The organism is Paenibacillus sp. YN15 (assembly GCF_003285005.1).
GTDB lineage: Bacteria > Bacillota > Bacilli > Paenibacillales > NBRC-103111 > Paenibacillus_AR.
In genome coordinates this window covers 1-57671 of the sequence record NZ_QMFA01000007.1, presented here as the reverse complement: position 1 = coordinate 57671, position 57671 = coordinate 1, and the positions used below count along the sequence as shown (strand labels likewise).

Annotated in this window: 40 protein-coding genes, 11 tRNA genes and 1 pseudogene (1 of these 52 running past the window's edge); 36 read left to right on the top strand and 16 right to left on the bottom strand. The window is 54.0% G+C overall.

Annotation, left to right across the window (positions count from 1 at the left end; genetic code table 11):
- The 13 genes from DQG13_RS08310 to DQG13_RS08240 all read left to right on the top strand — a co-directional run.
- Nucleotides 1–86: the 3' end of a hypothetical protein gene (locus tag DQG13_RS08310; RefSeq protein ID WP_113019285.1), read on the top strand. The gene continues 508 nt to the left of window position 1, outside the view; 86 of the gene's 594 nt are visible here — the last part of the coding sequence; its start codon lies off the left edge, out of view; its stop codon occupies nucleotides 84–86.
- Between the two features lie 188 nt (nucleotides 87–274).
- The gene (locus DQG13_RS08305; RefSeq protein WP_113019284.1) at nucleotides 275–535 is read left to right on the top strand and encodes a hypothetical protein; all 261 of its coding nucleotides are present in this window, start codon (nucleotides 275–277) and stop codon (nucleotides 533–535) included.
- A gap of 81 nt (nucleotides 536–616) precedes the next feature.
- Nucleotides 617–1132: a helix-turn-helix domain-containing protein gene (locus tag DQG13_RS08300; protein ID WP_181592647.1), complete on the top strand. Its 516-nt coding sequence runs from the start codon at nucleotides 617–619 to the stop codon at nucleotides 1130–1132.
- A 109-nt stretch (nucleotides 1133–1241) separates the two neighbouring features.
- Nucleotides 1242–2696, top strand: coding sequence for a TOTE conflict system archaeo-eukaryotic primase domain-containing protein (locus DQG13_RS08295; RefSeq protein ID WP_113019282.1), 1455 nt, complete (start codon nucleotides 1242–1244; stop codon nucleotides 2694–2696).
- A 63-nt stretch (nucleotides 2697–2759) separates the two neighbouring features.
- Nucleotides 2760–3635 (top strand): hypothetical protein, encoded by an 876-nt coding sequence (locus DQG13_RS08290; RefSeq protein ID WP_113019281.1) that lies wholly within the window; start codon nucleotides 2760–2762, stop codon nucleotides 3633–3635.
- A gap of 78 nt (nucleotides 3636–3713) precedes the next feature.
- A complete protein-coding gene (locus DQG13_RS08285; RefSeq protein WP_113019280.1) occupies nucleotides 3714–3941 on the top strand; it encodes a helix-turn-helix transcriptional regulator in 228 nt (75 codons plus the stop codon).
- Nucleotides 3942–4828: 887 nt separating this feature from the next.
- The gene (locus DQG13_RS08270) at nucleotides 4829–5254 is read left to right on the top strand and encodes a phage scaffolding protein (RefSeq protein ID WP_113019278.1); all 426 of its coding nucleotides are present in this window, start codon (nucleotides 4829–4831) and stop codon (nucleotides 5252–5254) included.
- Between the two features lie 19 nt (nucleotides 5255–5273).
- Nucleotides 5274–6371 carry a DUF5309 domain-containing protein gene (locus DQG13_RS08265; protein WP_258525540.1) on the top strand — a complete coding sequence of 366 codons (1098 nt, stop codon included), beginning with the start codon at nucleotides 5274–5276 and terminating at the stop codon, nucleotides 6369–6371.
- Between the two features lie 68 nt (nucleotides 6372–6439).
- A complete protein-coding gene (locus DQG13_RS08260) occupies nucleotides 6440–6679 on the top strand; it encodes a hypothetical protein (RefSeq protein WP_113019277.1) in 240 nt (79 codons plus the stop codon).
- A complete protein-coding gene (locus DQG13_RS08255; RefSeq protein ID WP_113019276.1) occupies nucleotides 6670–10182 on the top strand; it encodes a hypothetical protein in 3513 nt (1170 codons plus the stop codon). Before DQG13_RS08260 ends, DQG13_RS08255 begins: the two co-directional genes overlap by 10 nt.
- Nucleotides 10183–11913 (top strand): phage tail protein, encoded by a 1731-nt coding sequence (locus tag DQG13_RS08250; protein WP_113019275.1) that lies wholly within the window; start codon nucleotides 10183–10185, stop codon nucleotides 11911–11913.
- Between the two features lie 48 nt (nucleotides 11914–11961).
- Nucleotides 11962–12588, top strand: coding sequence for a stalk domain-containing protein (locus tag DQG13_RS08245; protein ID WP_181592646.1), 627 nt, complete (start codon nucleotides 11962–11964; stop codon nucleotides 12586–12588).
- Between the two features lie 67 nt (nucleotides 12589–12655).
- The gene (locus DQG13_RS08240) at nucleotides 12656–12976 is read left to right on the top strand and encodes a phBC6A51 family helix-turn-helix protein (RefSeq protein WP_113019273.1); all 321 of its coding nucleotides are present in this window, start codon (nucleotides 12656–12658) and stop codon (nucleotides 12974–12976) included.
- Between the two features lie 838 nt (nucleotides 12977–13814).
- Here the strand turns inward: DQG13_RS08240 and DQG13_RS08235 are convergent.
- The 5 genes from DQG13_RS08235 to lepB form a co-directional block, all read right to left on the bottom strand.
- A complete protein-coding gene (locus DQG13_RS08235; RefSeq protein WP_113019272.1) occupies nucleotides 13815–14774 on the bottom strand; it encodes a tyrosine-type recombinase/integrase in 960 nt (319 codons plus the stop codon).
- A 231-nt stretch (nucleotides 14775–15005) separates the two neighbouring features.
- A tRNA-Gly gene (locus DQG13_RS08230) sits at nucleotides 15006–15077 on the bottom strand.
- Nucleotides 15078–15129: 52 nt separating this feature from the next.
- A complete protein-coding gene (locus DQG13_RS08225; RefSeq protein ID WP_258525538.1) occupies nucleotides 15130–15948 on the bottom strand; it encodes an endonuclease/exonuclease/phosphatase family protein in 819 nt (272 codons plus the stop codon).
- A gap of 168 nt (nucleotides 15949–16116) precedes the next feature.
- A tRNA-Gly gene (locus DQG13_RS08220) sits at nucleotides 16117–16188 on the bottom strand.
- 108 nt (nucleotides 16189–16296) lie between these two features.
- The gene (gene lepB / locus DQG13_RS08215; protein WP_220094339.1) at nucleotides 16297–16845 is read right to left on the bottom strand and encodes a signal peptidase I; all 549 of its coding nucleotides are present in this window, start codon (nucleotides 16843–16845) and stop codon (nucleotides 16297–16299) included.
- Between the two features lie 186 nt (nucleotides 16846–17031).
- On the opposite strand from lepB, the pseudogene DQG13_RS08210 reads away from it, so the two are divergent.
- Nucleotides 17032–17795 (top strand): annotated as a pseudogene (locus tag DQG13_RS08210) (Rpn family recombination-promoting nuclease/putative transposase).
- A 194-nt stretch (nucleotides 17796–17989) separates the two neighbouring features.
- Here the strand turns inward: DQG13_RS08210 and DQG13_RS08205 are convergent.
- From DQG13_RS08205 to DQG13_RS08165, 9 genes are all read right to left on the bottom strand, one after another.
- Nucleotides 17990–18072 (bottom strand) — tRNA-Leu (locus DQG13_RS08205).
- Between the two features lie 68 nt (nucleotides 18073–18140).
- Nucleotides 18141–18213: transfer RNA gene (locus tag DQG13_RS08200), tRNA-Lys, on the bottom strand.
- Between the two features lie 11 nt (nucleotides 18214–18224).
- A tRNA-His gene (locus DQG13_RS08195) sits at nucleotides 18225–18297 on the bottom strand.
- A gap of 21 nt (nucleotides 18298–18318) precedes the next feature.
- A tRNA-Tyr gene (locus tag DQG13_RS08190) sits at nucleotides 18319–18404 on the bottom strand.
- Nucleotides 18405–18515: 111 nt separating this feature from the next.
- Nucleotides 18516–18601, bottom strand: a tRNA-Tyr gene (locus DQG13_RS08185).
- 6 nt (nucleotides 18602–18607) lie between these two features.
- Nucleotides 18608–18683, bottom strand: a tRNA-Thr gene (locus DQG13_RS08180).
- A gap of 10 nt (nucleotides 18684–18693) precedes the next feature.
- Nucleotides 18694–18767, bottom strand: a tRNA-Asp gene (locus tag DQG13_RS08175).
- 86 nt (nucleotides 18768–18853) lie between these two features.
- Nucleotides 18854–18927 (bottom strand) — tRNA-Met (locus tag DQG13_RS08170).
- 25 nt (nucleotides 18928–18952) lie between these two features.
- Nucleotides 18953–19042 (bottom strand) — tRNA-Ser (locus tag DQG13_RS08165).
- Between the two features lie 305 nt (nucleotides 19043–19347).
- Between DQG13_RS08165 and DQG13_RS08160 the strand changes: the two genes are divergently transcribed.
- The 16 genes from DQG13_RS08160 (at nucleotide 19348) to DQG13_RS08085 (ending at nucleotide 47796) form a co-directional block, all read left to right on the top strand.
- Nucleotides 19348–21864: a U32 family peptidase gene (locus tag DQG13_RS08160; protein ID WP_113019271.1), complete on the top strand. Its 2517-nt coding sequence runs from the start codon at nucleotides 19348–19350 to the stop codon at nucleotides 21862–21864.
- 175 nt (nucleotides 21865–22039) lie between these two features.
- The gene (locus DQG13_RS08155) at nucleotides 22040–23884 is read left to right on the top strand and encodes a heparinase II/III domain-containing protein (protein WP_113019270.1); all 1845 of its coding nucleotides are present in this window, start codon (nucleotides 22040–22042) and stop codon (nucleotides 23882–23884) included.
- 198 nt (nucleotides 23885–24082) lie between these two features.
- Complete coding sequence (locus DQG13_RS08150) at nucleotides 24083–30838, top strand: S-layer homology domain-containing protein (RefSeq protein ID WP_113019269.1); 6756 nt, start codon at nucleotides 24083–24085, stop codon at nucleotides 30836–30838.
- Nucleotides 30839–31053: 215 nt separating this feature from the next.
- Entirely contained in the window at nucleotides 31054–32310 is a 1257-nt protein-coding gene (locus DQG13_RS08145) for a response regulator (RefSeq protein WP_181592645.1), read from the top strand.
- Nucleotides 32307–34133 carry a sensor histidine kinase gene (locus tag DQG13_RS08140; RefSeq protein ID WP_113019267.1) on the top strand — a complete coding sequence of 609 codons (1827 nt, stop codon included), beginning with the start codon at nucleotides 32307–32309 and terminating at the stop codon, nucleotides 34131–34133. The genes DQG13_RS08145 and DQG13_RS08140 overlap by 4 nt, the downstream gene beginning before the upstream one ends.
- Nucleotides 34134–34291: 158 nt before the next feature.
- On the top strand, nucleotides 34292–35917 hold the full coding sequence (locus DQG13_RS08135) for a right-handed parallel beta-helix repeat-containing protein (RefSeq protein ID WP_113019266.1): 1626 nt from the start codon (nucleotides 34292–34294) through the stop codon (nucleotides 35915–35917).
- A 144-nt stretch (nucleotides 35918–36061) separates the two neighbouring features.
- Nucleotides 36062–37018 carry an ABC transporter permease gene (locus tag DQG13_RS08130; RefSeq protein ID WP_258525537.1) on the top strand — a complete coding sequence of 319 codons (957 nt, stop codon included), beginning with the start codon at nucleotides 36062–36064 and terminating at the stop codon, nucleotides 37016–37018.
- 13 nt (nucleotides 37019–37031) lie between these two features.
- Entirely contained in the window at nucleotides 37032–37904 is an 873-nt protein-coding gene (locus tag DQG13_RS08125) for a carbohydrate ABC transporter permease (RefSeq protein ID WP_113019265.1), read from the top strand.
- Between the two features lie 34 nt (nucleotides 37905–37938).
- The gene (locus DQG13_RS08120) at nucleotides 37939–39516 is read left to right on the top strand and encodes a type 2 periplasmic-binding domain-containing protein (RefSeq protein ID WP_113019264.1); all 1578 of its coding nucleotides are present in this window, start codon (nucleotides 37939–37941) and stop codon (nucleotides 39514–39516) included.
- Between the two features lie 76 nt (nucleotides 39517–39592).
- On the top strand, nucleotides 39593–40888 hold the full coding sequence (locus tag DQG13_RS08115) for a BNR-4 repeat-containing protein (RefSeq protein WP_113019263.1): 1296 nt from the start codon (nucleotides 39593–39595) through the stop codon (nucleotides 40886–40888).
- 52 nt (nucleotides 40889–40940) lie between these two features.
- Nucleotides 40941–41918 (top strand): glycoside hydrolase family protein, encoded by a 978-nt coding sequence (locus DQG13_RS08110; protein WP_258525536.1) that lies wholly within the window; start codon nucleotides 40941–40943, stop codon nucleotides 41916–41918.
- Between the two features lie 214 nt (nucleotides 41919–42132).
- Nucleotides 42133–43236, top strand: coding sequence for an ABC transporter ATP-binding protein (locus tag DQG13_RS08105; protein WP_113019261.1), 1104 nt, complete (start codon nucleotides 42133–42135; stop codon nucleotides 43234–43236).
- Complete coding sequence (locus tag DQG13_RS08100; protein ID WP_181592644.1) at nucleotides 43229–43939, top strand: ABC transporter permease; 711 nt, start codon at nucleotides 43229–43231, stop codon at nucleotides 43937–43939. The genes DQG13_RS08105 and DQG13_RS08100 overlap by 8 nt, the downstream gene beginning before the upstream one ends.
- Before the next feature lie 66 nt (nucleotides 43940–44005).
- Complete coding sequence (locus DQG13_RS08095; protein ID WP_113019260.1) at nucleotides 44006–45409, top strand: GldG family protein; 1404 nt, start codon at nucleotides 44006–44008, stop codon at nucleotides 45407–45409.
- A complete protein-coding gene (locus DQG13_RS08090) occupies nucleotides 45406–46380 on the top strand; it encodes a DUF4340 domain-containing protein (RefSeq protein WP_113019259.1) in 975 nt (324 codons plus the stop codon). The genes DQG13_RS08095 and DQG13_RS08090 overlap by 4 nt, the downstream gene beginning before the upstream one ends.
- Nucleotides 46381–46758: 378 nt before the next feature.
- Entirely contained in the window at nucleotides 46759–47796 is a 1038-nt protein-coding gene (locus tag DQG13_RS08085; RefSeq protein WP_113019258.1) for a DUF1835 domain-containing protein, read from the top strand.
- Here the strand turns inward: DQG13_RS08085 and DQG13_RS08080 are convergent.
- Together DQG13_RS08080 and DQG13_RS08075 are read right to left on the bottom strand one after the other, a co-directional pair.
- Nucleotides 47756–48229 (bottom strand): hypothetical protein, encoded by a 474-nt coding sequence (locus DQG13_RS08080; RefSeq protein ID WP_113019257.1) that lies wholly within the window; start codon nucleotides 48227–48229, stop codon nucleotides 47756–47758. The genes DQG13_RS08085 and DQG13_RS08080 overlap by 41 nt on opposite strands.
- Nucleotides 48230–48374: 145 nt before the next feature.
- On the bottom strand, nucleotides 48375–48878 hold the full coding sequence (locus DQG13_RS08075) for a hypothetical protein (RefSeq protein ID WP_113019256.1): 504 nt from the start codon (nucleotides 48876–48878) through the stop codon (nucleotides 48375–48377).
- Between the two features lie 348 nt (nucleotides 48879–49226).
- Between DQG13_RS08075 and pcrB the strand changes: the two genes are divergently transcribed.
- The 6 genes from pcrB (at nucleotide 49227) to lgt (ending at nucleotide 57443) form a co-directional block, all read left to right on the top strand.
- Complete coding sequence (gene pcrB / locus DQG13_RS08070; protein WP_113019255.1) at nucleotides 49227–49958, top strand: heptaprenylglyceryl phosphate synthase; 732 nt, start codon at nucleotides 49227–49229, stop codon at nucleotides 49956–49958.
- A gap of 19 nt (nucleotides 49959–49977) precedes the next feature.
- Entirely contained in the window at nucleotides 49978–52353 is a 2376-nt protein-coding gene (pcrA, locus tag DQG13_RS08065; protein ID WP_113019254.1) for a DNA helicase PcrA, read from the top strand.
- 467 nt (nucleotides 52354–52820) lie between these two features.
- Nucleotides 52821–54857 (top strand): NAD-dependent DNA ligase LigA, encoded by a 2037-nt coding sequence (gene ligA, locus DQG13_RS08060; RefSeq protein ID WP_113019253.1) that lies wholly within the window; start codon nucleotides 52821–52823, stop codon nucleotides 54855–54857.
- Nucleotides 54858–55346: 489 nt separating this feature from the next.
- Nucleotides 55347–55775: a BlaI/MecI/CopY family transcriptional regulator gene (locus DQG13_RS08055; protein WP_113019252.1), complete on the top strand. Its 429-nt coding sequence runs from the start codon at nucleotides 55347–55349 to the stop codon at nucleotides 55773–55775.
- Nucleotides 55772–56572, top strand: coding sequence for a M56 family metallopeptidase (locus DQG13_RS08050; protein WP_113019251.1), 801 nt, complete (start codon nucleotides 55772–55774; stop codon nucleotides 56570–56572). Before DQG13_RS08055 ends, DQG13_RS08050 begins: the two co-directional genes overlap by 4 nt.
- 79 nt (nucleotides 56573–56651) lie before the next feature.
- A complete protein-coding gene (gene lgt, locus DQG13_RS08045; protein ID WP_113019250.1) occupies nucleotides 56652–57443 on the top strand; it encodes a prolipoprotein diacylglyceryl transferase in 792 nt (263 codons plus the stop codon).
- Nucleotides 57444–57671 lie beyond the last annotated feature (228 nt).

Sequence of the window (57671 nt, the reverse complement as noted above, 5' to 3'; positions counted from 1 at the left end):
ACCACTCCTATATTTTTAGGAGCCTTGAAAAACTCTCCCGCCGTTACGACGCCAAGCGTTACGGAGATATACGGGATATCATCTGATCTCTTCTCTTCTCGCCCCGACCACCTCAAATTTGAGGGCGCCGTAGTTCCGGGAGCATTTGCGCCAACATCTGCTCCATCGCCACGGACCGCCATGCGGCGCTTTCTTGCTTGTCCTGCATATTTCTACGGGGTGGACGCGCCAAAGTTTCACCCCAACCTAAATTATTTTTTCGAGGAGGGAGTAAATGTTTGAAAAGCGAGCCTATATTGTGCCGGACGAAGAGGAACCGCTTATCCACTTTGATCCGGAGAATGTGACGGAGGTGTTGTCCGACTTCTTTAGAGACTTCGCCCGGCAACGTCCGCACGCCCAGGTTTATCATGGTCCCACTGTGTTGATCGGTAAATTCTTCGGTTCAGGGACGCCACCGACTGGCTTGTATGGAACCTTCACGTCTGGCGATATTTCTTACAGAATCTTTGACTCGCTGGTAATCAAAAAATAATTCCGCTGAAATGCGCGAAACCAGATGTCCGCAGGTAATACTTCAGTAGAAGGAAAACAACCGAAAAGGGAGCGATGGAGAATGACAAAGCTGGCACTGGTGTATAGCGAAGGACAACGTTTGACGAAGGAAGAGGAGCAGCAGATTCTCGATGAGCATGGGGTTGAGCCGACGCTTACCCGCGAGGAGTATGTCGAGAAAATGTCCGAAGAGTGGGCGGATGTTGGTGCGGTGTTAAAGGATCGCCGGGAGAAGGCGCACTTGACCGCGGAACAAACCGCATATAGGGTCGGAGTTTCCCGTAGCACTTTGCGCCGGTTTGAAAAGGGGGAGCCGGTAAAGTCCGCAAAGGTACTCGAGGCTGCTTACTGCAATTACCTCGACTTTATCGAACTGCTCCGCGAAACCCGGCCGCTTCGGATGGAGGCGGAAGCAGACGTTTTGATCGAGATTAAGCCGGACGATTCCGTGTTTCTATTAAGGCGTATCGAACAGCCGATAGCCGTGGTTAACTTTGGCGGTGGACTGGAGGCTAATCTTGACGCAGCCGAGAGACTGTGCAAGGACCAGGGGCTTACCACTCACATTCTGGATTAGAGCGGAGGTAAAGGCGCGGGGGCTTTAACCGGTCTCTGCGCCGACTCCTGTACGAAATGCCCTATAAGAGGTTTATTTATATCTCTCGGAATGGGAAGGAGGCTCGATAATGGGCCGTTACGCCGCTAATTCCGTCATTGACCGCCTATTCGACCTTTACCTAATCCAGAATCACCACTACCTGCTGCAATACGCCGGAGGAACTTACGCCACGATATCCAGCCGCAAAACGCCGATCCGCAAATACTCCGTAGCTGCGCACCTGGACGGAAGGACAACGCTGGGAACGTTCTCCGGTACGTACTGGACGAAGTTTGTGTGCTTCGACGTTGATTACGCGGACATGAGTCAGGCGAAGTGGGCGACGTACAAACTAACCGCCACATTGGACGAACTCGGCGTAAGTCACGCCATATCCTTTAGCGGTGGGAAGGGTTACCACGTTGAAGTGTTTTTCTCGAAGGCGGTCCCGCTGGACTACGCAAGGCGGTTTCATAAGGTAATCTGCGAACGGGCCGACATTGGCGACGTAGCAGGCGGAAAGGTAGAGTACCGGCCGTCTGGCGACCAAGGCGTTAAGCTTCCGCTCGGCATCCATCAGAAAACCGGAAACTATTGCGGCTACTGTACGGTTTCCGACGGATTGACCGTTATGGACTCGGAAGCGTCAACGGCGCACCTATTCGGTATAGAGAAGGTTGATCCGGAGATTATCGCCGCCATTTGCGGAGAGGATAGCGCATACGTCTACGACCAGCGAGACGCTTCCGATATGGAGAACGCAATTTCGCGCCATCGTCCGCTAGAGACGTACGACCAGTCGGAAAGTTACCTCTTATCGCGGGCAGCGGATCGGTACGCAACCGGACTAACCGGACCGGGGCAGCGGCATAAATCGTTCTTACTGCTGGCACGCCTATTCAATCACAACGGAGTGGAGCGCCGGGAAGCGCACGAAGCTATTACGGAGTGGTTTGCGTGGCAGAATCCGGAGCATTACGGTACCAGTTCCGCCGAGTGTGCGCAGGATCTCCAGGAATGCGTCGATTACGTGTACGACCGAGACCTTACGCTTATGCAGGAGCAGCGTGATATAACGGTTTCCTTTGCGGAGATAGACGCCATCATGCGCCGATGCCCGCAGAAGAATCAGAAGGCGCTTGCTTACGCCATGCTCATTCACTCGAAGCGGTGGGCGCGCGGTAACGGGGCGTTCTACATGTCCTATGCGCAGATAAAGGAAGCGGCCGGGATGGACGAGAAGACAGCACGCCGTCAATTAGACAGCCTGGTCCAGTCCGGTATTGTCGAAGTTGTCGCGCGGAATCAGCTTGTGGAGAAGCGTCCGAAGGGAAGCCAGCGACCAAGCGTGACCAAGATCAAAAAGCCGAACGTGTACCGGATGCTCATTTCCTGCGGAGAAAGCGGAACCTTCATAGTGAAGGAAGGCGAGGGAATGGCGGAATGCTTACAGCACTTCTATGATACCGGGGAATTGCGGTCCATGCTTCCGCGCAGGCAGTTTGAGGCGTTGTTCCGCGCGCATAACACTGATTCTGCCTGATTTACTTCTCCTCAAAGATATAAATAAACCTATTATAGGGCATTTCGTACAAGGAGGATTCTAATGTCTAGAGCGTGTGAAATGTACCCAAACAGAACAGCCGCAGCTTACCGCCGTCATGCCGAACACTCGCAGGAGGACCGTATTCGATGGGCGGATACTGCCGCACACACAGCGCTTGAATACTATCACAGTATCCATACCGGAGACGACGGCTTGTTACCGACTCAGGAAGCGTTGGATAGGTTGGAGCGCATATCAGACTTCGTACTAGCGGAAGATCACGTTAAGGGGCTGTCTATTCTCCGCGATCCCTACGACCGCCCACGGAATGAGGATATCAGTGTATTTCCTGGCGAAGGGGCAGCGGCCTATATGCGGGAGAACGGGTTGGATATTGCCTGCCTAGCGGATGCAGAGGCGGTTGTCGGCGGTAATGTGAAGGTGTGCCGGACGTGCGGATATCCCTTCGAGGATCGCAGCCGCCGTAAGAATAAGCTTGATTGCGGACCCTCGTGTCGTACTCGCTATAAAACGTTGTGGATGCGTATTGAACGGTTCGGGACGGACGAACTCGAAGGTGAACGTAACAGGATGACGCTGGAGTATCCGTTCTACAATCCGCAGGAAATACACAGCCTTGAAAAGCGGTCCGAGCGCTCATATGGCGATTCCAATAAGGTTAGCCGGATGACAGCGGCGAAGAAGCGTAAGGAAGCGCATGGACGTCGCATTTCAGCGGTTCTTAAAGATGTGCAAGGTACCGCAGAGAATAAGTACCTCGACGGGCGCTATGATTGGGTGAGTACGCGGAGAGAGTGGAAACGAGAACCGGCAATCTGGTGGGGCGAAATGGTCACGTACTACGTCGCAGATCAACCGTTAACGCCTAGTTTCGTAGATTGTAAAAATAACTATACTGTCCACGTTTCGGCCTAAGGTGGGAAGTGAGATACCTTCCCGTCTTTTTATTTTGTCTGCATGTGACTATTTCAAAACAAAGAGGGGGTAATGAGGATGAACGGTGATGCGGTACGGGCAATCCGAATTTATGCGGGACTTACGCAGGAAGCCTTCGCGCGCAAACTTGGCGTCTCCAAATCTTGCGTAGCCGAAGCCGAAAGCGGTCGCAGACCAGTGTCGCCAGCCTTGCGGATTAAGATTGCGCAAATGTACGGAGTTAGTCCGGAGATTAAAAAGGCTATCGCTGACGCCAAGGCTTCCGCAGAACTGGCAGCGCTGTGAGGCGTGTTTTTTTATTTGCCACGTAACTTTAAGAAATTAACGCGGTAAATCGGGAAAGGATGCAGTTTGGTTGAGCGACGCCAAGAACGCTAGAACCTGGTGCGGCTATTACAGGGCGGAAGACGGTACGTGTGCAATTATGGAGATGCTGAAGTCCGAGGAAAGTCCAGTATGTAAGTGCTTGCGGGACCCTCCGGAAGTTTGCCGCCATCTACGCCACAACGTTATGGGAAGTCGTCGGACGGCCAGACGTAAACGGCCGGACTCGAAAGAGTAGCGGAACAGACGGAGTCAGGCGAAACGCAGCGCCTGCCAAAGGATCACGGTATGAAACTTGTTCTATTTGTGCGCATGGGAGTTGGCGGAACAATCATCAAGATTATTGACCGAGAAACGGCGGAGATTCTTGACGATTGGACTGACCCCTCGGGTTCTCCGATTGACATAGGGGATATTGTCCTAGATGCGTCTGCATACGCCAGAGAGAAATACACACCCGAACGAGTCTACTTTGACGTTGATCGTGTGTAGGAGGCGATAACGTTGTTCTTTGTCGTTCATATTGAAGACATTCCATGTCACAAGCGGCGAGTCGAGTTACACGACCCATCGACAAAACAGACTATTTATCTGACGTATGGTGATTCCGTGTCCGAACAGTATATCCGATGGTCAGCGCCAAGGATCGCAGAGGCGGAAGGGAATAGGCGGAAGAAGAGACGCGGGAAAGGCGGTGACTACGATGACTAAGACGGATTACTCAGGATTCGGCTTTTTTATATGCGCATCCAGCGTGGCGTTCTCTGTTGGGCAGGACCGTGGGAAAAGCACTAATCTGCTCGGGATAATGGTCACTAATGGCTAACTAACTTAGGGAGGTGAAAAGCATGGAACAAGAAACCGAGATTCAGGAACAGCCGGAGAAGACATGGGAAGAGGAAAAAGCGGAAATGCAGCAGCGTTACGACGCTATCGAAGCACAACTCCGCAGCGAACGCGTATCCTCCGCCTTCTACCGCAAGGCGAAAGCAGCCGGTATTGAAGACCCGGATAAACTCGCCGGAATCGTAAACCTCTCCGGTGTAACGTTCGACGAGGCAGGCAACGTAAACGGAATAGACGAGATTATCGCAGCCGTTACCACAATTGCACCCAAGGCGCAGCCGAAGCCTATCGGTAGCCCTAGCCAGTACGAAACGGGAAGAGATAAGACAAAGGCGCAGATTCTATCGGATGCCGCAGCGAAAGCACAGCGAACCGGACGCGCAGAAGATATCGCAGCTTATGCCGCATTGAAACGACAAACAAAATAATAAAACGGGGGTCATTAATTTGACAATTTATTCTAACGAACTTATTGGTAAGAAAGAATCCGTAGTAGACGAAATCCTTCTTCTGAATCCGACTCAGACACCGATGCTTAACCTTCTCGGCTTCGGTAGTCCGGTAACCTCTACTACACACGTTTGGTATGAGGATGAAATGTTTGCCACTCGCGCGAAGGTTACAACAGCGGCCAACGCAACCATTACGGAGTTGATTGTCGATTCCGTAGAACCGTTCCGTACCCGGATGACCGCGGAAGTCGGCGAGGAAATCGTGTTGATTACGGCTGTCGATCCCGCAACTAAGAAACTGACGGTTGTACGCGGATACCAAGGTACAACGGCTGCGTCTATCGCCTTGAACGCGGTAATTGAGGTGATGTACGGCGACGGGTTGGAAGGCGCTGATGCACGAGACGCACGTTTTAAGGCTCGCACCAAGTCCGACAACGTGACGCAAATTTTCGAGGATACCGTAACCGTGACCGGAACTGCCGAGGAGATTGCGCAGTACGGAATCGGAGGCGCTGGCCTGTATGAGTACGAGAAGGCTAAGAAGCAGCTTGAACTTGCGCTGCAACTCGAAAAGGCCATTATCGGCGGGCGGAAGTTTGATAACAGCAACTACCGCAATATGCGCGGTATTCGCAGCTTCATCAGTACGAACGTTACCGTCGCCTCCGGTGCGGTCTCGAAGACGATTCTTGATGACGTCGCACAGAAGATTTACTCTGCTGGCGGTTTCGCGGCTGGTAGCGCTGGGTACGCCTTTGTTGTTCCGGCAGCACAAAAACGGGCAATCAGCGATTTTACCTCGACTCAAATCCGCTTGACTCAGGCAGAGAATGCGCGTGGTCAAGTCGTAGACTATATCGTGAATGATTTCGGCCGGTTTCAGGTTGTCTTGAACGATAACCTTAAATCTGACGAAATCTTTTTCATCGACGCAAACCGCATCCAAATCCGTCCGCTCGGCGGTCGTTCTTTCAGCCATACTTACCTCGGCAAGCAGGGGGACTATACTTCCGGCCAGATCGTAGGGGAGTATACGATGGAGTTCAAGCAAGAAAAGGCCCACGCCCGTATTAAAGGACTTACCGCCTAATAACTAACGAACTATTACGGGCCATCGGAAACGGTGGTCCTTTCTTTTTATATCAGGAGGGATTACGAATGGACGAGGTAACAAGGATAGCGGTCGAGTTTATCGCGCTTGCAGCGCAGCGTATCGAGGAAATCACGCAAGCAACCGGAACCGCGGAAGAAAAACGGGAAGCGTACCAAATGGCCGTAAGCAATATCATTATGGCGCTGGAAGAAAGCGGAATTGTTCCGGAGCTTTCGCCTGAAATGCGGGCATTTGCGGAAACTATCTCGGTTGCTGCGGTTGAGGAGGCGGTTAAGTGTCAATAGGAGCAGCGGATGTCGGCGCGATTAGGGCAACGCTCACACTGAAAACAACGGAGTTTAAGGCGGGTATGGACGACGCCCGTAAGCGGTTGAAGGAAACGGAGACTAGCGCTAAATCTACCGCCAAGAGCATCGGCGGCATTGAAACAGCGCTTGTATCCCTCGGAGCCTCGACCGCGTTAGTCGGACTTGTGCGCACAATTAAGTCACTTACAGCCGAAGCCAACACCGCGGCAATGTCCGTAAAGGGACTGGCGGAAGTGTCGAAGGCACTTAACGTCAACATTGCGGAATCTACCGGATTAGCGCAGGAACTCGCCAACAAAGGCTTTATGACGCTGGCAGAGGCTTCAAGTTCGGTTAAGACGCTGTTATCGTCCGGGTTAGGGTTGGATGAAACCCGTAAGCTGATATATGCAACGGCCGACGCAGCAGCTTATAACCGAGAAGCACACTTATCCTGGGGTGAGGCGATCGTACAAGTAACGCGCGGTATCAAATCCGGTAACTCCGAATTGACCGACGCAGCGGGCATCACTACCAATTTGTCGGTCTTCCAAGACCGTTACGCGAAGTCCATCGGGACTACGGCGGATAAGTTATCCGAAGCGCAGAAGGTTCAGGCGGCTTATAGCGGCATTATGCAGGAATCCGCTCTTTACGCTGGGAACGCGGATACGGCGCTTCAAGGCTATGCGGGCACGCAAGCGGTATTCAACCAGACGATTACCGTCGCACGCCAAGAGCTAGGTGAAGCGTACCTTCCGGCGATACAGAAGCTTATGGAGGCGCTGACCCCGCTCATTTCGGACTTCGGTAAGTGGGTCGGAGAAAACGAGGAAGTTGTCGCAGGTATTACGGCCGGTACGCTGGCTATAACGGGACTTACCGCAGTTCTTAGCGGAATGGTCGTCGTGATATCAGCGGTAAGGACGGCACTTCAATCGCTGAATATTGCGCTGGGTCCGGTTGGCTGGACGATTACGGCTATCAGCGTTGCGGCTGCGGGCATTTTGGCGTATAAGGCTGCGGTTGACGCGGTTACTCCGTCAATACTGGCGTTTGCGAACAGCCAAGACGAATTGAACAAGAAACTCGAAGCGTCTCCGCTCAATCGCACAACTGAAGAACTGAAAAAAATGCAGGCCGACTACGACACGCTTAACGATCTACTGCGGAAAAGGACTCAACTATCTGAAGAACTCGCACGTGTCGAGGAGCAGATGGGTAGAGGGCTTGGAACTGCTGGAGCAAAACTGACGCCGCGGTACAGTGAACTGGCAGACGCGGTTGATAAGGTAGACGCCAGCTTAAAAAAGCTCGGATTCACTCCGGAACAAGCTGCCGCTGCCGTCGATAAGCTGACCGCTTCTATCAAAAAGGCCGTACCGGCGCAGCTTGACGCGATGAAGGCGGAACTTGCCGACGTAGCTGCCAAGACGGAGCAAATTGATAAACTCGAGCAGCTTCGCGACCGCTATACGGAATTGTCCAAAAAGCAATCCCTCGACGCGGAGGAAAAGGCGCAGCTTATTTCCGTGATACAGGCGCTTAAAAAGGAGATGCCTTCTTTCCATGCACAACTGACGGAGGAAGGCACAATACACTCCGACAATATCGATATGATCAACGACCGTATCGAGGCGGAAAAGAAGTTAACGAAGGCATCCGCGGACGAGATTAAGGCCCGCTTACTCCTGCTTAAGGAAGAAACAGCAGCGCAGAAGACGGACGTTGACGCTCAGATTGCGAAATGGGAATCGTACAACGATGCGTACGAGAAGGCTGCGGCTGATCCGAATACCGATAAATCTACGATGCAGTATCGCGCTATGTCCTCGGCTGCTTCACTGGCACGAAGTAATCTCGCAAAGCTGACGGACCAAGCCGCTTTACTGACGCAGAAAAACGGACAAATTGACGACTCCATTGCGAAGATTACCGCAGGAAACTACGCTGCCTTTACGCCCAAAAGTCCGCTTGCTCCGGTTACGCCTACCACGCCGAAGGATGCGCCGAAGAAAACCGGTAAAACGGCAGCGGAAATTGCTGCGGAGCTCCGCCGTGACCTATTTGCGCAAGACCTCGCGACGATGCGCTATAACGCGGCCATGTACGATCAGAGCGCAGACGATCAGATTGCCGCTATTGAGTCTATCCGCAAAAAACATGCACAATATCTGACTGAGAGCATCGAGGACGAACGTTCGCTCCAGCTTCAAATAAAGGCGCTGAATGCGACGAAGGTTGACGACACAGAGAAAGCGGCCAAGGCGCAGTATGACTATTCCGCGGAATGGATCGCCATGGAAGAACGCAGACTCCGGGAGAAGGGCGCTACTGAGGCGGAAGTTGCACAGATGGCGCTTGACGCCTGGACACGGGTTAAGGCGGAGTACAAAGAGAACTCCGACGAATACAAAGCCGCAGATAAGGCGCAGTATGACGCTAGGATGACGCTGATTAAGGAAGCGGAGAAGGCCGCTAAAGAGGCTGACGAAGCTACGGAGAAACGCAGAACTGACGCAAGTAAAGCGGCCATTGACGCCATCGACCGGGAAAAGAAAGCGGAACTCAGCGCGATTGAGGCGCAGAAGAAGGCGCGCAAGGACTACTATGATGCGCAAATCAAAGCGCTCGATTCCGTAGAGAGGCAGCGCGACCGGTCCGAGATTCAGGCAGAGGCGGAGAAGTACCGGCTTGCTACGTCAGAACAAGGCCAGAAGCATTATGCCGAGTTAATCGAGCAGCTCCGGAAAATGGACGTTGACGATCAGAAGTCCGCGCTTGCCGATGCAAGGGACGCCGAGATTGACACGCTCGACCGTAGGAAGGACGATATCGAGTCGTGGTATGACGAGATTAAGGCGTCAATTGAATCGTTTAGCGGTGACGTTTCGTCAATCTACGCTGCTACCGAGGATTCCCGGTTCCAAGCGTTTGTGACGACGAATGCGCGCATCAAGGCGGAAATGGAACGGTTCACGGCGGAAATGTCCGCAATGAATAGCGTCTCTACACCGCAGTCTTCATACGAAGCTTCGATTATCCGGCAAATGAAATCGAACGCTGCTGCGTGGTGGACCGCGAGTGAATCCGGCCGGAAGCAGATAGAAGCGGAATCTCAGACACTCGGCGCATCCATCGGGGCATCGTACAATAACGGGTCATGGTACAAGAACGGCGTACCATTATTCCACTCAGGCGGTGTTGCTGGCGGAATGTCATTCGCTAGCGGGTCCGCGTTGGCTTCGGATGAGCTGCGGGCGATACTCCGTCAGGGTGAAGTGATCCTTACTCCGGATCAAGTGCGCTCGGTTGTCGAATCGGTATCCGCCAGAAGTGGTAAGGGCGGGGGAGATACCATTATTACAGTAGGCGACATAATGCCGATTGCAAATGCAACATTCGAGGACGAGATCGATATAAAAGCAGCGGAACGCGTAGCAGGAACCGAGATAGAACAGATTCTACGTAAATACGCAAGTACAGGAGGAGCAAAATAAGTGAAATATCTCGAGCTATGGAAAGATGGTATGCGCTACGTCTTGGTTTATGCTAAGGACGTTGTTGTAGTAGAGTCCTTGGATGACCCGCAGTTTTACACTAGATTTACTTACCTGAAGCTTAATGACGATATCCGCTATGACTTGATTACGGAAGGAGGTGAAATCCGTTTTCCTAACACAGTCGAGCGCGGGCAACGCTTTATTATCCGGTCAGTAAAAGAGGTTCGCGAAGGGCCAAAGGTGTATAAAGTCGTTGAAGCTCATCACGTCGCTTTTGGACTCGCGCGCTATTTCTATGACGGATATATCGACTTTGCCGCAGCGAAGACATTAGCGGAAATGTTAACGCTTCTTGGCGCGGACACTCCGTACTCGTTCGCTATACAAGGCGATTTCTCAGCGCAGGATATTTACGAGTGGGGCGAGAAAGGGAAATTCGAGTTACTGTCAGACCTCGCCAAGCTGTATGGAGCGGAGATAGCTTACGATAATTACGAAATTACGCTCACAACACGTAAGGGAGCGAACCGCGGCGCTACAGTTCGCTATAAGAGGGACTTAAAGGGCATTACTCGTACGTCTCACGACCTCGAAAGGGTCACGAGATTGTTCGGTTATGGAAAAAACGGTCTGACTATCGAGGGTTATGCAGGCCATACGACTAAATACATCGACTCCGAGTATTACGACCCTGCGAATCCATTCGAGGCTTCAGTGACATTCACAGAGATCGAAGATAAAAGCAAGCTGCTCATGGAGATGCAGAAGCACCTTGCGAAATACCAACTTCCCAATATTGCGTATGATATCGACTTTGTTCAACTCGAGAAGGTTGATTCCGCATTTGAACCGCAAAAAATAGTTGAGGCTGGCGACACTGTAACAGTTTACGACTCGCTACTTGGGTACGCATTTGACGCGCGTGTCCGTGTGTTCGAGAGATACCCGTTCGCACCAAAAAGTGGCCGCGTTGTTTTAGCGAATTTCAGAGAATTTAAAGTGGCTGACTATATATTTCAGGCTACCGTAGGCTCAAAGAAAGCCCTTGTCTATACTTCCAAAAACGCGGTACTCAAAGGGATTACGTACGATGATTCTTTGACCTTGGTAGATGGTTTAGGAATGAGGGTATCCAACCCAGCAGGAACGGAACTTGTTAGACTCGGCCAGTATGAGCCAGCTAAATATGGACTCGCGCTTTTTAATCTCGCTGGCGCAAAAACGATATGGCAAGACGCTGCGACCGGTAATGCGTACTTTAGCGGAAATATTACGGCGTCTACGATATCTGGCGGAACCATTACGGGTGGAGCGATTAGTGGTGGAAGTATATCCGGAACTTCGATTAGCGGCGGTACGATAACAGGCGGCGCAATCTCTGGCGGAACGATTACGGGAACGTCGATTAGCGGTGGAACAGTTAGCGGCGCGAACATCGTAGGCGGAACGATAAGCGTAAACACAGATATATACGTTGGTCGGAACATTTTCATGGAAGCGTCTGATAACCTCAACTCAAAACGTCTATATTTTGGACCTGCTAGCACCGGTGTAAACATCCAAGGAGATGTATTTACCCACTCGCTATACCTCAACGCGGGAAACAGGATTTACTTGAACGGAACGGATGTCTTGTCTAGTATCGGTTCTTTGCAATCGGACATGATGCTTGTATGGTCCAATATCAATGCTTTATGGACAGCAATAAATTCTTCCAGAGGCGTCTAATAAGCGGTATAATTGGCACATACCACTTGACACTGGAGGTTTTTGGATTTGAGAAAATATATTATTGGGGCATTTTTCGGTTTCTTGTTATCACTCACTACTGTTGCATTTTCTGCCAGCACGTTACAGAGGGTCGATGCCTACCTTCGCCCTGATTTTAACGTTAATGTAGATGGAAAGGCTGTGAAGTTAAACGCGGTCCCAATCGTCTATGACGACACCACCTACCTACCGGTTCGTGAACTCTCCGGGATTTTGAATAAAAAAGTAGATTGGAAGGATGAAACCTTGACGATAGAAATTAAGCAGAACGGGATTATCGGAAATCCTGTATTTTCAGGCGATTACCAAGAGAAGATTGCTACCGAAGCAGGCTATGCCTACACTGGTAGTATAACGCGGAAGTTTGAGTACGAGGGAATCAAGGCTATTGAATACAAAGGCGTTGAATACTTTTCGAGAACCGAGTTTAACGATAAGTACGCGGATCGTTATAGATCTGCTGCTTTCAAGCCTTTTGAAGAGGTAAGCTACGAAGAAGGTACTATTTTCAGAAACAAGGACGGAAGCGAAACAGCGCGAGTAAGATACCCCGGAAAAGAAGGGTATTGGATCGTTTTCGAGGACGGAAGTACGTGGATTAATACAGCGTACTACCCGGCTGACTTCCGCTAATAACGCAGTAATACCGGGGCCTCCGCGCGAGGCTCTTTTATTTTGCCTCACGAAAGGAGCAAGCGTTATGGCACGGAAACGTAAGCGCAAGGGCAACTATCCTAAGCGCAGACCGCCGCTAGACGAGCGCCATTACCGCGCTATCGAAATGCTAACGAGAGTCCCGCGCATGAATTACGAGGAGATAGCAGCGGAGTTAGGCGTTGACCGGCGCACATTATACCGGTGGCGCGAGCGGCCGGACTTTCAGCGTGCGTACAAAGAGCTGTCTCGCGCGGTAGCTAAGGCGAAGTTCAAGCATATGAAGGCGGACATGTTGTCGTATGCTCTGTGTGGAGAGACGGGCGTTGTTACGTGGTTCTTCGAGAAGTCCGGTTATCTGGCGTAGACAGTCGGGTTCTTGTAGCGCCGTGTAACCTTTTCGCTAAGTGGCGTTGATACTGGTGATATTCCGGTTTCATACCGTGAAACTACGTGTCCCAAAAGGTTACGGATTCGAGTGTGGTCCGAAACAACACGCACACTGTCCCGTTTGGTGGCGTAAAGCTACGTCCTGAGCGGGATTACGGCGTCAAATTGCCGTGTGATTTAGTGTGAATTCCTTCGTATTTTTTGAAAATATTCCGCAGCAGCCTCGAGACGCGCGACCCCTCCGAAATTTTCAGCCGCAGCAGCCGCATACCGGACGATAGCGCCAAACTCAGGGGGTTACGCAAGGTTACGCCAGTCACCGTATGTATAACGTAATAATTACGAATGTATACGCAATGTATAGCGCCGACCCTGCGTAACTTTACCGCAATAAAGCGGACTCAGTAATGGCGCGGCTTTTAACGTTTAATGGCGTTAAGCAATCGCCTATGTATAACGTATGTATAACGGGTCATTTCGGACGATAACGCATGTGAGGTATAAACGTAGATACGGCGCGGGTTTGTGAAGGGTGTCAAGTATTTATAGTTTAGTATAAAATTCGCATTTTGTGAGGATATCCACGCATATTTATGCATGGCGTTTATGCAGTCACTATCGCATATAGACGCGTCAGTCTGGTAAAGCAACGGGGTATGCGCGGACCCCCAACCCACCCCCGAAGGACCGCCGCATTTGCTGTTCGGAGTTTGCGCGCAGCAAAAATAACTCGCCGGGTTACGTCAGTAACAACGAAGGGACTACGCATAAGGCTGCGGATAATTCCGTTACCTTGCGTAGTCCCTTATTTGCGTTTATAGGTTCTCTAGTGGGCTGAATTTGCGGTGATCGTCCTTTACCTCGCTGCTGAATAGGCTAACGTATGTCCTAACCTGGTCCAGGCTAGCATGGCCCAAAACGGCTTGGAGAGCGAATATATTGGCTTTGTTCTGTACGCTCATCTTAGCGAACGTATGGCGCAGCGTGTGGCACGAACATCGTACGCCAGTTATTCCGCCGCGGCGTCCGTACAACGCAACCTGTATCTGCACCTGTCTCCGCGTAATCGGCGTGTTATCAATCGTCACGAACAGCGAGTCATGCTCTAGTTTACCGCGTAACTGCACATACTTCGCAAGTTGCTGCCTCATCGTAGCTTGAAACGGTAGAGCGCGATCCTTGCCGTTCTTCCCCGCTACAAGAATCATCCCCGTTTTCCACTCGATATCCGAAAGACAAACGTCGGTAAGCTCCCGAACGCGGATTCCAGTTTCTAACATAAGCATTAGCATCGTTTTGTCCCGCACGCCTATAAACGTCCTGGTGTCTGGCTGAGCGAGAAGAATATGCACCTGCTGCTTAGTAAAAGTAGGGACCGCCTTCTTCTTTTGGCGTATCAGCTTCATTTTACGCATTGGGCTGGCTTGCATGTGTCCTTCCCGTACAAGGAAGTTAAACAGCGCTCTCGCGGCTCTGAGTAGGCAGTTTATAGACGTCTCTTTCTGGCCTTCATCCATCATGCGGAGGATAACGTTCTCTTTCATGATGTGTTCTGTGATCGCGCTAGGAGCCGAGTCTAATCCCTGACGTTCGAGCATCCGCTTAAATATACCGAGTTCAGTCCGGTAGAAGTCAAGCGTATACTTGCTAATATTGCGAATCCGGCCGTCGCGCAAAAATAAATCAATAGCGCTGTCCATATCGTCAACCGCATATACCGGCTTATGCTCCGGTAACAACTCCTCCTGCGTTAATTCGTTCTTCCTCCGAGCCATCCGCGATCCTCCCGAATTGTATTCGCTGAGGCTGCGTTAATCGACTAGAGTCGAGCGCGGTGATGTAGATAAGCGTACAATTCCGGTTCACACGATTAAAACGAAAAACGCCGACTGTATACGGTAAATCACCGTTACAATCAGCGTAAATTTCCGGGATTATGCGTGTTCATGCGGAATGCCGATTTTGAGTCGAGCGCGTCTGCCATTCCGCCACACCGGCATAAAAAAAGCGGACGAAGGGATTCGAACCCTCGACCCTCGCCTTGGCAAGGCGATGCTCTACCACTGAGCCACGTCCGCATGCTACGAATGAAATTTGCCGTTTTTAGCGGCGAAATTTATTATAGCATCTTCATTTGTTAAGCGCAAGAGGCTCTGTGCTGGGCAATTCTAGAACGGCGCAGACTGGGTAGTGGTCGGACGGGTACCGGCCTTCGTACCGATGGCGGTCTACCCGCACAGCTTCCACCACACACTCCGGAGAGGTGAAGATATAGTCGATGGGCAGCCCGTCCACACCGCCCCGGAAACCATGGAAGGTCCGGCCGGGTTTGCTCTCCCGAGGACCAGGCGGCAAAACGGCGTAGGCGTTCCGGTATCCGGCCTGCTCCAGCCCGCGGATAACCGGGTGCTCCGGCTCCACGTTCATATCCCCCGCAAGAATCAGCGGCGTTTCCGGCGAAGCCTGCTTCAGGCGCTCCATTCGGTGGCGGATCAGCTCCATACCCTTGATTTGGGCCTCCTGGCTGATATGGTCCAGGTGAGTATTGAACACGGCGATGTTCTGGCCGTTCCGCAGCGACCGCAGCCGTACCCAGGTGCACATGCGGGGGCAAGCCGTATTCCAGCTTAACGTTCCCAGTGTCTCCGGCTGCTCGGACAGGCTAAAATGCCCCGCTTCTTCAGGCAGCCAATTGGCTGTGTTGTAGAAAATCGTACAGTGCTCGTCCTCGCGGCCTCCCCGGCGTCCCTCGCCGATCCACCGGTAGCCGGGCAGCTCCGCCTGCAGGTCCTTCAGCATGCCGTAGCGCCCTTCCTGAGTGCACAGTATATCCGGCTGCTCATGGAGAACAGCCTGGGCCGCAGCATGAATGCGGCGGGTCCAGGCATTGTCGCCGTCGGCTTCCACCATCACCCGGAGGTTAAAGGTCATTGCCTTTAGCATCGTCATATGCGCATATCTCCTTTCCAAGCGTTCTCCAGAACGTTTCGATGTAATCATAAACCTCTTCCCCGCTTTATGCCAGCTTTTGGGCAAAAAGAAAGGGACTATGGATACCCCTCTGTTAAGGTTCCATAGTCCCGATTGCCTCTCCGCTGCATGGGAAAACAAATGAAAAGCGGACGAAGGGATTCGAACCCTCGACCCTCGCCTTGGCAAGGCGATGCTCTACCACTGAGCCACGTCCGCATGTTACGCATGAAGTTTGCCGACTTTTTGGCGGCGAAAATCATCATAACATCTTCATTCGTTTCCCGCAAGAGGGGGCGCAATTTTTTTTGCAGAGTCATTCCGGTTTTATTCCACTTTGCCAATATCCTTGGGCGGCCACACCCGCAAAACGGCTTTGCCCTCAATGCTGGTCAAAGCGATAGGGCCCAACTGACGGCTGTCCGTGCTTCTCTCCCGATTATCTCCCATTACAAACACATGTCCCTCCGGAACGGTATAAGGCACGGCCAAACCCGCGGCGTACGTCATCCCTTTCACATACGGCTCTTCTTGCAGCTCGCCGTTTACATATAACCGTCCGTCCTTTATATCAATAATATTCCCGGGCACCCCGATCAGGCGTTTGATCAGGCGCTGTTCATACTCCGGCCCATCAAGAATGACAATATCTCCACGGCTAGGGTCACTGAACCGGTAAGAGAGTTTGTCCTCAATCAACCGCTGGCCTTCATATAGAGTTCCCTGCATGGAGACGTTGCGGACTTCCGTTTGGGCAAAGGCGTAGGTCTGAATCAGAAAGTTGGCGGTGAAGGCGATGGGAATAATCAGCACCCATCCCAACACCTCCCGGATCAGACTGTGTTTGGCCAAGGCGGCCTTCTCATGTTTATCCAAGTGATATTCTCCTCTCCGTATCTTCGTCTGTAAAAATTAGGTGTTTATGTATACGCCGGAAACAAGCGTTAGTTTCGTTTGTTTTGCGACTGTGACCACGAACGGCATTCGCGGCGATCACTCATTATCGTGTATAAACAACTACACGCAGCATGATATAATGAAATTGAATTGGAGTTGATAACCATGGAGTTTGAATTGCTTGATCCAAGAGTCGATGTGATTTTCAAGCGAATTTTTGGAAGCGAACATAACAGGGATGTATTGCTGGCGTTCTTGAACAGCACCTTCCGGGAGGCCGGAGAACCTCTCTTGACGGAGATAGTGTTACTGAACCCATATACGGAGGCAGACAGTCCCAGTGATAAGCTCTCCATCATGGACATCAAGGCCAAGACAGCAGACGGACAGTTGATCAATATCGAAATGCAACTATTCAATCCGTACCATATGGAGAAGCGGACGCTTTTCTACTGGAGCGAAATGTATTACCACCAGATTCCGAAAGGCCACAATTACAATACACTGAAGAAGTGTGTCACCATCAATATTCTGGACTTCACTCTTCTGAACAATGACCGATGCCGCTGGAGGAAGGCGGGCTGGTCAATTGGCTGTTGTTTTTGAAAGGTGTGGACAAATCCAATTGGGAGGTGCTGGCGATGAATGAACCGATGCTGAAGAAGGCGATGGATACGCTGGAATTCTTGAGTCAGGATGCCGCGGCCCGGATGGAGTATGAGGCCCGGATGAAGGCTCTTAGTGACGAGAAGTCGCGGATCGAAGGGGCAAGGCTGGAAGGTGAGGCAAGAGGAGAAGCGAGAGGCCAACGTCAAAAGGCAGAGGAAATGGCTCGTGAGCTTCTGGCTCTTGGGGTAGACATCTCCATAATCTCCAAAGCCTCCAAGCTGTCAGAGGAGGAAATCAGAAAGCTAATGCCTCTACAATGAGGAGAGCAGATGCGGGAGAAAGCAATGGATACACTGAACTTCTTGAGCCAGGATGCCGCACGAATTGAAGGGGCGAGGCTGAAGGGCGGAGGAAATGACTCGCAAACTTCTATCGAGTGTCTCGTAGTTCGATTCATATTTCATAACAAAAAGAAAAAGCCTTGATATCAAGGCTTTTTTCATCTAACATATAGTGCGGTCGAGAGGACTCGAACCTCCACGAGCTTTCGCCCACTACCCCCTCAAAGTAGCGTGTCTGCCATTCCACCACGACCGCATATTCTATTAAAATCAGGCAAAACTAACAATAACATGCTGAGGGATAAAAATCAAGAAAAAGAAGCATGAGCCATGTAGGACTCGAACCTACGACACCCTGATTAAAAGTCAGGTGCTCTACCAACTGAGCTAATGGCTCGCAAAGGGAAGGGCGATCGAAGGGAATTGAACCCTCGAATGTCGGATCCACAATCCGATGCGTTAACCATTTCGCCACGATCGCCACGGACAAAACAAGGTAAAGTGGTGGAGGGCGATGGATTCGAACCACCGAACTCGTCAGAGAACAGATTTACAGTCTGCTGCGTTTGGCCACTTCGCTAGCCCTCCACGTAATGGTGCCGGCTAGAGGACTTNGGGAATTGAACCCTCGAATGTCGGATCCACAATCCGATGCGTTAACCATTTCGCCACGATCGCCACGGACAAAACAAGGTAAAGTGGTGGAGGGCGATGGATTCGAACCACCGAACTCGTCAGAGAACAGATTTACAGTCTGCTGCGTTTGGCCACTTCGCTAGCCCTCCACGTAATGGTGCCGGCTAGAGGACTTGAACCCCCAACCTACTGATTACAAGTCAGTTGCTCTACCAATTGAGCTAAACCGGCATATAAGGTACGGAGCCGACGAGATTCGAACTCGCGGTCTCCTGCGTGACAGGCAGGCATGTTAGGCCTCTACACCACGGCTCCGTATTAAAACTAAAAGTTCTTGGGCCCCCGCAAAGTACTCGGAATCAGCTTCGTCAGCTTCTCTTCACTTTGTGGGGATTTTACTATTGCGGGGGCAGGATTTGAACCTGCGGCCTTCGGGTTATGAGCCCGACGAGCTACCGGGCTGCTCCACCCCGCGTCGTCAACATAATAAGGATTAGCTACGGAGAGAGAGGGATTCGAACCCTCGAGACGCTTGTGGCGCCTACACGATTTCCAATCGTGCTCCTTCGACCAAACTCGGACACCTCTCCATACAAGTCGAACGTTTGATATTGTAACCGACCGAGCCGAAAAATACAACAGCTGCTTCAAAAAAATTTCTAAAGTGTCTTAGCGCATTTATGGCCGGACCTTCAATATAACATGATGTTTTTCAAAATGCAATGGCGTTTTCCCAAAAAAACCGGGAAACCAAGGGAAAACCCTCTCCAGCAATGGAATTGCTGCGGGCGGCATGCTACACTAAAGCAGTCCGGGGCAAGGCCCGCGGGCGAAAAGCAAAAGCTTATGCTTACGAAGCAGGCTTTCCGAAGGAAAGCCCTGAGGAGGAACAATGATGTCTGTTCATATAGATCACAAGGAAATAGAGCTGCTTGCCCCGGCAGGAGACTGGGAATGTATGCGGGCGGCAGTGGCCAATGGAGCCGATGCCGTTTATTTCGGCGTGGAGAAATTCAATGCCCGGGCCCGGGCCAATAACTTTACCATGGACGAGCTGCCGGATATTATGGCGTTTTTGCATATGTACGGAGTGAAGGGATTCCTGACCTTTAATATCCTTGTTTTTGAAAATGAATTGGAGGATGCCCGGCAGTTGGTGGAGGCCTGCGTCAAGGCGGGAGTGGATGCAGTCATTGTCCAGGATCTGGGCCTGGTCCGGATGATCCGGGAGATTTCCCCCGACTTCCCCATTCACGGCTCCACCCAAATGACCATTACCTCCGCCGAGGGAGTAGAGTTTATCAAACCCTACGGCCTAAGCCGCGTGGTGCTGGGGCGGGAAAACAATCTGAAGCAAATCCGCGCCATCGGAGAAGCGGCTGCTATGCCGCTGGAGATTTTTGTCCATGGGGCCATCTGTGTCTCGTACTCCGGGCAGTGTTTGACTAGTGAAATGTGGGGCGGCCGCTCCGCCAACCGCGGGGAATGCGCCCAGGCCTGCCGGCTGCCGTATGACCTGGAGGTGGACGGGGATGTGAAGCCCATGGGGGATGTCGCCTACCTGTTATCCCCCAAGGATCTGGCTGCGCTGGACCTTGTACCGGAGCTCATCGAAGCGGGCGTGTCCTCCTTCAAGATTGAAGGCCGGATGAAAAGCCCCGAATATGTAGCCAATGTCACCTCCAAATACAGAGCGGCCATTGACCGGCATTTGGAAGGCAAGCCTGTTGAACCCAGTGTGGAGGAAATCCGGGAGCTGGAGCAGAGCTTTTCCCGGGGGTTCACCCATGGATTCCTGAGGGGCACTAACCACCGGAAGCTCCTGGATGGCACCTATCCCAAAAGCCGCGGCGTTTATCTGGGCAGAGTGAAGGAAGTGCTGAAGGATGCGGTGCTCTGCGAGCTGGTGGGGCCTGTGAAGCGGGGCGACGGCATTGTGTTTGATGCCGGGGACCCCACCAAGAAGGAAGAGGGCGGACGGGTGTATGACCTGTGGCGCGGGGAGCAAAAGGTGGAGGGGGAATTTCCCGAGGGTACGGTGCGGATCATTATGGGGCGCAATGATGTGGAGGTCGCCAAGATTCACCCCGGCAACCGCATCTGGAAAACCAGCGATCTGAAGCTGGACAAGCGGCTGCGCCAAACCTTTGAGACAGAGAAGCCTTACCGGGTGTTCCCCCTTGCCGTGCGTGTAGCCGGTTCCCTTGGGGAGCCCCTCCGTACCTGGTGGACAGATATGGAAACCGGGAATAGCATCTATAAGGAATCCGAGCTGCTGCTGGAGCAGGCCATGAAGCGGCCGATGGACCAGGCTTTTCTGGAGGAGCAGTTGGGGCGGACGGGCGGAACCCTATTTGAACTGGAACAGCTGGAGGCCCACCTCAAAGGAGAACTCATTCTGCCCATGCGGGAGCTGAACCGGCTGCGCCGGGAAGCGGTGGAGGAGCTGGAGGATGAGCGGCGGAGAGCCCCTGCATACACCATGCGCCCCATCCGGGTCTATGAAGATGCGCACCAGGCAAAGCCGAAGAACCGTGCGGCGGTGAAGCCGGAGCTGACGGTGCTGTGCAGAAGCATGGAGCAGGTGCAGGCTGCGCTGGAGTGCGGGATCGGCCGGATATATGCCGACTTTGAGTTTATCAAGCAATTTCCCGAGGCGGTGCAGGCTGTCCGTGCCGCCGGGCCTGACCGGCAAATCGGCTTGGCCGCTCCCCGCATCCATATGCCGGGCGAAGGGGGATATTTCCGCAATATTTTGCGGCTTGAACCGGATGCCGTGCTGGTGAGAAATACGGGAGCCCTGCAGGCTTTTTTGGAAAGCGGACGGGAAAACCCGGATTTGGCTAGACCTAAGCTGGTGGGGGACTACTCCCTGAATATCGCCAATCACAAGGCGGCTGCGCTTTTCCTGGAGGCGGGCTGCTCCTGGATTGTGCCCTCCTATGATTTGAACATTCAGCAGATGACGGATCTTCTGGAGCGGTCCGACACCTCCCGGATGGAGATTGTAATTCAGCAGCATATGCCCATGTTCCATACGGAGCATTGCGTATACTGCACCTTCCTAAGCGAAGGCTCGGATTACACCAACTGCGGCCGCCCTTGCGAATCGCACCGGGTATCCCTGAAGGACCGGGTAGGCTTCTCCCATCCTGTTCGGGTGGATGACGGCTGCCGCAACACCGTGTACAATGCCATCGAGCAATCCGGGGCCGAGTACTTGCAGCACTTTATGGACCTGGGTATATCCAAATTCCGCATCGAGTTTCTGGAGGAGACGGCGGATAAGGTGCGGGAGGTAATCAAGCTGTACCGGGAGGCGATGGCCGGACGGATTTCCGGAACGCAGGTGTGGAAAACGCTGAAGGCCACCAACCAACTGGGGGTCACCCGGGGCCAATTGACGCGCTAAAAAGCAGGACTGTCTTGATGCCATTGCAGGATGGCAGGGGGACAGTCTTTTTTACAAGATAATTTAATTTGGGGGAATTTTTCTGAGAGCTTCGCTGATGCCATGCTATAATAGTCTCGTACCCATAAATTGAAGCGTTTTAATTTGCTGAAATGGTGTCAAGGAGGGCTATTCCGTGTACAATTTTCGTGAAATTAGGGAAGCCATCTGCTCGGAGGCAGCAGGATGGACGGCTTCTCGGAATCCTTTCGGAGTGGATTGGAAGGAGAAGCTGAGAAAGCTGAAGACTGAGAAAGTGTTTAGCGGCTATGTGGAGGAGGCGACTGCAGAGGCTAAACGGGCGGCCGACGAGCCGATTGGCGTGTTGCCGTTTTCCCTGTTTCATTTGTTTGAAAAGCAAGGATCGCGCCTGGAGTTTGAGCGGCCGTACTTTGACCGCCGTGGCAGACTGGCCGGCCTGGTGTTTGGCACGCTGCTTGCGGATGCGGATGAATATTTGCCTGCTCTGGAGGATCTGATCTGGGAGATCTGCAATGAGTTCACCTGGTGTCTGCCGGCCCATCTGGAGCAGGGGCTGGAGAAGGTGACCGCTTTTACCCATAAGCCGGAAGCGGTTATTGATCTATTCGCGGCGGAAACCGCCCACAGCCTGGCAGAGACCCTGTATCTTCTGGAGGGGCGGCTGAACCCGTGGATTGTCCATCGTGTACGGACGGAGATTGAAAAGCGGACCTTCCGCCCGCTGTATGAAGAGCCCGCCCGGTTCAGATGGGAGTCGCAAACCCATAACTGGTCGGCGGTGTGCGCCGGAGCTGCGGGCATGGCCTTGCTTCTTCTGGAGACGGACAAGGAGCGGCTGGCCGGTATCATTGACCGTCTGGTGCGAACCATGGAATGTTACCTGGAGGGCTTCCAGCCGGATGGCGGCTGCGCCGAGGGGATCGGATACTGGGTTTACGGCTTCGGCTATTATACGTATTTTGCCGAGATGCTGGAGACGTACACGGGTGGAAAGATCCGGCTGTTGGATAATGAAAAATGCCGCAGGATCGCCGAATTTCCGTTGGCCGCTGCCCTGTCCGACGGCTGCTTCGTCAGCTTTTCCGATGCCTCCGACAAATCGAACCTGAGCGCGGGTCTGGTTGCCCGGCTGGCCGAGCGTTTCGGGCTGGAGGTGCCATATTTGCCCGCCCCCCGCTTCCACAGCGACCATTGCTACCGTTTTGCCCATCTTTCCCGCAATTTCTTCTGGTCCAAGGCAGAGCTTATGGGCCGGCATACGCCGGAAGGGGAGTGGGAGCTGGAGGATCTGCAATGGGTGGTCAGCAGACGGAAGGCGGAGAATGGCCTGGTATCCTTCTCAGCCAAAGGCGGTCATAATGAGGAGCCCCATAACCACAACGATGTAGGCAGCTTCATTATTCACGCCAGCGGCAGCAGCATTTTGACTGACCTGGGAGCCGGGGTATACACCAAGGAATATTTTGGTCCGAAGCGGTACACTTTCCTTCATAATTCCAGCCGTGGGCATTCGGTTCCGGTAATCGATGGGCAGGAGCAGCAAGGCGGTCGGGCATACGGCGCAGAGGTCCTGGAGAAATCCCTGTGTCCGGGCTCCGTGCGCCTCACGCTGGATGCCACAACTGCATATCCGGTGCCCCATCTCCGGCAGTACCTGCGGAGCTTCGATTGGTCGTTCGCCCCGGGCGGGTCCAAAGGCAAGCTACTATTGACCGACCGTTTCAGCTTCGGCAAAGCCCCGGCATCCCTGGAGGAGGTTTTCATCTCCCTGGAGGCGCCGGTGCTGGAGGAGGGAATTGCCACCTGGAAGAATGGCAATGGTGCTGTGTCACTTGCATATGACGCCGCCGCTTATGCGCCGGAGGTGGAGGTTATTCCCACCCAGGCCCATCAGGGAGAGCCGATTACCGTCTACCGGCTGGTGCTGAAGGCGCTGGAGCCGGCAGCGGAGCTGGTCTTTCGCGGCGAGTTCCGCGTGGAGGCGGGCAGCGGAGAGTAGCCCCGAATGGATATAAACCACCGCTTGTTGTCTGCCCGCCGGCAGAGGACAGGCGTTTTTTTTCGATTGAGCGGGAAATCTCTTCAACCTATGATTTGTCCCCCCAAAAGTAAATGCAGCGGGATTGTTTGTAAGCCCTTTCAAATCTAGTATCGAGCTTGGGTAGACCAACCCTGCATACCAAAAAGGAGGCAGATCATGAAAAGGAGACTATTTACGCTGATGTTGGCTGTAGCCGTGCTTGTGACGGCATTCGTGCCCCAACTTGCATTACCGCCAAAGGCGCAGGCGTCGGGGGGCACCGGAGAAAAGCTGCATTACTACCTGACCCCGAACAATTTTACTACCTTCGGGTCCTGGACACTGACCGGCACTTTCGTAACCGGACGTACTTCCCCCAATCCGGGAGAGGGGGAGGCTCCCGAGGGGGAGCCCGCCATCGTCAAGGTCAATATTCAATCCGGCGGCCAGTACAAGCTGTGGGTCCGTGACCGGGATTATGCCACCAACCAACCGGGTACAAGATCCTTTCATGTAGGTGTGGACGGGGTGAGGCTGGAGAAAAAATTCGGTACTCACGGCCAGGAAGGCTTCCGCTGGACGGAAGCCGGCACCTTCAGCCTGGAAGCGGGCGTGCATGAGTTGGCATTGCATGACACCTCGGCCTTTTTTGCCAGGTGCGAGGGCTTTTTTCTGACCAAGGATCTGGGCCTGGTGCCTCCGGAGGATAAGAACCAACTGCTGGCGCTGACCCCGCCGGAGGACTCCTTCTCCTTCCTGCCTTCGGCCGGATTCCCGGAGTGGGCCACGGAGGATGCGACTGCTGCAGAAACCGCCACAATCGAGAACGGGCGGGTTAAAGTGGTCTTTTACAAGGGAGAAGGCCAGCAGGGGCCTTTGGTGCAGAATGAGATTTACGTGAAGGACGGAGAGGCATGGACCAAGGTCAAGGCCAAAACCGAGCAATTGGGCTTCCTGCTGATGACCGCGGCGAACAGCCGGCTGGCGGGACAAGAGGAGCAGTTTGCCCAACTGCAGCAGGAGGTGGCTGTTGATGGAGGAGGCACGGTCAGTGCTATTGTCACGGATTTCTTCCGCACCGGCATCCCCGTCTGGTTTATCCCAAGCGGCTTTGAGAAAATCAGCGAGGATCGGGTTGATCTCCACTTTGACAATCCGCAGGCCGAGCTTACAGTCCGCTTCGAATTTGACGAACTGAGCTATGAGCCGAAGGTGACGCTGGAGGCGCAATTCCCGGAGAAGGGCGCCTATTCCTTTATGTTTTTCAACGGGAATGAAACCCCTTACAATGATTATGAGACGGTGACCGCTCCCCTTCTGTACGTAAAAAAGACGGTCCCCTCCGCTCCTACAGTGATTCCGGAGTCTTATTTGTTCACACCCATGGCCACCTTGCATTACGCTGCCGGCAATGCCCGTTTTGCCGGTAAGGAAATGACCTCTGGGATCGTGATGGACCCCTCATCCGTTCCCCAAGATTACGCCTATCCGGAGACCTCCTCCTTCGGTCTGGTGCTCCGGGGGCCCAAGGGAGACGTGCGGCCCCAATTTACCGCGCCTATGTTCGGAACGGCGCATAGTCTGTTTGAAGCCGGCGACCATTATACGGTCTCCTACCGGATTATCAATGAAGCAGGCTCCTGGTATGACACCTTCAAGCATGTGGCTCAGGATTTGTTCAACGCCAAGGATGTGCGCACCAACTATTTCCATTCGCTCAATGAGGCCATCTACAATGCAACCGATCTGATGATGGACGATGATTACGGCGGCTGGGACCCTGCGAATATGGCCTTTTACAATATGGAAGAGCAGGATTTGACCACCCAGTCCAACAGCATGTCTGCGCTGCAGCGTTATTTGCTTACGGAAGACAAGGATATTCTGGAGAAGCGGGCGATTCCCACCTTGGCTTACCTGTTGGGAAGGCAGAAGTATCATTTCAAGATCACCGGAGAAGGAACAAGCACTTACGCAGGCGCACTGCCATCGCAGGTAGGCGGACCCGTGAGCAATTACAGTTCCCATATCTATGGCGGTCTGTATGAGATGACACAAGGCCGGATGCCGTATCTGCTGGATCATGCCCTGCAATCGCCCTCCAGCGGGGCTAATCTTACGGGGGTAGCTGACCAGGCGGCCATGTACAAATTCACCGGCGATGAAGCCAATCTGGCCAATCTCCGGGCGCAGGCGGATCAGTATCTGGCTACCAACCCCGGCACCAAGAGGGAGAGCCGGTTTGTCAGCGGCTTTATCTACGGCGATTATATTCCGATGGTAGCTACTCTTCTGAACGCTTATGAGGCCACTGGAGAGTCCAGGTATCTGGAGGGGGCCAAAGAGAGTGCGGAGCTTCTCCTCACCGGCCTGTGGACAACGGGCTACCATGACAATTACGCGGAAACTGATTATACCGTTACTCAGGAGAAGTCGGGCACACGGCCACTGAACGCCAACAAGTACAACTTCTGGTGGCATGGCGAACAGCAGTGGCGGCTGGGCAATGTGGACGGAGAGGCCAAATCCGCCCAGGAGCTGGGCGTTCCCCTGGAGGAGGAGACGGCTCCGGGCTGGCTGGGCGGCCGTGTGGGTATGGGCACAGAGCATCCGGTAACCCCGGGACACGGCAATGTGATCACTATGAACAACTGGGCGGGCATGCTGTCGAAGCTGTCGGTGTATACCGGCGACCCCTTCTTCTATACCATGGCGCGGAATGCCATGATCGGCCGCTTCGGCAATTATCCCGGATACTACCAGGACCGCATCATCTTCCACCAGATGAAGGAAAACTACCCGTATACGGGGCCTGATTTCACTTCCATTTACTGGCACCATATTCCCGTCTTCATCAGCATGCTGGAGGATTTTCTGATCAACAGCGCCTGGGTTAAGTCGGAAGGGCATGTTTCCTTTCCTTCCTTATTTCAATCGGGCTATGCCTATTTTGCCAGCAATCAATTCGGCTTCGCTCCCGGTTCCTTCTATGGCGAAGAGGACATGTGGCTGTGGCTGGACCGGGGCATCATCCAGCCGGACAGCGTGGAGATCGATTACGTTGCCGCCAGGAAGGACGGGGTGCTGGGACTGGCATTGATGAACGAAGGCAGCCAGGACCTTGCGTCCACCATCAGGCTGGGGGAAAAGGTGGACCCGTCACGGCAATATTCCGGTCTGGCTACTGTGTACGAGGCAGACGGCAGCACGAGTACGGTTCAGGTATCCAACGGCGAGTTTGACATTGTGATTCCTGCCAAGGGCATCCGGTCGGTGGTGCTGCACGGGATTTCCGCCGTCCACACTCCGGCGTTTGCCAACGCAGATTACCAATACTCCAATTTCACGGATACTACCCTGGTGGAGCATATCCGGGGTGAAGGACATGTCATCCAAGTGACCCCGGACAGCTATTATGCCTATGTGTACTCGGAGGATATGAACGATACCGTAAGCAAGATGACCATCAACTACTCCATCGGCGAAGAGACCTTCACGGCGGAAAAGAGCGGATATCCCTATGAGTTCCTGATTAAAGTGGAGGATGCTTCCAAACTCTTCAGCTATCAGCTCATAGCCACCAAAATCGGCGGACAGACGGAGCAGCTGGGCGGCGGGGAATTAAAGCCGTATGACTTCAGCAAGCCGGGTATTGTCACCAAAACCGAAGAGCAAGGGCGCACCGCGGCCTTCCATACCTGGGGGGTATACAGCAGCACCGACAATGGTCTCTTGCAGGTGAGTGTTCCGTCAGAGGATTTCCTCCCGCTGCTTCCTGCCGACAACAATCTGCAGGGAGTGAAGGTTACCGGCCTGTTGACCAATTCTGCCAACGGCAGTATCAGAACGCTGAACAGCGTCATTGCCGCCAGCAAGCCGGACAGCAGCACAAGGAGGGTGACGCTTTCCATCAAGCCCACCAGCGGAGTGCCGCTGGCGGATTACAGCGGTTGGGACTTCTCCCTTTGGGTAAAGGTTCCCGAGAATCTGGCAGTAACATATGGGCGGATTGCGGTTCCGGTAAATACGACGGGCATGAATGTGGACCGCAACGAAATCCGGTGGGTGGTTCCACTGTCGGTTTTTCCCTTCCCTGTAACGGACAATAAATTAAACGGCTTGCGTATTTACGGCACGCTTACCAACAAAACAGACCAATCGACACTTCAATTGGATTCAGTCATTCGCCGCCACGAGCCGAGGGGGACTGCAGGAGTCGAGACCGTGCTGGTGGTAGAGCCTACAGCGGCGGTTCCGCTGAATGATTACAAGAACTATACCTTCAGCATTGGCGTCGATGCGCCAAAAGGATGGAAAACCCCGCCTTTTGCCGCGCCCTTCGATGCGACGGTCAGAACCACCGGTACGGTCGGTACGAACTTGAAAGTGGTTGTGGAGCCGAACGACTTGCTCTTGCCCTTGCCCTTCACCTTCACGAAGGATTCGCTGAACGGTTACCGGATTGCCGGAGAGTTTAAGAATTCCACTGGAGCGATCATCCATAAGCTGGACAGTGTCATCCTGAGCAGCGCAGTGCGTTCAGACGGCGGAATTGATCTCGTCGTACCGCCCACCTCCCGCATTCCGTTGCAGGCAAATTACGTTCGTACACAGGTGACCATCTATCCCCAGGTGCCGGGCTTATGGAACCAGGACGCATTATGGGACGGGGATTTCCTGTACAAGGTGAATCCGGCAGGGAACGGCGTCACCATTACAGGATATGCCGGAAGAGGGGAAGTGTCGATTCCGGAACAGCTGGCAGGCCTGCCGGTCACAGCCATCGGTGAATCGGCTTTTCAGAACAAGGAGCTGACTGCGGTGTCCATCCCGGAGACAGTTACGAGCATCGGCGCCTCCGCCTTCCGTGACAATGCCTTGACTCGTGTGGTGCTGCCCCCTCAGGCGGCCTTTATCGGGAATGCGGCGTTCCGTCTGAATTCACTGACGGAGTTTATTGTAGGAGGGGCTGATACTGCCTTCGGCAACGGCGTACTGGCCTACAATCCCGCCGAGATGACCGTATACGGATATGACGGCTCCACAGCCCAGGCTTATGCCGGGGGAAACAGCCACAGCTTTGCGATCATTGCTCCCCCGGCCATCAGCCTCCAGCCCGATGGGAATGAGAGCTGGTCCCAGACCGCCGCCACTCAGGTAACCGTGTCTTCCGCGGGAGCCTCCCGGCCTGCCGGTGTCTGGACGCAAAGCGAGGAGACCCCGGACGGTACTGCCGATTGGGAACCCATCCAACCGGACGGAGCCGTGGACAAATCCGGCGGCAGCGGCCCTTGGTATCTGCATGTGCAGGCGGAGGATATGGCCGGACAGCCGGTTTATGCCCATTCCCGGCCGTTCCTTCTGGATAACACGGGTCCGGTCCTGGAAGTAGGGATGGAGACGGAAGACGGTTTGCTGTACGTACCTGGAAGCTGGACCTCCCAGTCCGTCACCGCCAGCGTCTACGGAACGGATCTGCATAGCGGCCTTGCCGCATTGCTGGTATCCCGGGACAATGGAGCAAGCTGGGCGGATATCACCGCCAGCCAGCAGGTGACGCTGGAGGAGGAGGGCATTGCAGCCCTCCGGTTCAAGGCTGTGGATCAAGCCGGCAACGAAACAACGATTGATCATGCAGTGAAAATAAGCAGAAGCGGGCTGCAGCTTACAGCGGCTTTGGCGAAATCTGACGGCAGCGGCTACACCGGCGGGACGTGGTCCAATCTGCCGGTAACGGCAGACGTGTATGCGGCTAATATCCAGGGACCTGCCGTGATATCTCTTATGCACTCTTCCGATCATGGCGCCTCCTGGCAGCCCTATGCGGCTCCCCTTGTCTACAGCGGGGACGGGGAATATTCGCTGTGGGTTCGAGCGGAGGATGAGCTTCAGCACATGCTGACGGAGCAGACGGTAATCCGCATTGACCGGACGGCGCCGACGGTGACATTGGCGCCGCTGGGCAACCCTGCGGCAACCCGGCAGGATTCAGTTACGGTGGCGGTGTATGATGCGGGAGCCGGAGTAGCGGCGGATTCACTGTTCTATATTTGGTCCTCTGCAGCATTGGCGCCGGAGTACAGCGCTGCCTGGCTTGCCTTCATCAGCGGCGGAGAAATCTCCGTGCCGCAGAACTATGGGGACTGGTATCTTCACTTGAGGGCCCGGGACCAAGCGGGCAATGAAACAGAGCTTGCCTCCTCCGTATTCCGTCTGACCCCGCCTGAAGATAGTGGCGGGGAAGGCAACAACGATGACAGCGGCGATGAAGCCGGCGGTACCGGTGAAGCGGGCCGTCCCGGGCAAGCTCCGGGAGGCAGCGGGACAGAGGCATCCGCCAACAGCAAACCTTCGCCGGCCGGCACCCCAGCCGGAGAAGGCAGCCCGCCTCTGGCCCAGGCTGCATCCTTCCGGGATATAGCCGGTCACTGGTCGGAGCCCATCGTCCGGGAAATGGCCACGCTGGAGATCATTACCGGTTATCCCGACGGCAGCCTCCAGCCTGACCGGAGCATGACCCGCGCCGAATTCATCGCTGTTGTTGTCCGGGCCATGAAGGCGGAGGCAGCCTCGGATTATGTGTTCCCGGACACTGCCGGCCATTGGGCCGAACCGTTAATAGCTGCGGCATATGCCATGGGCTGGACAGGCGGGCTCACAGAGGACCGGTTCGGGCCGGATGAGGCGATTACGCGGGAGCAGATGCTGGTGATTCTGATAAGGGCGCTGAAGCTGTCCGGGCAAACCGGAGCTGCAACGGGCTTCACTGATGCGGACAGCATCTCCCAATGGGCAAGCTCCGCCATTGCTTTGGCTGTAGAGCGGGGAATTACAGACGGCTATCCCGACGGCAGCATCCGCCCCGGGCAATCTGCCACCCGGGCGGAGGCGTTGACTGTGCTGGCAAGGGCGATCGCGCTGATAAACAAATAAGATAGATTCACCGGACAGTTGCGGCTCTGCGCGGCAGGGAGCAGCTGTCCGGTTTTTGTGTATAAATGTGTATGTTCAAAGTTGCTTTTACACCCCTAAATGTAAAAGTAGTTGGCTTGTTAATAAAAATGGTACACAATTATAATGAAAGAAGGATTGACAGCGTTTTCAGTCCTCTTTTGCCAGACTGCGTTATGCCAGAGGGGGAAGACAGAATGTATAAGCTGATAATCGTCGATGATGAAGAAGAGATCAGGGACGGATTAAGCGAATTGGTGGATTGGACCAGTCTTGGCTTTGTGGTAGCGAAGAAGCTTGAGGATGGATCTCATGCCATCCGGTATTTGCAGGAGCATCATGTAGATGCTGTTTTGACTGATGTCAAAATGACCTATGCCAGCGGGATTGATCTGGCTCAATATGTGCGCGAACACAAGCCGGACACCAAAGTGGTGATTTTGAGCGGCTTCCAGGAATTCGCACTGGCCAGGGATGCCATTCGGTATCATGTATCCCATTATTTGCTGAAGCCTACTGACCTGGATGAGGTGGCCAATGTTTTTCGCCAAATTGCCGCGGAGCTGGATGAAGCAGCCCGCAAGCGGGAGCTGGATTTGCGCCAGAGCCGGGACATCAATAGCCTGCGTCCGCTTATGATGGAGCAGTTTTTTTTCAGTCTGCTGGCAGGGGCTCCTTGGGGACAGAATATAGAAGAGCTTCAGGGGCGCCTGCGCCAGTCGGGCTTGCCTGTCGATCCTTTGAACGGGAAGGTTAGCGAGATGAAGGCAGAATGGAGCATGGCGCATCAGGCCGTGCAAAAAAATGTAGACAGGCACACCATTAGCGCGGCTATTACCAAAGAGAAGGAGCAGATTTATTATACCTGCATCCATGTCTCGGATAACCGCTTCGTCATCATCGGCAGTGCTCTTGTCCCCATGTCCGAACACGATCTCTTAAAAAGAACGGAGCAGTATTTCATGCATGTCCAAAATACATTTCTCTCCCTTTTGGGTGTCTCCATTCGGCTGGAGAGCCTGAAGCTGTACGAAGGGCTGTCAGCGTTGCTCGAGAGCTACCATGAGCAGCGGGATCTGTCTCCCGGAGAGCCGGTAACGGCTGAAGAAGAGCAAACAGAGAGGGAAAAGGACAAGGACCGCATCATTATCAGAGAAGCCAAGCAGTATATTATGGACCATTTCGAGATGGATTTGGCTTTAACGGATGTGGCCCGGCATGTGGGCCTGAATCCGGTCTATTTCAGCAGATTATTCAAGCAGGAGACAGGAAAAAACTATTCGGATTTTGTCATCAGCATTCGAATACAGAAGGCGATGGAATACTTGAAGGATCCGTTCTACAAGGTATATGAGATTGGGCATCTGGTGGGATATAAGAACACCAAGTACTTTCACAAGCTATTTAAGCGGCAGACGGGCCTGACTCCCTCCGAATACAGGGACCAGCTATGAAAAAGATGGATTTGAAGATTTGGCAATATATCCGGTATTACAGGTTCAATAGTATTTTGCTGCGGAATTTCATCTTGATTATGACCTTGATCATCATCCCGCTGGTTGGGATCAGCGTCTATGTATACAGCCATAACGATGCCAATATGCGGGGAGAAATAGAGCGCTCCGCCAGCAATGAGCTTGCCCGTACCCGGGATTCGGTAGACATGATTCTGGCCGAGACGGAACGCTTCACCGTCAGGATCAAGTCGGATCCCGATGTTATGCTGTTCCTGAGTCAACGTCATTCTTCACCGCTTGCCTATGAGGATGCCCAGCGGATTTTGCGGATTGAGCAGATTATGCAGATGGCAGAGATGACCAGCCCGTATATCGATTCCATATTCATCTATTCGGAGCTGAACGATTTTCTGCTGTCAGTCGGTTCGAGAATCAATAGCCAGAATCCTTACTACAAATGGTGGCCGGTCATGTATGCGGAGCAGCCGCATTCGGCCCATTTCTGGATAACGGGAGAGGAGCCGGAGAGCAAGCAGCGGACGCTCAGCTTTGTCAACCGCAGAGTGTCTTATAACGAAAAACTGGAAAACAGCGGAGTTGTCAGCATCAATATGGATATAACAGCGCTTGGGGGATTGATTGACGGGGATATCCCGGAGCGGAGCATCTATATTCTTAATTCCCAAGGGAATATCGTGTATAACCGGGCAATCGAAAAGCTGAACCGGACGTTGGAGGAAACGGATCCTGAATTAAGCCGGTTGCTCGCCGATGGCTTCGCCTCCACGATAGTTGAACTGAAGGATCAGAACTATGTCATCTCCTTTATGCCCTCCGCTGCCCTGGACGGGTGGAGCTATCTGTCGGTTGTTTCTCTTCAGCTGTATCAACCCGAACGGTCACGGATCATAAAACTTATGGTGGTGCTGCTGGTGGTCAGCATATGCACCTCCATTTTGCTGGCATTCATAATAGCTGTAAAAGGCTACAGTCCCATCAGGAAGATTATGTCTCTAATTGAAAATAAGGAAAATCCCTTCATCATGCTGACCAAGTCCCCCTCCCCGACCAAACAATGGAATGAAACCGGCTATATTCTCTCTAATTTGACAGCTTCCTTCCATCAAAGTAAAAACATTGAAACCGAGCTTCAGGAAAAATATGAGCTGCTGCGGAAAGCCCAGGCGGTGGCTTTGCAGGCCCAGATCAATCCCCATTTTTTGTACAACACTCTGGAGTCCATCAATTGGAAGGTAATGCGTTTGACCAATGGCAAGAATGAGGCTTCCCAGATGCTGCTTTCCCTGTCCGCCTTGCTACGGTTGACGCTTGAGACGGAAGAGGATCTGGTGCCCATCAGCAAGGAGCTTGAGCATGTGAAGCTGTATATGGAAATGCAGAAGCTCCGGTATAAGGATAAGATTGCGTTCAACTTTGTCGTGGAGGAAAAGCTGCTTGACTGCAAAATCGTGAAGCTTGTGCTGCAGCCCCTCGTGGAGAACGCCATTTATTACGGAATCAAGCAAAGCGGCCACAACGGAACCATTACCATTCGTGTGTTTGCCCGCGGAAGCAGCATCGTGGTGCGGGTTAGGGATAACGGTGTGGGTATACCGCCGGAGATGGTATTTGAGCTGAACGACAGCTTTAAGCATCATCATCTGCAGGAAAATAAGCATATTGGTCTGCGGAATGTGAACCAGCGGCTTCGTCTGGCTTTCGGCGAGCAATACGGCCTCTCCATACGGAGCAGGCCGGGAGCGGGAACCATTGTGGAGATGACCCTTCCTGTATTGAACGAATCCTCAAGGACACCATAGTTTTTTTCATACCGAAACCTTGATTTTGCCTCCTTAAAAGTAAAATGGGAGGGGTTGAATGAAAGCCCTTTAGTGCCTACTATTATGGGGTGATTAGCGAATTGTACATCATGTGGTAGAGCGGCAGAACCCGTTTTGCGCATAAGGAGGAATTGCTCGTGGGAAATCGTGTATATGTACGGGACTACACAGTGCCGGGTGAATGGGACAGCGCCGAAGGTATCCGTCAAGCCATCCTTGCTGCCAAGGAGCAGGAAGCGGAGGAGCTTATCTTCGAGGCTGGTACGTACATGCTTAAAAGCTGGATCACACCGGATTATATGCCGGATGCTCGTACAACCCTCAGTCAACAGGATGTAGGCCTGATATTCCATATTTATCTGAAACAGATGCATGGGCTCCGTGTAATAGGGGCTGTTGACGGACAAGGTAATCCGGCCACCGTTCTTGTCGGCTATAACGACCAGAAGGTGCACAGCTTCCTGCCGGCGATTATGAAAGCGGAGGAATGCGACGGCCTGATTCTGGAGAATATCGCCTTCGACCGTTATCCTCAATTCGCTTCTGCGGGCAAGGTTCTGGAGGTTGCCGGGGATGAGGTTACCGTTGAGGTAGCGGAGGGCAACCCCTGTTACGACGGAATGGGTACGTACTGCATAAACCGCTTTTCGCCGGATGGGACAACCCTGACAGGGGAAAGTGTTACCTACGGCGATGGAAGCGGCCAAAACTGGGTACTGGCCGGAGAGCGCACCCTTGTACTCAAGAATGCCGATGTAGCCTCCAAGGTCCGCAAAGGGGAATGCCTGTCTTGGCATCAGGGGGCCAAGACCGATTTTCAGGTGAATCTGACCCGGTGCGGGGATCTGGTTCTGAACAATATCAGAACCTACAATTCCAACGGGTTTGCCATGCAGGCGCACAGATGCAGGAATATTAAAGCCAACAAGGTCGTGTTCAAGCCGCCTGTAGGCAACCAACTCTTCACAGCCCCAAGGGACGCCTGGAAGCTGTTGAAGTGCAGCGGCATCATTGAAATCAGCGGAATGGTTGTTGAGGGCGTGAGAATGGACGGGCAGAACATGCACAGCAATTGGCTGGAGCTGCATCAGATCGTGTCGTCCCATGAGGCGGTTTTTAACGGCCGGGGATTTCCGAAGGAAGACATTCCGGATAACTCGGAAGTGGAGTTTTACAACGGGGAGCAGATGCTGGTCGGCCTCGTTAAGGAAAGCAGGATGGTCCAGGGAGAGGACGGCAAAGTCCGTTGTCACATCGTATTCGCCGATCGTTTGCCCGATTGGGCAGAGGAGGGCATTCTCTGCGCAGCCAAGGCTTGGGAGCCCGAGCGGTACCTCTGCCGCGATTCCCACTTCCGAAATATTGCCGGAGCGGGGCATCTGGTCCGCTTCGACAATCTGGTTCTGCTCAATTGCAAGTACGAAAATCTGATGAACCCGGGAATTCTGCTGGGGGCGGAGCTGCCTGTCCATATGGAAGGCGGGCATGCCACCAATATCTTAATCAAGTGGTGCGAGTTCACCAATTGCGGCTTCCATCCCCGGTACGAGGCGGTGGGCTGCATCGGAATCCGCTCCGCGGGGCTTCACGGTCCCTATAACAAGGATATTATCATTTCGGATAATCTGTTCAGGAATTCGCAGGTTGGCATTCATGTAACAGACGCCCGGAATGTATATATGATCCGCAACAGGTTTGAAGGAATAGAGGAGCCTGTCCGGGTGGAAGAGGAAACAACGGATCATATTGTCGTATACGAATGAGAACAGAATTGGGAATGATAGTATTTTCTTGGCGAGGATAAAAGTACCCCCTTATTTGTAAAGGCAGCGGCGTTGCTTGAAAGCCTTTTCAGAAATAATATATAAATATCTTCCCTCTGGAGGGAGGCAAGGAGAGGAAGTGGCATGATGCCCAGTCAAGAGGCCATTACAGCGCTGAAGCCCGTTCAGCAGAGGAAGCAGCTATCGCTGCTCAAGCACCTGGTCAAGTACAAATGGCTTTACGTGTTTCTAATTCCGGGCTTTACGTATCTTTTGATATTCAAGTACATTCCCATGTTCGGCATTGTGATCGCTTTTAAGGATTTCAGTTTGGTTAAGGGGATTTGGGCCAGCCCATGGATCGGCTTCGAGAACTTTACCTATTTGTTTCAAGCTCCGGATTTTTACAAGATTCTGAGAAATTCCATTGTTTTGAGCATGTATCATATTGTGTTTGGTTTCCCGGCACCCATCATACTGGCGCTCATGCTGAATGAGGTCAGGAATTTGGCCTTCAAAAGGATTACCCAAACGATTCTCTACTTGCCCCACTTTATCTCTTGGGTTGTGCTTGCAGGCATGATTATCAACTTCCTGTCTCCCTCTACGGGACCGGTGAATTATATGATCAAGGGCATGGGGCATGACGCGATTCCGTTTCTGCTGAAGCCGGAATACTTCCGTACCATTCTTGTTTCGGCGGAAGTATGGAAGAGTGTAGGTTGGGGGACGATCATCTATCTGGCGGCCATGACGGGAATTGATCCGTCGCTGTATGAATCGGCCAAGCTGGACGGCGCGTCCCGCATGCAGCAAATCCGCTATATTACCATACCCGGAATTGCCTCGACCATAACGGTACTGCTGGTTTTGCAAATGGGGCATATTTTGGACAACGGCTTCGAGCAGGTATTCCTGCTCTATAATCCCTCAACGTATGACGTAGCGGATGTATTCGAAACCTATACGTATCGGATCGGGCTGATAGACGGACGCATGTCCTTCGCTGCAGCCGTGGGGTTATTCAAGGCAGCGGTAGGGCTCATTATGGTCATTACGGCCAATCGGATTGCCCGTTTCTTTGGAAATCAATTATGGTAGGCAGGTGAGTTTCATGAAACGCAAAAAACTGGAAATGTTTGATGCTATTAACTATATATTAATCACGCTGATTTCGCTTGTCATGCTGTATCCGTTCTTGAATGTAGCCTCCGTGTCCATGAGCTCCTATCATGCCTATGTCAATAATCCGATGATGTTCTGGCCGCGGGATTTTAACTTGAAGGCATACTATGAAATCATGAAACAGGCCCTTTTATGGAGAAGCTATCTCAACACCATTATTGTAACGGTCAGCGGCGTAGGCATCGGCATTCTGCTTTATATCCTCACGGCATACCCCTTATCCAAGAAAGTTCTGAAGGGACGCAGGGTGATGATGCTGCTCATCATCTTTACCATGCTGTTTAACGGCGGACTTATTCCCAATTACTATTTGATGAGATCCCTAGGGCTGTTGGACACTTTGACGGCACTGGTTGTTCCCGCTCTTTTTACAGGCTTTAACCTGATTCTGATGAAGAATTTTTTTGAAGCCTTGCCGGAGGAGCTGGAAGAGGCGGCGCGCATCGATGGAGCCAGTGACCCCTTCATCTTATTCCGTATCGTGGTGCCGCTGTCCAAGCCGATTATTGCTACACTGTGTCTGTTTGCGGCTGTCGGGTACTGGAACAATTTCTTCAACGGCATTGTCTACATTCGCAGCAGCTTCAAATGGCCGCTGATGCTGTATTTGCGGGAGGTTATTGCCGGGGCGTCAGCTATGGCACGGGAAGGCAATGCTGCTGAGACGGGCGCCGAGCAATTGACCAGTGAAACCATCAAGTATGCCACTCTTATGCTAGTCATGGTTCCCATTCTTTGCGTGTACCCGTTTTTGCAGAAGTACTTTGTGAAAGGCATCATGCTGGGCTCTGTGAAGGGTTAGGCTGTGCATAGAAAAATCATCAGGAGGGGTTCAAATGATTGCTGGAAAGAAGATATTACTCTCTGCCTTGGCCGCCGCCATGGCGCTTGGCGCCACAGCTTGCGGAGACAGTGACAGCTCTACAGAAGAGAAGGAAAGTCCTGCTGCGGGAGCGACAAGCGCTGCTCCCAGTGCGCCTGCCGCGCCTGTAACAATCAACATCATGGGGAATTATGACAAACCCGAGTTGTCTGATTCGGATAAAAAGTTCATCGGTGAAATTGAGCAGATGAACAATGTGAAATTGAATTTTGAGATTCCTCCCGCTACCGGTTATAATGAAAGACTTCAACTCATGTTGGCTTCGGGAACGTATCCGGATGTGGTGTTCTTCCCCAATACCACAGACCAAAGCTTCCAGAATGCGGTCAAGGACGGCATTATCAAGCCTGTAAATGAATATTTAAAAAATGCTCCAAATTTGCAAAAATATACCTATCAATCCTCATGGGATCAATTGAGGGTCAACCAGGATGACAAGATTTACGGCATTCCGAGAACCTCCGTCATCCGGAATGATACCTTTTGGGTAAGAAAGGACTGGCTGGACAATATCGGCTTTGCCGTTCCCAAGGACAACGAAATTACCCTGGCGCAGTTTGAGGAGATCCTCAGGAAATTTACCACGGATGATCCCGACAAGAATGGGAAGAAGGATACGTACGGATATGTAGGCGCATACAATGCCCAGAAGGTACTGGATGTGATAGCTCCGGGGGCATTCGGCCTTACGGGATGGCAGAAGGCCTCCGGCGGGAATTATGAATACATGAATCCCATCTATGATCAATCGGGCAGCAAGTTCAAGAATGCGTTGACCTTCAGCGCCAAAATGTACACCAGCGGCTATTTTGACCCGGATTCCGCCACCAATGACGAAGCCAAGCAGCGTGAGCGCTTCTGGAGAGGTCTGGCGGGAGTCATGCCCGGCTTTGCCGGACACTATGGCTGGCATCTGGGTGAAATGCAGAAAAATATCCCTACGGCTGAGCTGACCTATCTATTCATAAAGGATGATGAGGGAAAGGTACAGGGAGGAACCCTTACCACCAGTCCCACCGGATTGTGGGGCTTCTGGGCCATAACCACTTCGGCCAAAAATCCGCAAAAAGTGATAGATGTGCTGGATTCCTATGTTTCCGATAAAATGTGGAACACTACGAATAGTGGATATGAAGGCGTGGATTATACCGTTGAAGGCGGCGTCAAAACGCCGGTAAAGGGAATGACAACATACGTTAGAAGAAACACCATGCGCCGGGCCAACGATATCAATTTCTTCTTCTCCGTTGATACCAAGGAAGAGATAAAAACGCTGGTGACACCATGGCTCCAAAAATCCCTGGAAACAGTAGTCCCGGCCAAGGATGTCGGATTCCTGCCTGAAGCGGGCAAGAAGCCTCTCTTCATGGATTATAAGAAGGTCTGGGATCAGACGGTGATGAAGATTATCATGGGGTCGGAGCCGGTATCCAAGTTTGATGAGCTTCTGACCGGATGGTACAAGAACGGCGGCGAGGATTATGTAAAGGAAATGAATACCTACATTAAGAAAATGGAAAGCTCCAAATAAAAACTGAGGAGGGCGCATAATGCCTTGCGCTCTCCTTGTTTTTGTCCAATAAGGTCTGGGGAGAATACGTGATTTTATGATACCTTATAAAATTGCCCAAAATGGAAGCTTTGGCTGCCAACGGCCGGTAGGGGCCGGCTATTATGATGCCGAAGCCAATAAAACCTTTGTGGTCTGGAACGGACCTGAAATGGATATCTATGTGCGGGCCTATTGCCACAGCGCCTGCTGTTGGGAGCGGAAAATTCGCGTGGTCTCCAACAGCATGACAGGAAGGTGGGATTATCATAATTATCCCGCGATGATCCAATCGCCTGATGGAAGGCCCCGCATCTACTATGCCAAACATGCCCATGAGCTTTACCAGCTGTCTGCTCCCCATCCCCATTCCCTGGAGGGAGAATGGACCAGAAGCACCATCAGCCAAAACCGCAATTGTTATCCTGCTCCTGTAACGGCGGGGGATGATATGCTGCTCTTCTACTCCTGCAATGACGACAACCGTTATCCTTATCGCACCTATCGGTTCATCAGATCGGGCGATAATGGGACCAGTTGGTCGGAGCCTGTCACCATTATCGACAGCGGCAGAAGCGATCCGGAGAAATTTGACGAGGTCTATATGTTTGGAACGGAATATGAGCCGGCCAATAGTGAGCATCAGGGGCGCATTCATCTGGCCTGGTCCATGTGGGGCGGTCCCCAGGGCCATGCCAGCCAGGGAAAAGGCTGCTTTTACGCCTCCCTGAATCTGTCCGAAGGGCATCTGTACAGTGCTGACGGCGCCGATCTTGGCGGCTGCCTTCAGTATGACGACATGATGACGCGCGGCCTGATCGAAACCGCCGTTCCCGGCGAAGGCTGGAGCCATACGGTGATGTGTCCCGTTGCCGTATATGATCCGATTGCAAAGATGCCCGTAGTGGCTTATGGATACAGAGATCAAGCTGCTCCTGAAGGAAAGGTGAGGGCGGCTGTATGGTCGGAAGGAGCCTGGTCTGTTCAGACGATTGACGATACAACCTTCGAGTTCCGCGATCTGGAATATGATGCCGCTTCAGGTACTCTCAGGCTGATATATCTGTCGGGGACAAGGCTTGTGGTTTGCCGGCGGGGGGAAAAGGAATGGATAAGGGAGGAAACTGTGGAAATTCCCTTTGAAAATGGGGCGGAATATGCGCCCTATGTGAATTTCATCCATGACCACCGCCCTGAGGTTCATGCAATACTTGGGCAAATCAATTGGGAAGAGGCGTTTACGGACTATACGGGCAAGTGGTCCATTTTGGCTGTGGGGGCGGCTGCTTGCTGCGGTAATTCCCCGGATGATGATTCCAGCGGAAAAGGAGAACAAGAGCATGAAGGGCAGTAGCGGGAATCTCGCTGATAGGTTGCTTCCGGCGCCGCTTGATGGCGGTTTTCGCATGGAAGGATATTGGGTGTGGTGCGGATCGGTGGTTCTCGGAGAGGACGGCCGCTATCATATGTTTGCTTCCCGTTGGCCGAAGAGTCTTCCCATGCATCCCGGCTGGCTGGTTTCATCGGAAATTGTCAGGGCCGTGTCTGTTTTCCCCGAGGGGCCGTATACCTTCCAAGAGGTAGTGCTGAAGCAAAGAGGGGCTGCCTGCTGGGACGGAAAAATGACGCATAACCCTCATATTGTCAAGCATGACGGGTGTTATCTGCTTTATTATACCGGCAGCACCTATGAGGGCAGCTGTTGCGGGGAAGGGGAAGCTCTGACACTGGAGGATACCCGGGTTCTTGCGGCCCGCTCCAACAAACGGATTGGACTTGCCGTCTCCAAAAGTGTATTTGGTCCTTGGGAGCGAATGGACCGCCCAATTTTGGAAACGCGTCCGGGAAAATTTGACAGTTTTCTAACCAGCAATCCGGCCCCCTGCGTCCACCCGGACGGCTCCGTGCTGCTGGTCTACAAAGGAAGAGGCCGCACAGGACCTGGCCTGGCCGACTTTGGAAGAATGAATTTCGGTGCAGCCAGGGCCAGTCATTACAGGAGCACGTATATCAGCCAAACCGATGCGCCTATTTTTCCTGAGGCGGAATGCCATTTAGAGGACCCGTTCATATGGCAGTCTGCAGAAGGGTACGAAATGATTGCCAAGGACATGGATGGGAGATGGTGCGGAGAAGCCCATGCAGGCATTCATGCCGTTTCGCCTAATGGATTGGATTGGAGACTGTGCGACCCGCCCCAGGCCTATTCCCGCAAAGTATTATGGGAGGATGGGGCCTACAGAGTAATGGGCAGTCTGGAACGGCCGTTTCTGTTGTTCCACAACGGTGTGCCCACACATCTTTTTGCCGCGACTGCGGACGGTCCGGGAGGATTCACAAATGCTTCCCGGACCTGGAATATGGTGATCCCTTTGAGACACTAACGTAATCGGCTTTTCGTTATAGACTGTTTGCGCCCCCATTCAAGCCAATGGGGGCTAATTATATTTATAGAGATATAAAGTTCACAAATTAGACACATATTTTTAAGCTTGCTTTCAGATTCCTTTAAGCTGTGTTTAGAGTTCAATACGTATATTGAATTTGCCTGTTTGTGCAGCAAAGATCTATCCATTCGAATATTTGGGGGGTAACCAAGTGTTAGAAGTGCGCGAGGTCAGCAAAATGTACGAAAACCAGCGCGGCGTCCGCCATATGGACTTCTCCATGAGCCGTGGGGAGATTGTCGGTTTTCTCGGGCCCAATGGAGCCGGGAAAACCACTACCATGCGGATGATCACCGGGTACTTGAACCCGACCAAGGGGCAAATCCTGGTTGACGGGCTGTCCATGTCGGAGCATCCGAAGAAGGCGCGCCGCAAAATCGGCTACCTGCCGGAAACGCCGCCGCTGTACCCGGAAATGTCGGTAGGCGCTTACCTGAAGTTTGTGGCCGACTTGCGGGATATTCCCGTTCGGGAGCAGAGAAACCGCATCGGGGAAGCGGTAGAGAAGCTGGGGCTGAAGGGGAGAGAGAAACAGATTATTAAAGGATTGTCCAAGGGCTACCGGCAGCGGCTGGGTTTGGCCCAGGCAATTCTGCATCAGCCCGACCTGTTGATCCTGGATGAGCCGACCTCCGGCCTTGACCCCAAGCAGATTATCGAGATCCGCCAGCTGATCAAGGAACTGGGAGAAAAGCATACCGTTCTGCTCAGCACCCATATTTTGCCTGAGGTCAACACCCTGTGCAACCGTGTCCTGATCATCAATCAGGGCCAGATTGTGATGGACGGCAACCCCGAGGAACTGAGCGGACAAATGGAAAACAAGTTCCAAGTTTCCCTGGAGATTAGAGGCGAGCGTGAGCATATCCTGAGGGAGCTGGCGCTGCTGCCCCAAGTGGAGGCAGTCAAGCTGCGGGAGGAAGCTCCCGCAGATGCCGGCGGCAGCCGCGAAACCTCGTCGCTCCTGGTCTCCGCCAGAGACCGCACGGATATTCGGGAAGCCATCTTCTTCCGGATGGCCGAGCTGGGACTTCCCATTCTTGAGATGAAGCGGGAGAACCTGAGCCTGGAGGATATCTTCCTGCAATTAACCAGCCAGGACCCCACGGTCATTGTCCGGGAGGACGGAGCCGGGGATAATGCCGGCGCTGAAGCGCCGCAGGCGGCAAAATCGGCTGAACCTGGCGCCGTCGGAGCAGCTGATGTCAAGGAAGCGGAAGCCGACGCAGAAGAAGGGGGCGGAAACCGTGCGTAGAATCTGGGCCATTTGCCGCAAGGAGCTTCAAATGTACTTTTATTCGCCGGTGGCGTATGTAGCGTTTGCCTTTTACTTTCTGCTGGCGGGTTTCTTTTTTGCCAATGATTTTCTTTCTTCCTTTACAGTGGATATGCGTCCGCTGATGTCCAATATGATTCTGTTCTACCTGTTCGTCATCCCCTTGTTGACCATGCGGCTGGTGTCGGAGGAACTGCGCCAGGGGACGGATGAGCTTCTGCTCACCTCGCCGGCCAGTCTGACCGAAATTGTGCTGGGCAAGTATATGGCCGCATTGCTGGTGCATTTCCTGCTGGTGGCCTTCAGCCTTCTGTATCCGGCGATTATGGGCACTTACGGTTCCTTGGATCGGCCGGTCCTGTGGCTGTCGTACCTGAGCCTGTTCCTGCTGGGGGCGGCCATGATGGCCGTTGGCCTGTTCTGCTCGTCCCTGTCGTCGCATCAGATGATTGCGGGCATCGCGGCGTTTGCCATGCTCCTGCTGCTCTGGGTCATCGATTGGCTGGGTTACAGCCTGTTTTCCTCGGCCCGCGACATCTTTGAGCAATTCTCCATTGTCCAGCGGCTGACCAATCTGCAGAAGGGAATTTTTGACCTGCCGGACGTGCTGTTTTACGTGACCATGGTAGCCATGTTCCTGGTTCTGAGTATTCAAGTGCTGGAGCGCAAACGCTGGAGATAAATCGCCAGAGCAGATGCTTACGATGCCAGTCTTGCCTCACGGCAAGACTCTTAGGAGGATACGACTGTGAAAAATTGGATCAAAGGCGCTAACGCCGCCATATTGTCGGTGGCGGTGGTGGGAATATTTATCCTGCTCACCATCTTCCTGCATTCCTTGAAGGGTGCCCAGTGGGATTTGACCGCCAACAAAAAATTTACTTTGTCCGACAAAACCATTACCACATTGAAAAACCTGAACCAGGATGTGCATGCCATCGCCTTCACCGATTCGGGCCAAGGGGTGGTCAGCCGCCAGATCAAGGACCTGCTGGATGAATACCAGAAACGCAGCAGCAAATTCACCTGGGAGGAAGTGGACCCCAAGAAGAATCCGTCCCTGGCGCAAAAGTATGAGATCGGCTCCTATGGCACCATCATTTTTGAGAGCGGCGACAAAACCAAAAGCGTCACCAGCTCCGAGCTGTTCGGCTACGGATCGCAGCAGACCACCTATACCTTCAGCGGGGAATCCAAATTCACCCAAGCGCTGGTGGATCTGACCTCCGGACAAAAGCATATCGCCTACGCCATCACCGGGCATAATGAGATGACCCTTTCGGATGCCTACACCTTCAGGAGCGGTCTGGAGAACGAGGGGATGGAAATCAAGGAGCTGAACCTGTACTCCGCCGGCGCCATTCCCGAGGATGCGGAAACCCTGATCATTCTGGCTCCCCAAAAGGACGCCACCGAGCAGGAAGCGACGCTGATCACCGATTTTGTCAAAAACAAGGGCAAGCTCTATATGGCGGTTGGTCTGGCCAAGGATATGGAGAAATGGACCAACTGGAACAAGGTATTGTCCGCAGTTGGGGTGCAGAATGACAACGCTCTGGTGGTGGAGTCCGCCAAGACTCTGTCCTCCAGTCCCTTGACCATCGTGCCCCAATACGGCTACCACGATATTGTCAGCAAGTTGGAGGAGCAGCGGGCCATTGTCGCCTTCCCGGCGGCTATGTCGCTGTCCACGGTGAAGGATTTTGCGGATTACAAGCTCAGCGCCCTGCTGCGGACCAGCGATGCGGGCTACGGCAAAAAGGATCTGGCGCCCTTTACCTCGACCAATACCCAATTGACCCAGGATTCCATCAAAAAAGTGGACGGTGATCTGACCGGCCCGCTGGATCTGGGGTATGCGATAACCACCCAGGACGACAAGCCCAAGGCTGTCGTCATCGGCAACGCCATGTTCCTGCGGGATGACTGGATCGCCGAGCAAAGCAACCGGGATTTCGCCCTGAACAGCGCCGGCTGGCTCAATGAGCAGAAGGATGTGGTGACCATCCGGCCCAGAGAAGAAGCCGCACCCGATCAGGTGTACATTACCGTCTCCAAGCAAAAGATGATCTTCTGGGGAACCATCGCCGTCTTCCCGCTGGCTTTCCTGGCGGCAGGGGGAGCTGTTTGGTGGAGGAGGAGAAAGGGATGAAGAAATTTCTGCCTACGCTGATCCTCTTGATCGTTCTGATCGGCGGTTATGCCTATGCCAAGAGCGAAAACTTCTTTAAGGAAGAGGTCAAAACGGATCAGGAGCTCTTTGCTGTCAAAAGCGCCGACGTGAAGGAACTGAAGCTGGGCACCGGAGAAACCACCGTACAGCTGAAGCGGACCGAAAACGGCTGGGAAATGACTGCGCCGGAGGCCTATCCGGTGGAGGCTTATGCTGCCGATGCTGTGGCAGACTCCTTTGGCACTGTGACAGTCAAAGGGGTGGTGGACGAAGCCCCCGCCAATTTGGGGGAATTCGGCCTGGCCGAGCCGCTGCAGCAGGTGGAGGCCGTGCTTGCGGATGGCAGCAAAAAGACGCTTCTCATCGGCAACCCCCTGCCGGTATCCGGCACCACCTACATTAAGACTGGGGACGCCAACACGGTTTATGAAGCGGACGACACCATGCTTGCCAACATCAGCAAAACCGCCGAGGATTTCCTGGATAAATCCGTGTTCAATGTGGAGTACGACAAGGTGAGCGCCATTGAGTTGGAGTGGAAAGGGGAAAAGTGGACCCTGACCAAATCCGATCCCGCCAAAAAAGCCTATGAATCCGCCTGGAAGCTGGGCGATAAGGAGCTGAAGCCGGAGGAGGGCAGCGGGGTGCTGGACCAGCTGATCTTCCTGTCTACGGACCGGCTGCCGAAAAAACGGGCGGAGGTGGACTGGACCGCTCCCGAGCTGAAGATGACCATTACCCAGACGGAGGGCGCTCCCGCAATATATGAAGGGAAAATCGACAACCAGCTGGTCCGGGTGGCCAAAACCGACGGCCCGTTCGCTTTTGCTCTTGGCGCATCCGATATGGATGCAGTAGCCGACAAGCTGAAGGAATTGCAAACCGCGGAGGCGGCCGCCGAGGCCAGCCCGTCCCCGGCCAGCGCATCTCCTTCTCCAGCCGGACAATAAGATAACAATGCCGTCTCGGGCGTGTGCAAACGTTCCCGGGCGGCGGGAATAAGGCAGCAGCAGCCGGGATTCCGCCTCAAGGCGGGTCCCGGCTGTTTTTTTATTGCAGGCGGCCGGTTCCGGCATTAATTTCTTATGCGAATCTCATGCGAATGTATGTTTCCTGCCCGCCAATGGGATATAATGGAGGTAATGAGGGACTGTCTTAGAACCCGCTAAAGGAGCATCTTTCACCACCTTTTCGCCCCCTGCTTCGTTACTTTCGTTTGACGTACCCCCGGTACGCCTGCACAAAAGTGCCTTGCATGGAACGAAACTTCGGCAAAATCTGCTGCCTTCGGAGTTCCAAGACAGCCCCTAGGAAAGGGGGGCGTGGTTATGCTGCATATCACCAATGGGGATGCGGTGGCGGAAAAGCTGCGGAAGGCCGGGATAGAGGGAACCGTTCTTCCGTGGCGGGAGGATTATACGGAGGGGCCGGTGGCCCCGCAGATGGACGGGCCTGCCATCCGGCAGCAGCGCGGAGTTTACCTGGAGGAGGCGTACGGCATCCCGCAGGCGCTGTACGCCGAAACCTGCGGCGCACAGGAGGCGGCGCTGGCTCAAGCCGCCGCCCAAGGCGAAGAGATCGTGCTCTGGATGGAGCACGATCTCTTCGATCAAACGATGCAGGCCTTCCTGCTGCATCGTCTGGCTCACCTGGAGGCGGAGGGCGCTGCCCCTCCTCTCCGCCTCCAGCTTGTTACCATCGGCTCGTATCCGGGGATCGAGCCGTTTCACGGGCTGGGCCAGCTCACCGCGGAGCAGCTGGCCGGGCTCTACCCGGGGCGGCGCCCCGTTTCCGCAGAAGCGCTGGCGCTGGGCCGCCGGGCCTGGGAGGCCTACGCCTCCCCCGACCCCCGGTCGGTGGAAGCGTTGCTCCAGGCCGATACGGCGGCGTTGCCCTTTCTGCGGGAGGCCTTTGCCGCCCATCTCGCCCGCTTCCCGTCCGTGGCAGACGGACTGGGGCTGGTAGAGCGCGCGGCGCTTCAGGCCGTCAGCGCCGGAACCCACCACCTGCTGCCGCTGTTTACGGCAGCAACCCATCCGCATCCCCTCTTGGGCATCGGGGATTTGGCCTTTTGGGCCTATCTGCGGCGGATGAGCAGCGGTGCTGCGCCCTTGATCCGGCTCAGCATCCCGGATGAGCTGCCCCGCTACGGAGACGCCGGGCCGCTGCCCGGCATTACCGTCCACCTGACCCCGGACGGGCAGGATGTGCTGGCAGGCAAGGCGGATTACGTCAAGCTGGGCGGGGTGGAGCGGATTTTGGGCGGCGTGCATCTGACCGGCCAAGAGGTTTGGCGCTGGGACGCGGACGGCCAACGGCTGGTGCCTACCCCTCCTCCCAGCCGCACAGGGCCAACAGCCGGTTGACCGGGTGCTTCAGCCCGAACAGGCGGGGTTCATTTTCCTCGGAGAAGAAGAGAATATACGGCTCCCTGTCTGCCGGAAGAAACAGATACGCTTCCGCGGCCAGGGCAAAAAATCCCCGCTGGCGGATCTCCACTGCAGGCTGCAAGGGAAAGTGCAGAACCGTGCCGTCAGGGGGATCGATCCGGAAGGTTCCCGCAGAGCCGGAAGCGGACTGGGCCAGCTTGCGGAGCTCCTGCTGCATCTCCGCCGTTATCGGAATCCGGTCCGTCACCTGGCCCTTTTTCACATCAAACCGTTCGATCTGCGCCTGCCCGGCGGGGGCAGGTGCAGGGGGCGCGGCAAATCCCGCCGACAAGAGCAGAACAGCTGCAGCTGCAGCCGGAATCAGGAAGCGGAGCCAAGGGAAATAACGGGCGCGCGCATCATCGGACATAACAGCCCTCCATTCTTTTGCTAAAGAGACATAATGGGGCTTTACCCAAAAACCCTGAGGATAGTATTCCCCATCCTCTGCCACATAGCAAAAACTCCCGCCGCGAAATTCCGCAAGGGGAGTCTTTTAGATCGGGTGTGCATGTTCACAGCGCCAGCGCGATGTCTTCGATTTCCGTCAGTCTTACGGTTTCCACAACCTTCCGGTCTACATCGTACACGGTAACTGTGCCTACATCGGCGTCGTGACTGACAATTTTGCAGGCAATGTCCAGGAACTTGCCCTTGCCTTTGAGCGCCTTCAGGCGGATCAGCTTGTTCTCCTTCTTCCACCGGGAGAGGTCCTCCAGCATCGACATCATCATTTGGGAGGACTCGGCATTTTTCGGTGCCGGCGGCGCAGGTGCAGGCGCAGGCTTCGGGGCAGCTGCGGCCGATTTGCTTGCCGCTGAAGCATCCTTCGGAGCGGAGCGTTGGACAGACGGGGCCGGGGAAGCGCTGGGAGCCGCATTTTGTTGGGAGGCGCTTTCTTTTTCCTGCCACAAATATTTTTTGATTCGCTTGGTATATGCAAGGTAAGCCAGAAGCTCCTTGACGACGTAATCTTCCCCCTCTTCAATGTCAATTTCCAATAATATCGTCTTGGGCATCGGATTCTTCCCCTTCACGAAGAGACTATTAACCTACGACTTAATGCTTCCTTATATCCAATATAGCATAGTTAATCTTGAAATTGTGGAAAGAGTTGTGCAACCAAAGACCCATTTGACACCCTGTGCAGCCTCCCGTAGACTTGAAAGAGAGAAGCGGCCTTTTGTTAGGGCATGTCTGAAAACCCGCTTGAGGGCATCTTTCACGCCTTTTCGCCCCGAGCTATCGCTACTTCCGCTTGACGTACCCCGGTACGCCTTCACGAAAGTGCCTCGCCTGGAACGAAAATTCGGCCCAATCCCCTCGGAGTTGTCAGACACGCCCTAGGCGGCAGGAAGGGGTTTCCCATGCAAGAGTCTTTTACCCGTTGGCGCCATATCTTCAAGCTGGACCCCGACAAGGATCTGTCCGACGAGGCGTTGGACAAGCTGTGCCGGTCCGGTACGGATGCCTTTGTCATTGGCGGTTCCTCCGGCGTCACGTATGATAATACTTCGTCTCTCTTGGAGCGTATCCGGCGGTATCCGGTGGTCTGCGCCCTGGAAATTTCTACGGATGAGGCGCTGGTCCAAGGGTTTGACTGGTACCTGGTTCCTTCGGTGCTCAATACGGCCCGCGGAGAATGGATTACCGGCCGCCACCAGCAGGTGCTTGCGTCTGCGGAGCCGTATATGGACTGGAGCCGGGTTGCCGCGGAGGGTTATGTGATTCTTAATGAACAATCCACTGCCGCTAAGCTTACCGGCGCAGTGAAGCCGGAGGCCTTGGAGGATTTTTTGGCCTATGCGGCATTGGGGGACAAGCTTTTCCGCGTTCCAATTTTTTATGTGGAGTACAGCGGCGTCTTCGGCAACATGAATTGGGTCCGGCGAGCTAGAGAACGGCTGATCTCCGCCCGCCTGTTTTACGGGGGAGGCATTGACGGTCCGGAACGGGCCCGGCAGGCTGCCGAGGCCGCCCATACTATAGTAGTAGGCAATGCGGTTTACCAGAACCTCTCCGGCGCGCTGGCTACCGTGGAGGCGGTGCGGCGTTTGGATGGCGCCTCCCCAAGCGGCGCAGCGGGTGGTTATCTTTAAATAGACAGGATGGAATGTGATGAGCTTTTCAATGAATATCGAGCAGGCGGTTCGTTCGCTTAATTCCCCGCAGCAGAAGGCGGTGCAGACTGTAGACGGTCCTCTCCTTATTATGGCCGGCGCGGGCTCCGGCAAAACCCGGGTGCTGACCCACCGGATCGCCTATCTGATCGCCACCGGCAAGGCTGCGCCATGGAGCATATTGGCCATTACCTTTACCAACAAGGCGGCCCGGGAGATGCAGGAGCGGGTGGAGAAGCTGGTGGGCCCCTCCGCCAGAGATATCTGGGTGTCCACCTTCCACTCCATGTGCGTCAAAATTTTACGCCGCGACATTTCCCGAATCGGCTTTTCCTCCAACTTCTCCATTCTCGATTCGTCCGACCAGTTGTCCGTCATTCGGACCTGCATGAAGGAATTGAATTACGACACCAAGAAGTTCGAGCCCAAGGCGGTTCAGGCAGCTATCGGCAACGCCAAAAATGAGCTGATCACGCCGGAGCGGAAGGAAGCGCTGATCGGGGACTATTTTGATGGTATTGTCGCCAAGGTGTACAAGCTCTATCAGAAAAAGCTGAAGGCCAACAACTCCCTGGACTTTGACGATTTGATCATGACCACCATTCAGCTCTTCAGAGAGGTTCCCGAGGTGCTGGACTATTACCAGAACAAGTTCCAGTACATCCATGTGGACGAATACCAGGACACCAACCGGGCCCAATATATGCTCTGCAAAATGATTGCCGACAAGCATCACCGCATCTGCGTGGTGGGTGACAGCGACCAGTCCATTTACCGCTGGCGGGGGGCGGATATTACCAATATCCTGAACTTCGAGGAGGATTATCCTGAAGCCGCCACGATTCTCTTGGAGCAGAACTACCGCTCCACCACCACGATTCTGAACGCCGCCAACAAGGTGATCGCCAACAACACGGGGCGCAAGTCGAAGAATTTGTGGTCGGACAAGGGCGAAGGAGCCAAGATCCAGGTCTACCAGGGGGATTCCGAGCACGAGGAAGGCTATTATGTGGTTTCGCAGATCAAGAAGGGTCTCTCCCAGGGTCGGAAATACCGGGATTACGCCATTCTGTACCGGACCAATGCCCAATCCCGGGTGATCGAGGAAATTCTCATTAAATCCGAGGTGCCCTACCAGATTGTCGGCGGCATCAAGTTCTATGACCGCAAGGAAATCAAGGATATTCTCGCTTATCTGCGGCTGATCTCCAATCCCGACGACGATATCAGCCTGCGGCGGATTATCAATGTGCCCAAGCGGGGCATCGGGGATACCACGGTGGAAAAGCTGGCCGAGGCCGCAGCCCGTCAAGGTATTTCCATGTTTGCCATGCTGGGGGACTTGGACGGCGTGGATGTGGGGGCCAAGGCCAAGAATACCCTGCGGGACTTCTATGAAATGGTGACTAATCTCCACCGGATGCTGGAATACTTATCCGTGACGGAGCTGACGGAGAAGACCCTGGAGCTCACCGAATACAAGCTGGAGCTGATCCGGGAGAATACGTTGGAATCCACGGCCCGTTTGGAAAATATCGATGAGTTTCTCTCCGTTACCCTGGAATTCGAGAAGCGCAATGAGGACAAGTCCCTGGTGTCCTTCCTGACCGACCTGGCCCTTATTGCCGATATCGATACCATGGACCGGGCTGAGGAGGCGGGCGGCGGCGATGCCGTTGTGCTGATGACCATGCACAGCGCCAAGGGACTGGAGTTTCCCGCCGTGTTCATTGTGGGGATGGAGGAGAATATCTTCCCCCACAGCCGCGTCCAAAACAGCAACGAGGAGCTGGAGGAGGAGCGTCGTTTGGCCTATGTGGGCATCACCCGGGCGGAGCAGGAGCTGTACCTGACCTGCGCCCGGATGCGGATGCTGTTCGGCCGCACCAGCGCCAATGCGCCCTCCCGGTTCCTGAAGGAGCTGCCCCGGGAGTGCATCGAGGATGCCGCCGCCGCAGCGCGGACGGCCCGCGAAGGCTTCGGCCGCCCCGCCTTCGGAGGGGGCGGCTACAGCGAGCGCCGCAACAGCGGCGCTTCCGCCGCCGGTTATGGCGGCGGAGCACCCGCGCCCGGCGCGGCGGCAACCGGCCGCGGCAGCCTTTTCGGCGGCGGCCGGGCCACAGGCGCCTCTGCCGGTGCGGGCGCCGGAGGGATGGCCGCGGCACGTTCCGCGGCGGCGGCCGGCGCTGCCGGCGGAGCCAATCCCGCCGACTTCGGCGTCGGCGACAAGGTTGCCCACAACAAGTGGGGAACCGGTGTTGTGGTGGCGGTCAAAGGCTCCGGCGACGACACGGAGCTGCAGATTGCTTTTCCCGCGCCGGTGGGGGTCAAGCGGCTCCTGGCCAAGTTCGCCCCGATCACCAAGCAGTCATAGGGAAACCGCTTTGTTCATATAGGATTGAATGGGGGGGGAGGCCTCGGCCTGCTCTGGGCCCCCTGTGTGTTAGAATATGTGCGTTCGGACTGCTTAGAGACTGTCAAGAAATAAAGTACCGCTAATTTGCTGACAAAACTCCCTAAAACCGGGGAGATTTTGTCAGCAAAAGCGGGTACTAATTTCCTGACAGCTCCTTACGGATTGCGGAACTCAGCGGCGCTTAAATGCAGAATCCGGTGTATTTTCGATTTTAGCGGAACTTATCCGCCCTTATTGCCTGAATTGGCGGCCAAACGGCTGTCCATAGCCCGGGTAAGGGTTTCTGAGTTCCGTTTAGCACACAGAAGAGGCGGATTTAGGCGCGTAAGAGCTTCTGAGTTCCGTAACCAATAGACCAAGCAGACAAACGATTCCGAGCGTGTAAGTTAGCAGAAGCGGATTTCCGCCGAAAGGATGATTGCCGCATGACCGTTGAAGAAACCTCCCGGGAACCGCTGGCCCGCATGGAGCAGCTGATTGAAGAGCTCAATCGGATGGCCCATGAATACTACACCTTGGACGCTCCTTCCGCAAGCGATGCGGAATATGATGCTCTTTATGATCTGCTGATGAAGCTGGAGCAGGAGACGGGGCTGGTGCTGCCCCATTCCCCCACCCGGCGGGTAGGCGGCGAAATCCTCAAGGGCTTTGCGCCCCACCGCCATCTGGCCAAGCTTTGGAGTCTGGATAAGGCGCAGACCGAAACGTCGCTTCTGGCTTGGCACACCCGGGTAAAAAAGCTGGTGGACCAGTACAACCAAGCCAATCCGGACAATCCGCTGCCAGAGCCGTCCTTTGCCTTGGAGCTGAAGTTTGACGGATTGACCTTGAACCTGACTTACCAAAACGGCGAGCTGGTTCAGGCCTCTACCCGGGGCAACGGCCAGGTGGGCGAAGGGATTTTGGCCCAGGTGAAAACCATCCGTTCGGTGCCGCTGCGCATTCCCTTTAAGGAGGGCACCCTGGAGGTTCAGGGCGAGGGCATTATGTTCCTGTCCGTCCTGGAAAAGTACAACCAGACAGCAGCGGAGCCGCTGAAGAACGCCCGGAATGCCGCAGCCGGAGCGCTGCGGAACCTGAATCCCAAGACTACGGCGGAACGCCGTCTGGATGCGTTCTTTTACAATATCGGCTATGCGGAAGGCGTCGGGTTCACCGATCACAGGGAAATGACCGAGTTTCTGAAAGCCAATCACTTTAAGGTGAACGGCTGGACCCGGTATTGCAGCACTATAGATGAGGTCATGGAGGAGCTGCGGAAAGTAGCCGGGGAGCGGAACAGCTTTGATTTTCTCATCGACGGCATTGTGATTAAAGTGGCCGACCTGCGCACCCGGGAGGTGCTGGGATATACGGACAAGTTCCCGCGTTGGGCCATTGCCTATAAGTTTGAGGCGGAGGAAGCGGTCACCACCCTGCTCTCGGTGAGCTGGGAGCTGGGCCGGACCGGCAAGCTGACTCCGGTGGCCAAGGTGGAGCCTGTTGAGCTGGCCGGGGTGACGGTGCAGAACTGCACCCTGAACAATCTGGGTGATATTGAGCGCAAGGGCTTGCAGCGGGGCCTGGGAACGCTGGTTTATATCCGCCGCTCCAATGATGTAATTCCTGAGATTCTCGGCAAGGTTACGGAGGAGGAGGAAGGGGAGGAGATCGCCGCCCCCGAAGCCTGCCCTGCTTGCGGAACGGAGCTGGAATGGCGCGGCGCTCATCTTTTCTGCCCCAACAAAACCGGTTGCCGGCCTCAGCTGATTGGACGGATCGCTCATTTTGCCTCCCGGGACGCCATGGATATTGAGACCTTCAGCGAAAAAACCGCGGAGCAGCTCTATGATGAGCGGGGTGTCCGCGATCCCGCCGATCTGTATGAGCTGACGCTGGAGCAACTGGTGACGCTGGAGCGCTTCGGCGAGAAGAAGGCCCGCAACCTTCTGGATGCCCTGGAAAAGAGCAAAGGGCGGGAGCTGGAGTCTTTCCTGTTTGCTTTGGGCATCCCCAATACCGGCAAAACCACCACCAAGGTGCTGGCGGATCATTACCGCTCCCTTGAAGGAGTAATGGCGGCTACTGCGGAGGAACTGCAAGAGCTGCCGGATATCGGCGGGATTGTGGCGGAAAGTATCGTGACCTTCTTCAATGATCCGCTGATGCGCGCCAGCATCGACAAGATGCTTCGCCTGGGCGTGTCTCCCCATGCGCCGGAGCGGGCTCCTGAAGCTGCTGCGGGTAAGGAAGGCTTCTTCTACGGCAAAACGGTGGTGCTGACAGGCACCCTGCCAACCCTTTCCCGGGATGAGGCGGGCAAGCTGTTGGAGGCCGCCGGGGCCAAGGTAACCGGCAGTGTTTCCAAAAAAACCGATGTGGTCATTGCCGGAGAAGCCGCAGGCAGCAAGCTGAACAAAGCCCAGGAGCTGGGTATCCGAATTATCGACAACGAGGATGAGCTGCGCCAACTGCTGGGCTGATAGAGCTGCAACGGCGGGCGGCTGTTTGAAAGAAGATGCAATGCGGGAGGCTGTCCGAAAGCTGCAAGCTCTCGCGGAAAAGGCTAACGAATCTAGGTATCGCTATTTGACTATAGGTGGGCATGTTTGAAATCTAACGAATCGTAGGATCGCTATTTGTCCGAATTTGCGCCGAAAGGCGTTCAAGCAGGCGAATAGCGCGATATAGATTCGTTAGATTTTTTTTCATGCCCGTTTTCGCTAAATAGCGCGATATAGATTCGTTAGCCAGATTCTGCTTGTCCTCAGACGAATGCTTCCGAAGCTGGTTTTCCTCCAGAACCCCCTTTACCTCCCGGTCCTTTCTACCGAAATATGGATTCACCTTGGCGTACTTTTCGGACAGCCCCTTTTGTGCGTCCGGGGCGGCTGGAAAAGTCTTTGGCGAAGCAGGTTGACAGCTTGGATGTCTGCATACTACACTATGTAGTAAAGTGAGGAGGCGGAAAGATGCGGATCAACCGGATCAACGTGAACGACGAGGGGCTGAACCGGTTTTTTGGACCTTTGGAGGCGAGAATCATGGAGCTGCTGTGGTCCTCCGGAGAGCTGAGCATCCGCGAGGTGCAGTCGGTGTTAAGCCGGGAGGAGCCCATTTCGGTAAACGCGGTGATGACCGTCATGAACCGCCTGCTCAAAAAGGGACATCTGGCCAAAGCGGCGGACAGGGCGGGCCGGGACAGGGGCGCCACCTTCAAGCCGTCGCTGACCAAGGAGCAATTTCTTGATGAGCAGATGAGAGCCGTCTCCCAGGGGCTTGTTCAGGAGTATGGGGACCTGATCGTCACCCATATGATTGACGCCCTGGAGGGGGCCGACCCTGGCATTGTAGCCAGACTGGAGCAAAAAATCAACGAAATGAAGCGGGGAAAAGCATGATGAGCCCTCTGGCAAAGGTGAGAGTCAGCTATGGGCTGACTGTGCTGCTGGTTGCGGCTGTTGCAGGGTGGATGAGCGGGACTGTTGCTTTGGAAACCGTTGGCGGCGCATGGGGTGCCGGATGTGCCTCTGGCCTCATGCTGGGTTTATTGATATATAGCTGCGGCCGGATGCTGCTGCGTATCCTGAAGCAATGGCGTCTTACCGTAAAAGGTCTGCGCCTGTTCCATTCCTGCCTCCACCGCGGATGGACAGAGCGGCTTCAAGAGGAGTACCGGGCATGGCATACAGAGATTCTTGTGGTGCGCGACAAGGGGGTTGTGGGGCTTACTATCGGTCTATTTCGCCCCCGCATCATCCTGTCCACCGGGACGCTTGCGCAATGCTCTGCCGAAGAAGTGAAGGGAATTTTGCTGCATGAGCTTCACCATTGCCGGAAGCGGGACAATCTGAAGCTGTTTCTTTTAACGCTTTTGGCCGAGTCCTTCTTTTATTTGCCGGTGATCAAGCCGGTTCTTGCTTATGTACATACCTGGCAGGAGCTGTTTGCCGACAGCTTTGCCATCCGGCAGATGGGGACATCCCTGCATGTGGGGGCGGTGCTGCTTAAGCTGGCCGGAGGAGCGGGGACTCCTGAATATGGAGCTGCCCTTCAATTTGCGGGAACGGCGCTTGATTACCGGATGCTTCAGGTGATCAGCCCGGAAGAAGAGGTGCAGGTGCCTTTGAAGCTGCAGCGGCCGTTTCTTGTTACCTGCTGTTTTCTGCTGCTGCTGATGGTGGGCGGGAGCTCGTAAACAAATTTTTTTGGATGAAGATACTACATTGTGTAGTAAAGTGGCCGGTGTTTTTTTACATACGGAGGGAGAGAAGGCAATGAGAGTGGTGCTGTTTCACATTGGGGATTTTCCGGTGCGTTCTTATGGGCTTGTTGTAGTTCTGGCTGTTCTGCTGGCGATGGGGGTAGCTTTGTTTCTGGCCAAAGGAACGCCGTACCGGGACCATATCCCGAATTTGATGCTTTACGTCATGGCGGGAGCCATTGTGATGGCGCGGGTATGGCATGTATTCTTCTTTCAATGGGGATACTACTCCCGTCATTGGGGGGAAATTCTGCAGGTATGGAACGGAGGTTTGTCCATTCAGGGCGCTCTTGCGGGAGGGGGGCTGGCAGCTGTTCTGTACGCCCGCAGAAACCGGCTTTCCTTTTTGGAGCTGGCCGATCTATTGGCTCCTGCAGTTATTTTGGGGCAGGGCATTGGGCGTGTCGCCTGCTTTCTTAATGGGGATGCCTTCGGATCGCCAACGGGCACAGGGTTCGGCATTGTATACCCTCCGGGCACGATTGCCTTCGATACCTATGGCGCTGTGCCGCTTTGGCCCGCGGAGGTCTGGGAGGGACAATGGGATATTATTGTGTTTGCTTTGCTGGTTGTGTTCAAGTCCTACAAATGGCCAAAAGGCTGCTTGTTTGCGGTGTATGCCATTCTGTATTCCGTCGGGCGGTTTATGCTGGAATATCTCCGGGGGGATTCGCCTCGCTACGCTTTCGGTTGGACGGCGGGACAGTGGACCAGCGCGGGCGCGGCGGCAGTCGGAGTGGGGTTTATTTTATACGCGGCTGTATCCTTATATATACTCCGAAAAAAAGTTGAAACAAAGTGTTGACTTTTAAAAAACAGTCTGGTAGTATATCTTCTTGTGACGACGCGATAACGTCGAAAGATGCGGTCAAGCAAGTCGCACAAAGTTCCTTGAAAACTGAACAAATGACATGTTTTTTAATCAGCCAAACGTTTGAAACATTGAGCTATCGGCTCTAATATAAGGGCCCTTCGGGACCACTTTTATGGAGAGTTTGATCCTGGCTCAGGACGAACGCTGGCGGCGTGCCTA

Excerpts from the sequence above, each read along its gene's own strand:
- DQG13_RS08305 (WP_113019284.1), top strand. The coding sequence starts at position 275 with ATGTTTGAAAAGCGAGCCTATATTGTGCCGGACGAAGAGGAACCGCTT.
- DQG13_RS08300 (WP_181592647.1), top strand. The coding sequence starts at position 617 with ATGACAAAGCTGGCACTGGTGTATAGCGAAGGACAACGTTTGACGAAG.
- DQG13_RS08295 (WP_113019282.1), top strand. The coding sequence starts at position 1,242 with ATGGGCCGTTACGCCGCTAATTCCGTCATTGACCGCCTATTCGACCTT.
- DQG13_RS08290 (WP_113019281.1), top strand. The coding sequence starts at position 2,760 with ATGTCTAGAGCGTGTGAAATGTACCCAAACAGAACAGCCGCAGCTTAC.
- DQG13_RS08285 (WP_113019280.1), top strand. The coding sequence starts at position 3,714 with ATGAACGGTGATGCGGTACGGGCAATCCGAATTTATGCGGGACTTACG.
- DQG13_RS08270 (WP_113019278.1), top strand. The coding sequence starts at position 4,829 with ATGGAACAAGAAACCGAGATTCAGGAACAGCCGGAGAAGACATGGGAA.
- DQG13_RS08260 (WP_113019277.1), top strand. The coding sequence starts at position 6,440 with ATGGACGAGGTAACAAGGATAGCGGTCGAGTTTATCGCGCTTGCAGCG.
- DQG13_RS08240 (WP_113019273.1), top strand. The coding sequence starts at position 12,656 with ATGGCACGGAAACGTAAGCGCAAGGGCAACTATCCTAAGCGCAGACCG.
- DQG13_RS08235 (WP_113019272.1), bottom strand. The coding sequence starts at position 14,774 with ATGGCTCGGAGGAAGAACGAATTAACGCAGGAGGAGTTGTTACCGGAG.
- DQG13_RS08225 (WP_258525538.1), bottom strand. The coding sequence starts at position 15,948 with ATGACGATGCTAAAGGCAATGACCTTTAACCTCCGGGTGATGGTGGAA.
- DQG13_RS08160 (WP_113019271.1), top strand. The coding sequence starts at position 19,348 with ATGTCTGTTCATATAGATCACAAGGAAATAGAGCTGCTTGCCCCGGCA.
- DQG13_RS08150 (WP_113019269.1), top strand. The coding sequence starts at position 24,083 with ATGAAAAGGAGACTATTTACGCTGATGTTGGCTGTAGCCGTGCTTGTG.
- DQG13_RS08145 (WP_181592645.1), top strand. The coding sequence starts at position 31,054 with ATGTATAAGCTGATAATCGTCGATGATGAAGAAGAGATCAGGGACGGA.
- DQG13_RS08140 (WP_113019267.1), top strand. The coding sequence starts at position 32,307 with ATGAAAAAGATGGATTTGAAGATTTGGCAATATATCCGGTATTACAGG.
- DQG13_RS08130 (WP_258525537.1), top strand. The coding sequence starts at position 36,062 with ATGATGCCCAGTCAAGAGGCCATTACAGCGCTGAAGCCCGTTCAGCAG.
- DQG13_RS08125 (WP_113019265.1), top strand. The coding sequence starts at position 37,032 with ATGAAACGCAAAAAACTGGAAATGTTTGATGCTATTAACTATATATTA.
- DQG13_RS08120 (WP_113019264.1), top strand. The coding sequence starts at position 37,939 with ATGATTGCTGGAAAGAAGATATTACTCTCTGCCTTGGCCGCCGCCATG.
- DQG13_RS08115 (WP_113019263.1), top strand. The coding sequence starts at position 39,593 with ATGATACCTTATAAAATTGCCCAAAATGGAAGCTTTGGCTGCCAACGG.
- DQG13_RS08110 (WP_258525536.1), top strand. The coding sequence starts at position 40,941 with ATGGAAGGATATTGGGTGTGGTGCGGATCGGTGGTTCTCGGAGAGGAC.
- DQG13_RS08090 (WP_113019259.1), top strand. The coding sequence starts at position 45,406 with ATGAAGAAATTTCTGCCTACGCTGATCCTCTTGATCGTTCTGATCGGC.
- DQG13_RS08085 (WP_113019258.1), top strand. The coding sequence starts at position 46,759 with ATGCTGCATATCACCAATGGGGATGCGGTGGCGGAAAAGCTGCGGAAG.
- DQG13_RS08080 (WP_113019257.1), bottom strand. The coding sequence starts at position 48,229 with ATGTCCGATGATGCGCGCGCCCGTTATTTCCCTTGGCTCCGCTTCCTG.
- DQG13_RS08075 (WP_113019256.1), bottom strand. The coding sequence starts at position 48,878 with ATGCCCAAGACGATATTATTGGAAATTGACATTGAAGAGGGGGAAGAT.
- pcrB (WP_113019255.1), top strand. The coding sequence starts at position 49,227 with ATGCAAGAGTCTTTTACCCGTTGGCGCCATATCTTCAAGCTGGACCCC.
- pcrA (WP_113019254.1), top strand. The coding sequence starts at position 49,978 with ATGAGCTTTTCAATGAATATCGAGCAGGCGGTTCGTTCGCTTAATTCC.
- ligA (WP_113019253.1), top strand. The coding sequence starts at position 52,821 with ATGACCGTTGAAGAAACCTCCCGGGAACCGCTGGCCCGCATGGAGCAG.
- DQG13_RS08055 (WP_113019252.1), top strand. The coding sequence starts at position 55,347 with ATGCGGATCAACCGGATCAACGTGAACGACGAGGGGCTGAACCGGTTT.
- DQG13_RS08050 (WP_113019251.1), top strand. The coding sequence starts at position 55,772 with ATGATGAGCCCTCTGGCAAAGGTGAGAGTCAGCTATGGGCTGACTGTG.
- lgt (WP_113019250.1), top strand. The coding sequence starts at position 56,652 with ATGAGAGTGGTGCTGTTTCACATTGGGGATTTTCCGGTGCGTTCTTAT.